This window comes from Paraburkholderia fungorum (genome assembly GCF_902833645.1).
Classification (GTDB): domain Bacteria; phylum Pseudomonadota; class Gammaproteobacteria; order Burkholderiales; family Burkholderiaceae; genus Paraburkholderia; species Paraburkholderia fungorum.
On record NZ_CADFGE010000011.1, the window covers coordinates 172458 to 230128 of the forward strand.

Here is a 57671-nt window from a genome sequence, read left to right on the forward strand (position 1 = left end):
GACCCTGCTTACAGCTTGCTGAAACCCAACTGAACCCTTCTGAAGCTGCATGGACCTGCTTGAGCCTGCTCGGACCTGCCTGAGCCCGCTTGAACCGGTTTGCGCCTCGAGTCTCCGGTCATTGAGACCCGCGACTCGAGGCCCGCAGCCCCGTTAAGCGCGCTCGAGCGCCAGCGCCACGCCCATGCCGCCGCCGATACACAGCGACGCCAAGCCCTTCTTCGCATCGCGCTTCTGCATTTCGTGCAGCAACGTGACGAGAACCCGGCAACCGGACGCGCCGATCGGATGGCCGATCGCAATTGCGCCGCCGTTCACGTTGATCTTCGACGTGTCCCAGCCCATTTGCTGATTCACGGCGCACGCCTGCGCGGCAAACGCTTCGTTGATTTCCATCAGGTCGAGATCGGCCGGCGTCCAGCCCGCGCGCTCGAGACAGCGGCGCGACGCGGGCACCGGACCCATGCCCATGATCTTCGGATCAAGACCCGACGTGGCATACGCCTTGATGCGCGCGAGCGGCGTGAGGCCGAGCGCCTCGGCCTTCTTCGCCGACATCACCAGCACTGCCGCGGCGCCGTCGTTCAGACCCGACGCATTGGCCGCCGTCACCGTGCCCTCTTTCGAGAAAGCAGGCTTCAGACCCGCCAGCGATTCAGCCGTCACGCCGTGACGCACGAACTCGTCCGTCGCGAAACGCAGCGGCTCGCCCTTGCGTTGCGGAATTTCGACCGGCACGATTTCGTCGTTGAAACGGCCCGACTTCTGCGCGGCTTCCGCCTTGTTCTGCGACAGCGCCGCGAACGCGTCCTGCTGCTCGCGCGTGATACCGTATTCCCTGGCGACGTTTTCCGCCGTCACGCCCATGTGGTACTGGTTGTAGACGTCCCACAGGCCGTCGACGATCATCGAGTCGATCAGCTTCGCGTCGCCCATGCGGAAACCGTCGCGCGAACCCGGCAGCACATGCGGCGCCGCGCTCATGTTTTCCTGACCGCCGGCGACCACGATGTCGGCATCGCCCGCGATAATCGCGTTGGCCGCCAGCATCACGGACTTCAGGCCCGAGCCGCAAACCACGTTGATCGTCATCGCGGGCACAGCCGTGGGCAAGCCGGCCTTGATCAGCGACTGACGCGCCGGGTTCTGACCGGAGCCGGCTGTCAGCACCTGCCCCATAATGACTTCGCTGACCTGCTCGGGCTTCAGACCAGACCGTTCGAGCACGGCGCGAATCACGGTGGCGCCGAGTTCGGGCGCGGCGATCTTCGCCAGCGACCCACCGAATTTGCCCACTGCCGTACGGGCGGCCGATACGATCACAACATCCGTCATTTCCATATCCTCCGGGCACATCGGCCAAATAGGCCGTAGCCCGTCAAGTTAAAAATCTTGTTGCTCATGCGCCCTTGCCTGTCCGGGCGCGCATTCATACCGCCGGACCACCGCGCCTTGCGGCGCTAACCCTATTCCCGTTGCCGCACATAACGCCCCGGTGCCGGCTCGATGACGGGGAATTCCGCGGAACCTGCCGTAGCGCGCGGCTTGACTTTCTTGCCGCCGAACTGGTCGAGCCACGTGATCCATTCGGGCCACCAGCTGCCGGGCACTTCGACCGCCTGATCGAGCCACTCATCCGGCGTTTCGGGCAACGTCCTGACATCGCCTTGCAGCGTCCAGTAGCTGCGCTTTTTCTTCGCCGGCGGATTGATCACGCCCGCGATATGGCCCGACGCACCAAGCACGAACTTCAGCGGTCCGGCGAGCAGCGGCACCGACGCGTACGCGGTTTGCCACGGCACGATATGGTCTTCGCGTGAACCGTAGATGAAGGTCGGCACGTCGATCTTCGAGAGGTCGACCGGTTCGCCGCAGGTGGTCAACGCACCCGGCTCGCGCAGACGATTCTCAAGATACGTATTGCGCAGATACCAGACGTACATCGGACCCGGCAGGCTGGTCGAATCGCTGTTCCAGTACAGCAGATCGAACGGCACCGGGGTGCGCCCCTTGAGATAGTTGTCGACGACGTAGTTCCACACCAGATCGTTCGGCCGCAGGAACGAGAAGGTGTTGGCGAATTCGATGCCGCGCATCAATCCGGGCGGGCTGCCGTTCTTGCCGCCGATGGTTTGCTCGCGCATCTGCACATGCGCCTCGTCGACGAATACGTCGAGCACGCCGGTATCCGAGAAGTCGAGCATCGCGGTCAGCAAGGTCATCGACGCTGCCGGATGCTGGCCGCGCGCGGCCGCCACTGCCAGCGCCGTGGCCAGCATCGTGCCGCCCACGCAGAAACCGAGCGTGTTGATCTGCTCGCGGCCACTGATCTGGCTGACCGTGTCGATTGCCTTGAGGACGCCCGCGCCGATGTAGTCGTCCCATGTCTTGCCCGCGATCGACGCATCCGCATTGCGCCACGAAATCAGGAACACCTGATGACCCGAATCGAGCCCGTGCGCAACCAGCGAGTTCTCCGGCTGCAGATCGAGAATGTAGAACTTGTTGATGCACGGCGGCACGATCAGCAGCGGCCGCTCGCGCACGGTGGCCGTGCGCGGCTTGTACTGGATCAACTGCATCAGGTCGTTTTCGAACACCACCGAACCTTCGGTGTTCGCGAGATTTTCACCGACCACGAAACGCGATTCGTCCGTTTGCGAAATCTTGCCGCGCTGGAGGTCGCCCAGCAGATTCATCACGCCCTGCCGCAAGCTCTCGCCCTGGCTATCCAGCAAGGTCTTTTGCGCTTCCGGATTCAACGCGAAGAAGTTGCTGGGCGATGCCGCCGCGGTCCATTGCTGAACGGCGAAGCGGATGCGCTCGCGTACTTTCGGTTCCGTATCGAGCGCGTCGACCATTTCCTGCAGATAGCGCGCGTTCAACAGATACCACGCGGCCGTAAATGCATAGGCTGGCGTCGCGCTCCACGCGTCGGAACTGAAGCGGCGGTCTTTGAGTTCGGGAGTTTTCGTCGTAGAACCCGCTGCCTGCTGGATCAGTTCCATCGCCTCGCGCGAATAATCGGCCTGCAGCTTTTGCAAACGCTCCGATGGAATCGCGGCACTCGGCACATTGAGTCCTGCGAATGAAGGCAATGACGGCAGAGATCCCACCGTCAGTTTGCTGAAGTCAGGCATGCCGGGGAACGACGGTATTTGCGGCAGGCCCATTTGCGGCATTGGCGGAATCCCCATGTGCGGTATTGGGAAAGCCGCGCCATTGCCGCCGGGCGGCGTGCCGAGTGAACGCCATGCGTTCATCCACACGTCGAATAACTGCTGCATGCCTGCGGCCGGCGTTGCGCCGCTCGTACCGGCCTGCTGCGTGTGCTCCGTCGAGGAGTCCGTGCTGGGGGAAGCTGAGGAATGTGATGCTGCCATACCTGCTTTTGACCGGTAAGTCCTTGCGGACGGGTTGAGAGGCAGGTTCTTGCGCACGTGGGCGATTGCTCGCGACCTCGTCACGCCCTGTCTCATGTACGAGGAGCTGTGAGGAACATTCTTGCTCCCCATCGCAAGGCATGTCAATGCTTGTTCCCGATTTTGCCGCAGTGCGATAGTTTTTTAATTATCGTTTTCCCTGTGTAGCAGATCGCGCTTTTGGAACGGGGATTTTTCGGTGCCGATGCAAATGAAAAAAGCTCCCGTACTGCGCGGGCTTATCTCAATTCATCCGTTCGCATGCGAACAGTTTTGGCGGCAGATTTACGCCTGCGCGGGGACTTCGGCAGCGCAGCAAAAAACCATGCTGCGTCTCCGAACAAACCCTCATACGTATGCCGCCAGAAAGACATGACGCCCACTCCAGCGGGCGCCAGCGTGGATAACTTATGCCGCGATCGTCCGCGCCTGATCGTCGAGCCAGATCAGCGCGGCCATGCGGCCGGTTTCCCGATCGCGGCGATAGGAATAGAAACGCTCGCGTTGTGTGACCGTACACAAATCGCCGCCGGCAATGCGCGTCACCCCGAGCCTCTGCAAGCGCAGGCGCGCGAGCGTCGCAAGGTCGGCGAGATATTTGCCGGGATTATGCGGATGCGTAACGAATGCATTCGCCGCGGCCTCGCGTTGTTTGCCGTCCACGCCCTTCATGAAGGCGTCACGCACATCTGCCCCCACCTCGAATGCGTCCGGTCCGATCGCCGGACCGAGATAGGCGTGCAGCGACGCAGCCTCTACGCCGGCGAGATCGGCAACGCGCTGCGCGGTCTGTTCGACGATACCCGCTGCGAGGCCACGCCAGCCGGCATGAGCCGCGCCGACGGCACGCCCCGCTTCGTCGCACAACAGCACCGGCATGCAATCGGCAACCATCACGACGCACACCGTGCCAGGCCGGTCGGTGACGCTCGCATCGGCTTGTGTCGGCATGCCGTTCGCGTGAGTTTGCGCAAGCACATCTTCGGCCCGCACGATGCCCGCGCCGTGAATCTGCTCGAGCCACGCGGCCTCGCTTACGCCGGCCAGATCCAGCAGCCGCGCGCGATTGACCGCGACCGCGGCCGGATCGTCTCCGGCTTTCATCCCCAGATTCAGGCCGCCGGGCAGGTCCGCGCCGTCGCGCCAGCGGCCGAACGGCGGTTCGCTCACGCCGCCATTACGGGTGGTGACGAGCGCACGCACCCGCGGCGACACATTCCATGCCGGTTGCACAACATCGGCGAGACTCAGCTCGGGCAAGCTCATGCGTGATCGTCCTCGCCGTGTTCGTCGTGTTCGTCGTCTTCGGCAGGATCGCCGTCGCCGCGTATTTCATCTGCGTCGACATCGTCGTCCAACGAGGCTTCGTAGTCGTCTTCCTCGTAGTACGTCTCGTCGAACTCGCCCTCGTCGTCGCGCCCGAGGCCGAGCGCCGCCGATAGTACCTGCATGTCTTCCGGCGCATCGGCGCGCCATTGCATGGTGCGGCCGGTTTCCGGGTGAATCAGGCCAAGGCGCCATGCATGCAGCGCCTGGCGGGCAAAGCCGTCCGGCAGCGGCGTCACCGAGCGCTTGCCGCGCGCGCGCCCATAAACCGGATCGCCGAGCAGCGGATGGCCGATATGCGCGCAATGCACGCGAATCTGGTGGGTGCGGCCGGTTTCGAGATCGCAATGAATCGCAGTGACCGGCTGACGCTGCCAGATCGCCGTGTCCACGCGCCGGAAATGCGTGCGCGCCGCCTTTCCCGATGCGCTTGTCACAACCGCCATGCGCGTACGTTCGCGCGGATCGCGGCCGATCGGCGCGTCGATCGTGCCCTCTTCAGGCATGTTGCCCCATACCAGCGCGAGATAACGGCGCTTCACCGTGCGTGCCTGGAGCTGGCGCACCAGATCGGTCTGCGCCTCGAGCGTGCGCGCCACCACCATCAGGCCGGACGTCTCCTTGTCGAGCCGATGGACGATACCGGCGCGCGGCAGGCCGGCCGCGGCGTCGCCATAGCGGTATAGCAGACCGTTCAGGACCGTGCCGCTCCAGTTGCCGGCTGCCGGATGCACGACCATGCCGGCCGGCTTGTTGATCACCACCAGCGTGTCGTCCTCATACACGACGTCGAGCGGCACCGGCTCGGGCGTGAACGCGAGTTGCTCCGGCAGCAGGTCGGGCACGAGTTCGATCGTTGCGCCGAGCGGCACCGGCTGACGGATTTTGGCTGGCTTGCCGTCGATGCGCACCCGCTCCGACTCGATCCAGCTTTGCAGCCGGTTCCGTGAAAACTCCGGAAAGACCCGGGCGAGCACTTTGTCGAGGCGTTCGCCGGCCATTTCGTCGGGGACGACGACACTGCGCGGCGTCTCGTCCGCCACACGGCTCGCCACCGTCGGCACCATGCTCTGCGGGCCGGCGCCGGCAAGCGCGTCGCTGCCGAGATCGTCGTCGAGTGAATCGACGCCCAACGCGTCGGAGGGGTCAGCGCTTACGCTATAATCTTTGTTGCTATTCCCGGCACCGGTTGCGGCGCCTGGAGTATTTGAGCGGGTCATTGAGTCTGGGTCACCTGGACGTAAAGCTAGACTGGAAAATGCGAGCCTTGAACACCATTACTAAAGCGGCGATCAATTTGGCGGCCATCAAGAAGGCGGCCCGGAAAGTGGCCGGATACATTGCGTGTGCCGCGGCCGTCGCCGTTGTTGCGGCTTGTCACGGCCTGCCGGAAAAGACCGACGAGACGGCTACGTGGAACAACAACAAATTATATACGGAGGCGAACGACGCCCTGACCGGTGGTGATTACGGCAAGTGCGCCAAGTATTTCGAGATGCTCGAAGGCCGCGATCCGTTCGGCCACTTTGCCCAGCAGGCACAGATCAACGTCGCCTATTGCAACTGGAAAGACAACGAAAACGCCGCCGCCGACCAGGCGATCGACCGCTTCATCCAGCTGCACCCGGATCACCCGGACATCGCCTACGCGTACTACCTGAAGGGCATGATCCACTTCAACGACGACCTCGGTCTGTTCGGCCGCTTCTCCGGCCAGGACATGAGCGAGCGCGACCCGAAGTCGCTGCGCGAGTCGTATGACGCGTTCAAGGTCGTGGTCGACAAGTACCCGAACAGCAAGTATGCACCGGACGCCGCGCAACGCATGCGCTATATCGTGAACGCGCTGGCGTCGCACGAAGTCCACGCGGCGGATTATTACTACCGCCGTGGCGCTTATGTCGCGGCGATCAATCGCGCGCAACTGGCGTTGAAGGAATACAAGAACGCGCCGGCTATCGAAGACGCACTGCACATCATGATGCTGTCGTATCAAAAGCTGAATCAGCCGCAACTGGCCGACGACACCAAGCGTATTCTGGCAGGCACCTTCCCTGACAGCCCGTACATCACGGGCCATGCAAGGCCGGGTAAGGAAAAGTCGTGGTGGCAGTTCTAAGTTTCAGGCACGCGCTTTAAGAACGCTGCAAACAGAAACGCCACGACGTCGGTCGTGGCGTTTCTGTTTATGGAGCGCAGCCGGCGTGCGCCCGAGGCCGGCTGGCGACAGGCGCTCTCAGTCCCGCTCGAACAGCGCAATCGACTCCACATGCGAGGTGTGCGGGAACATGTTCACCACCCCCGCGCCCACCAGCCGGTAGCCGGCCTCATGCACCAGCAGGCCGGCGTCGCGAGCGAGCGTAGCCGGGGCGCACGAGACGTACACGATACGCTTGGGCAGCGGCCCGTTGCCGCTCTGTGCGATCTCGGCGAGCGCTTTGGCGACGGCCAGCGCGCCTTCACGCGGCGGATCGATCAGGATTTTGTCGAAATGGCCGAGCGCGCGCAGGTCGTCGGCGGTGACTTCGAACAGATTCCGGCAGGCAAACGATGTATGACCCGCCACGCCGTTCAGTTCGGCATTGGCCAGTGCACGCGAAGTCAGCGCTTCGCTGCCCTCGATACCCATCACTTCCTTCGAGATCCGGGCGAGCGGCAGCGTGAAATTGCCGATTCCGCAGAATAGATCGAGCACGCGGTCGGTGGCGGCCGGGGCCAGTAGACGCAACGCACGGCTGACCAGCACGCGATTGATCGCGTGATTGACCTGCGTGAAATCGGTCGGCTTGAACGGCATCCGGATGTTGTATTCCGGAAGCGTGTAGTCGAGTTCCGCGTCGAGCGGATAGAACGGCACGACCGTATCAGGACCACCCGGCTGCAACCACCACTGGATCTTGTGCTCGTCGGCGAAATCGCGCAGCACCTGCTCGTCCGCGGCAGTGAGCGGCGCGAGATTACGCAGCACCAGTGCGGTGACCGAGGAGCCAACCGCCAGCTCGATCTGCGGCATACGATCGTGGATCGACAGCTTGCGAACCATGAAGCGCAGCGGCATCAGCATCGCCGACACATGCGGCGGCAGCACCTCACAACTCTTCATATCCGAGATGTAGCTGCTCTTCTTCTCGTAGAAGCCGATGCGCATGCCGCCCTTTTCCGGCAGATAGCGCACAGCCAGACGCGCGCGGTAGCGATATCCCCACGCTGGGCCATGAATGGGGCGGTACACCGTCTCGGGGCGCAGCTTCGCCAGATGCTGGAAATTGTCTTCGAGCACGCGTTGCTTGACGGCGATCTGGGCGCGAATGTCGAGATGCTGCATCGAACAGCCGCCGCAAATATCGAAGTACGCGCATTTCGGCTTCGTGCGAAGCACGCTTTCACGGAACACCTGGACCACTTCCGCCTGCTCGAATTTCGGCTTGCTGCGATGGGTCGAGTAGCTGACGCGCTCGCCAGGCAGCGCGCCTTCGACAAAGATTACCTTGCCGGGCGTGCCGTCTTCGCTCTCGATACGGCCCACGCCGCGCGCTTCCATATCGAGCGAAACGATTTCGATGATCGGCTCATTGCCGGTGATGACGTGCGCTTTGGCCGGAGCGGGCGCCTTCTGGCGCTTGGGCGAGCGACGTTGGGGGGCAGTTCGGGACACCGGCGACTTCCTGACAAACTTGGGGAAAGGCGAGATTGTAGACGAAGCGCCGCCATTGCCAACGATTTGGCGCGGCTGCGGCGGCTAGCGCCTGCCTGCTTGCGCCATGGCCGATTTGCGTGCTGCAAACCGCTTCGCTAGCAGAATAGTAAGGCTTATTGATCAAATGCGGCCAGATACTCGGCCCATTGCGGCGCCGCCTCCAGCGCTAATGCATTCTTGACCAGGTTGATCTCGTCAGCATACTCCGCCGCCGAAAACGCCCCGCGGATCAGCTGAAAGCGGCAATACAGCAGATAGGTATTGACGACGTCGGTCTCGCAGTAATTGCGGATTTCCTCAATGCGCCCTTCCTGGTATGCGTGCCATACCTGGCTGCCGTCCATCCCCATCTTGCCGGGGAAGCCGCACATCTTCGCGAGCGCGTCGAGCGGCGCGTTGGCGCGCGCCTGATACATCGCCAGCACGTCCATCAGATCGGTGTGGCGCGCATGATAGCGGCTGATGTAGTTGTTCCACTTGAACTCGCGGTCGTCCTCGCCGAGGTCCCAGAAACGGGACGCCGGGATGCCGTTGACCAGCGCACGGTAGTTCAGCACCGGCAGATCGAACCCGCCGCCGTTCCACGACACGAGTTGCGGCGTGTACTTTTCGATCACGCGATAAAACGACTGCACGAGCGCCGCCTCGCCGTCTTCCAGCGTGCCGAGCGAGCGCACACGGAAACCGTTGTTGTCGCGGAACACGCAGGAAATCGCCGCGATCCGTTGCAGGTGATGCGGCAGGAAATCGCTGCCGGTCTTTTCGCGGCGCGCGGCAAAAGCGTGCTCGGCGACTTCGGCGTCGCTTAGCGTGGCGGGCAAATCTTCGAGGCGGCGAATGCCGGCGACATCGGGAATCGTCTCGATGTCGAATACAAGAATCGGTGTCATCAGCTTAGAGAACGGCGTCCTTCCGAACACCGTTGGAGGCAAAGAAGCGCTTTAACCGCACCAGCGCTTCCTGTTGGATCTGGCGCACACGTTCGCGCGTGAGGCCCATTTCGTCGGCCAGCTCTTCGAGCGTGGCGGGCTCGATGTGGTTCAGACCGAAGCGGCGCTCGATCACATGGCGGTGCTTGTCCGACAAGCGCGCAAGCCACGCACGTGTAAGCGTTTCCAGCTCGCGGTGCTGCACCTCGGCATCCGGCGACTGGCTCTGGTCGTCAGACAGCAGGTCGAGCAGACTGCTCGCCGGGTCGAGATCGAGTGGCGCATCGAGCGACGCGGTGTGCTCGTTCAGCGCGAGAATATCGGTGACTTCGTCGGTGGTCTTGCCGGTCAGATAGGCAATATCGTCGATGCTAGCGTCGCGGCGCTCCGCGGCTTCGCCGGAATTCATCGAATTTTTTTCCAGATGACGCTTTGCGCGCAGCACCTGGTTGAGCTCACGGATCACGTGCACCGGCAAACGCACGGTGCGCGCCTGGTTCATGATCGCGCGCTCGATGCTCTGGCGAATCCACCAGGTGGCGTAGGTCGAGAAACGGAAGCCGCGCGTGGGATCGAACTTTTCGATCGCGTGCATCAAACCGAGGTTGCCCTCTTCGATCAGATCGAGCAGCGGCACGCCGCGATTCAGATAACCCTTCGCGATGCTGACGACCAGCCGCAAATTACGCTCGATCATCACCTGGCGTGCGTCGAACTCGCCCGCCTTCGCCAGACGCGAATACTTCTGCTCTTCTTCGACGGTCAGGAGCGGTTTGACGCTGATGCGATTCAGATAATGCTGAATGGTGTCGGCCGTCAGCTCGGCTTGCAGCAGCGCACGGAAATCGTCGACATCGGGCGGCGTGTCGCTCGCGCCTTCGCGGGCCTCTCCGGCCTCGTCCGCGGCGCCCTGGCGCTCGTCGAGATCGCGCTCTTCGACGATCTCGTCTTCGGCTTCCGAAGCGCCGCTATCCTCCACCGAAGCGGACGTGACGCGGCTAATCGTCTCAGATTCGGCTTGCGGCAGGCGGCGCTTCGATTTCGGCATGGTCGTATCGCTTATTGCGGCGGCAAATACTTCAGTGGGTCGACAGGTTTACCCTGCCGGCGAACTTCGAAATGCAACATCACGCGGTCGGAATCGCTATTGCCCATCTCAGCGATCTTCTGCCCTTTGGTTACCGCATCCCCCTCTTTTACCATCAAAGCGCGGTTGTGTGCATACGCCGTGAGATAAGTTGCATCATGCTTGATGATAATGAGATTGCCGTAACCACGCAGCCCATTTCCGGCATAAACCACGCGTCCATCCGCTGAGGCCTTGACGGGATCGCCCGCTGCACCGCCGATATTAATACCCTTGTTGGTCGAATCGTTGAACGTACCAAGCATCGGCCCGCGCACCGGCCACGCGAACGCGATGTTGCCGGAAGCACCGGTATTCGAATCACTCGCGGCACCCGGATTGGCGGGCGCCGGCGACGTGGTCGCATTCGAACCATAGACCGGCGGCACCGCCACGCCTGCCGCGGCACCCGCCACCGGCGGCGTGCTGCCAAGCGGCGCGCTCTGCACCCCGCCACCGCCGATCGGCGCGGTCGACACACCCGGCGTCAGCGCCGCGGTGTTCGCTCCCGGCGGAACGACGCGCAGCAACTGGTCGACTTCGATCTGATTCGGATTGGTGAGATTGTTCCACGCCGAAATATCGCGATAGTTCTGGCCGTTCTCCAGCGCGATCCGGTACAGCGTATCGCCGGGTTTCACACGATAGTAGCCCGGCGGCGGCGGTCCGAGCGGCACAGCCGGCTGTTGCGCGGCTTGCGTACCGAGGGCACCGCTGCCCGAGCGGTCGACGACGGGTGCCTGATCGAGACGGGTCGCACAGGCCGACATCAACAGGGACAAGGCGAGCACGCACACGCTACGCTGGGTTACGGTCATAGGAATATTCAGGCTGGTTCTTTGCATCGCGCGCAACATACTCATCGGTGTCAAATCACTCCGGATTTTAAGGGTACAAAGAAAACGCGATCAAGCCGCGACTCGCGCCACTGCGCGGGTCCGAGGCGTTCCACCAGGGTCAGCACCTGGTTCTGGCCTTCCTGCGAGCCGACCGGCGCGACCAGACGGCCGCCGATCGCGAGTTGTTCAAGCAATGCTTGCGGTACGTCCAGCCCCGCCGCCGCGATCACGATCGCATCGAATGGCGCCGCCGACGGCAACCCCAGGCGACCGTCGCCGTAGTGCAAGCGGATGTTCGGAATGCGCAGCGGACGCAAGTTTGTCTTCGCGCGTTCGGACAGCGGCTTGATACGTTCAATCGAGTAAACGTCCCGCGCGACCTGGCTCAGTACCGCGGCCTGATAGCCGCAGCCCGTACCGATTTCGAGCACGGTGTTCAACGCACGGCCAGCGGCCGCCAGCTCGATCATCCGCGCAACCACGGAGGGCTTGGAAATCGTCTGGTGATGACCGATCGGCAGCGCCGCGTCTTCATAGGCCTGGGCCGCGAGGCCCGGGTCGACGAACATGTGGCGCGGCACCACCGACATCGCGTTCAACACGCGCTGATCGGTCACGCCGTTTGCACGCAGCCGTTCGACCATCCGTTCGCGAACCCGTTCCGAAGTGAGCGCCAAAGCGCCGTTCAACGCGACATTCGGCACCGCGCTGCGCTCGCTGGGTCTGGCCGCGGGTTTGCTGAGCGGCGCCGGTTTTGCTGCGGCGCGCACAGCCGAACCTTGCGCGACGGGTGCTGCGTGCGGTTTGGCTTGCGACTTGCCCGGGGCGTGGCCCGACGTGCTCACTGGCGCCTTCATCGGCGCCTTGGCTGGTGGCTTTGCTTGCGTCGCCTGGGTTTGCGCCTGTGCTCTCACCGGCGGCTTCGCGGGGGTTTTCCCACCGGCTCCCGCGGCCGGATTTTTCGCCGGTTGCGGGCGAGCGTTCAGCGCCGCGCTCGCCGCGAGCGCCGCCGCGCGCATATCACCCGGACGACCTTCAACCCTGCGCGGTTCGCGCACCAGGTCCTCGAGGCCGAGCGGGAAGCGCTTTGCGCGCTCGCTGGTCATGAAGCGCCGCTACCGGCGCGCGCCCAGTCGCGCGCTGCGGGCAGCATTTGCGTGTGGGTCAGATCGAGCTGCAACGGCGTGATCGACACCTGGCCGTTCGCGACAGCGTGGAAATCGGTACCTTCGCTCGCATCGCGCGCGCTGCCCGACGGACCAATCCAGTAGATGGGTTCGCCGCGCGGGTTGGTCTGGCGGATCACCGGCTGCGACGGATGCCGCTTGCCCAGACGCGTGATATGCCAGCCGCCGAGTTGCTCATACGGCAAGTTCGGAATATTGACGTTCAGGAGCGGATGCCCCGGCAACGGTTGCTCGAGGTAGTGCGCGACGATCTCGGCAGCCACGCGCGCGGCATCTTCGAGGTGCCCCCAATCCTTGTCGACCAGCGAGAAGGCAATGGCCGGCACGCCGAACATGATGCCTTCGGTGGCGGCGGCGACAGTGCCCGAATAGAGCGTGTCCTCGCCCATGTTCTGGCCGTTGTTGATACCCGAGACGACGAGGTCCGGCGTGTGGTCCAGCATCCCGGTCAGCGCGATGTGCACCGAATCGGTTGGCGTGCCGTTCACGTAGTAGAAACCGTTCGCCGAGCGCAGCACCGAAAGCGGCCGCGACAGCGTCAAGGAATTGGACGCGCCGCTGCAGTTCTGCTCGGGCGCCATTACGGTGACGTCCGCGATCGGCTTGAGCGCTTCGTAAAGCGCGGCAAGCCCGGGCGCCAGATAGCCGTCGTCATTGCTGAGTAGGATTCGCATGCGGCGATTGTAACCGAGGAAAGAAGGCAGGCGAACGACACGGCGGGCACCACGCACGTCACATGCACAGCGCACGCGCCACGCACCACGCCCACGGCTGTCACCCTCGCGAACACAGGGCCAGGAACAATAAAAACGCACGGTCGTGCTGTTTGTTTTACACTCAGAATAGTTGCGACGCCCGACGGAAGCCCCGCGGGAAACCCGATCGATATGGAGACACGATGCGCGCGATTCGCTGTAATCAGTACGGGCCGCCGGAAAGCCTGGTGGTCGAAAATCTCCCGGATCTCGAGCCGCCGCCCGGACACGTCGTGATCGACGTCAAAGCGGCCGCCGTCAACTTTCCCGATGTGTTGATCATCGAGAACAAATACCAGTTCAAACCGCCGCTGCCCTTTACGCCCGGCTCCGAAGTCGCGGGCGTGGTTCGCGCGGTCGGCGCGGATGTGACGCAGTTCAAACCCGGCTCCCGTGTGGTCGCGTTCACCGGCTCGGGTGGATTCGCCGAGCAGGCGCTGGCACCGGTCACGGCGTGCGTGCCGCTCGCGGACGGCGTCGAGTTCGAACTGGCCGCGGCGTTCACGCTCGCGTACGGCACGTCGCATCACGCGGTGGTCGATCGCGGCCAGTTGAAGGCCGGTGAAACGATGCTGGTGCTGGGCGCGGCGGGCGGCGTCGGGCTCGCCGCGGTCGAGATCGGCAAAGCCCTTGGCGCGCGCGTGATCGCGGCGGCGTCGAGCGACGAAAAGCTTGCCACTTGCGTGAAGCACGGCGCGGACGCCACCATCAACTACAGCACCGAAGACCTGCGCGAACGGATCAAGGCGCTGACCGACGGCAAGGGTCCGGATGTCATCTACGATCCGGTCGGCGGTGTGTATGCGGAACCGGCGTTTCGCAGCATCGGCTGGCGCGGGCGTTATCTGGTGGTCGGTTTTGCGAACGGCGAGATTCCGAAGTTGCCGCTCAACCTGACACTGCTCAAAGGCGCGAGCCTGGTCGGCGTATTCTGGGGTGACTTTGCCAGGCGCGAGCCGCAGCACAATCACGCCGCGTTCGAGCAGATGACCGGCTGGATCGGCGAAGGCAAGCTCAAGCCGTACGTGTCGGCGCGCTATGCGCTGGAAGACACCGGCCGCGCGTTGCGCGATATGGCCGAGCGCCGGGTGATCGGGAAGGTGGTGATTACGCCCTAGCCGCCTGGCCCGTTGTGCATTCAACCTACGCTTCGTCGACCGGCAAATAAAACGGCGCGCGGTTTTAAAACCACGCGCCGTTTTTGCTCAGGCCTTGCCAGCCAGGCCTTCACGTGCCCGATCTTGCGTGCGTGGCTACAGCTTTTCCGTATCGCCCGACTTCGGCTGCCACTTCATCAGGCGGCGCTCGCCAATCCCGACAATCGCATCGAGAATCAGTGCGAACGCCGTCAGCACCAGAATCCCCGCGAACACCGTATTGATATCGAAGGTGCCCTCGGCTTGCAGAATCAGATAGCCGACGCCGCGCGCCGAGCCGAGATATTCCCCCACCACCGAGCCGACAAACGCCAGACCCACCGACGTGTGCAGGCTCGAAAACACCCAGCTCATCGCGCTCGGCAGATAAACAAAGCGCAGCAACTGCTTACGGTTCGCTCCGAGCATGCGCGCGTTGGCGAGTACCACCGGGCTCACTTCCTTCACGCCTTGATAGACGTTGAAGAACACGATAAAGAACACCAGCGTGACGCCCAGCGCCACCTTCGACCAGATGCCGAGGCCAAACCACACGCCGAAAATCGGCGCGAGAATCACGCGCGGCATCGAATTGGCCGCCTTGATATACGGATCGAACAGCGCGCTCGCGAGCGGCGACAGAGCGAGCCACAGACCGACGCCGAGTCCGAACGCGGTGCCGAGCGCGAACGCGAGCACCGTTTCGACCAGGGTGATCCACAGGTGCAGATAGATCTCGCCGCCCGTGAACCATTCCCAGATGCGCTGCAGCACCTTCTGCGGCTCGCCGAAGAAGAACGCGGCCTTATTCGGATCGTCGAAATAGAACGGCGGCAGCAGCGTCGGACTGGTCAGCACGTACCAGAGCACAAAACACAGCACGAGCAGCAGCCACTGCCAGATCACCAGGTTCGCCCGGTTCGGGCGCAACGTCTTCCACATGACTAATTTGCCTTAGACGATTGATCGACACAACGACCGAGCGCGACACGCAAGCGCAGCAACGGGACGCCAACGCCTCCCTCACACGCGACGTGTCCGCGAGCCGTCACTACACGGCGGTGAGTTGCTGCTGGTAGCCCTTGAGCACCTCGTCGCGCAGCACGCTCCAGATCTGGGCATGCAACTCGACGAAGCGCGGATGCGCACGAATCTCGGCGACGTCGCGCGGCCGCGGCAGATCGATCGCGAATTCGCCGATCGGATGCGTGCCCGGCCCCGCCGACAGCACCACGACCCGGTCGGACATCGAGATCGCTTCGTCGAGATCGTGCGTGATGAACAGCACCGCCTTGCGCTTTGCCGCCCACAGATCGAGCAACTCGTTTTCCATCAGCTGACGCGTCTGGATATCGAGCGCGGAAAACGGCTCGTCCATCAGAATGATGTCCGGGTCGAGGATCAGCGTCTGCGCCATTGCGACGCGCTTGCGCATGCCGCCCGACAGTTGATGCGGATAGCGATCGCCGAAACCGCCGAGTCCCACGCGCTTTAACCACTCGTCGGCTTTACTGCGCGCTTCGGCCGGCGGTACGCCGTGAAAAGCGAGGCCGGCCATCACGTTGTCGATGGCCGAACGCCACGGCATCAGCGCATCGGCCTGAAACATATAGCCGGCGCGCCGGTTGATCCCCTTGAGCGGCTCGCCGAACACGCTGACCGTGCCCGACGACGGTTCCAGCAAACCCGCGCCGACATTTAACAAAGTGGATTTGCCGCAGCCGGTCGGGCCAACCACCGAGACGAATTCGCCCGGGGCGATGCGCAAGGTCGTGTCCTTGACTGCCGTATAGCGCTGCGCGCGGTTGTCCCGCGCAGCGAACGTGCAGGTGATGTTGTCGAGCGCCAGGGCGGCAACGGTCATCGTTCGACTCGCTTCGAAGATCGGTTTTGATTCTGGTTTGTCATGCGGCCGTGACAACGGGGTTCGAGGCGAGCGCCGCACGCACCGCCCTCGCCTTCGCGTTCACCGTGTCTATGCCTTGACCGTCGCCAGCGCTTTCTTGACGAAGTCGTTGGTCCACGCTTTCGACAAATCGATCGGCTTGCCCTGCACGGCCGGATCGAATGCCTGCAGGGTTTTCAGCGACGTGGCCGGGCCGTCGGCGGGCATCAGCCCATCCGGCGACATCGCCTCCTTCACGTGTTGCCATGCATCCAGATAGACCGCGCGGTCGCCGAGCAGATAGCCCTCGGGCACCGTGTTGATCAGTTCGCTGCCGGTCGCCGTTTGCAACCACTTGAGCGCGCGCACCATTGCATTGGTCAGCGCCTGGGTGGTGTTCGGATTCTTCGTGATGAAACTCTGCGATGCATACAGGCAGCCCGCGGGCATGTCGCCGCCGAACACGCTGCGGGTATCGGCCAGCGTACGCGTGTCCGACACGACGCGAATTTCGCCGGTGCGTTCGAGTTTGGTCATCACCGGGTCGAGATTGGCGATCGCGTCGATCTGGCCCGACTGCAGCGCGGCGATCGCGCCCGCCCCCGCGCCCACCCCGATGAACGCCACGTCTTTCGCGGTCAGCCCGGCTTTCGCGAGCACGAAACTCGCCATGATCGAAGTCGATGAACCCGGCGCGGTCACGCCGATTTTCTTGCCCTTCAGATCGGCGATCGACTTGTAGTTCGGCATCGCCTTCTTCGACACGGCAAGCACGATCTGCGGCGCGCGCCCTTGCAGCACGAATTCGCGGAACATCTGCTTTTGCGCCTGCAACAGCAAGGTGTGTTCGAACGCGCCGGAGACCACGTCCGCGCTGCCGCCCACAGCCGCCTTCAGCGCTTGCGAGCCGCCGGCGAAATCCGAGATCTCGACCTCGAGTCCCTCGTCCTTGAAGTAATTGCGACGCTCGGCAATCGTGAGCGGCAGGTAATAAAACAGGTTCTTTCCGCCGACGGCGATCGCCACCTTGGTCGTTTCAGGTTTGCCCTGCGCGAAAGCAAGCGGCGTGGCAGCGAAGGTGGCGCCCGCAAGCGCGGCGGTGCCGGCGAGGAAGGTTCTGCGTTGCATCGTGTGTCGTCTCCAGACTTTGGTTTTGTTGTCGTCGCAGGGTCGAGGCGCGCACGCTCACTCACACAATCTGTTGCGCGCGCAACCTTGCAATATCGTCAGAATCATAACCTAGCGACTGCAGGACTTCATCGGTATGTTCACCCAGTTCCGGGCCCAACCAGCGCGTTTCACCCGGCGTGTCCGAAAGCTTCGGCGTCACTGCCGGCAGGGTGATTTCCTGGCCGTCCTGCCACTTGAAGCGCTGGATCATCTGGCGCGCCATGAATTGCGGATCAGTGAACATGTCCGCGACGCTATAAATACGGCCGACCGGCACGTCGGCGGCATTCAGCACGGCGAGCGCTTCGTCGATGGTGCGCGTGGCGAGCCACGCGGCAATCGCCCCGTCGATCTCCTGGGTGCGTGGCACGCGGCCGTCGTTGTGCGCCAAACCGGGATCGTTCGCCAGATCTGCGCGTTCGATCGCGATCATCAAGCGTTTGAAGATCGGGTCGCTATTGCCGCCAATGACAATGCTGCCGTCGCGGCAAGGATAGGTGTTCGACGGCACGATGCCCGGCAGCGACGCACCGGTGCGCTCGCGCACCATGCCGTACACGCCGTACTCCGGCACTACGCTTTCCATCATGTTGAAGACCGCTTCGTACAGCGCGACGTCGACCACCTGCCCTTTACCGCCGTTCACCTGTTTGTGATGCAGCGCCATCAACGCACCGATTACGCCATGTAATGCGGCAATCGAATCGCCGATTGAAATGCCGATACGCGGCGGCGGCAAATCCGGATAGCCGGTGATGTGGCGCAAGCCGCCCATCGATTCGGCGATCGCGCCGAATCCCGGCCGGTCGCGATACGGCCCGGTCTGGCCGTAGCCGGACAGACGCACCATTACGAGCCCAGGATTCTCCGCCGACAGGACGTCATAACCGAGGCCGAGTTTTTCCAGCAAACCCGGCCGGAAATTTTCGACGACGATATCGGCTTCTTTCGCCAGACGCCGCACGATCTCCTTGCCCTCTTCGGCTTTCAGATTGATCGTCACGGATTTCTTGTTGCGCGCCTGAACCGCCCACCATAGCGACGTACCGCCGACTTCGGGATAGAGCTTGCGCCATTTGCGCAGCGGATCGCCGCCTTTGGGATCTTCGATCTTGATGACGTCGGCGCCGAACTCGCCGAGAAAGCGCGCAGCGAACGGGCCGGCGATCAGCGTGCCGAGTTCGAGCACCTTGACGCCGGCAAGCGGGCCTTTGGGCGCGGCAGTGGCGCTGGGATCGGGGTTGACGCTCATAGGTCTCCTCTGTGGTCTGTTCTCGTCCGGACACGGCCTTGGCGGATCGATCTCACACGATTTCGCCCGGACGTTGCGGGCGCCGCGAGACGTGGCGCTGCCGCGGTTGGCCGCGCTACATCGAACGCCGGTCGAGCATCGCGCGGGCGATGGTGCCGGCGTCGACGTATTCGAGTTCACCGCCCACCGGCACGCCGCGAGCGAGGCGTGTGACGGCAAGACCGCGCGCCTTGAGCGTCTGCCCGAGGTAATGCGCGGTGGCCTCGCCTTCATTGGTGAAATTGGTCGCGAGCACGACTTCCGTGACGATGCCATCCGATGCGCGCTTGACCAGCCGATCGAAGTGGATCTCCTTCGGACCGATGCCGTCGAGCGGACTGAGCCGGCCCATCAGCACGAAGTAGAGGCCGCGATAGGTCATGGTCTGCTCGAGCATGATCTGGTCGGCGGGCGTCTCGACGACGCACAACAACGTCGGATCGCGCTCCTCATCGAGGCAGACCTCGCAGATCTGCGCTTCGGTAAAGGTGTTGCACTTCTCGCAGTGCTGCAGATGTTCAGTCGCGAACAGCAACGAGCGCCCGAGTTTTTCGGCGCCGTCGCGGTCGTGCTGCATCAGGTGGTACGCCATGCGTTGCGCGGATTTGGGCCCGACTCCGGGCAGCACGCGCAGCGCTTCGACGAGCGCCGACAGGGCGGAAGGTTGTTTCATGCGGATCGGCGGTGTCGAAGTGGGTGTTGCCGGGTATTCAACTCACGCCGCGGCCAAAGCGGCAGCGTGAGTCCATTCTTGCAGCGACGCCGCTCAGAACGGCAGCTTGAAACCCGGCGGCAGCGGCAGACCCGAAGTCATGCCGCCCATCTTTTCCTGAGCGGTGGCCTCGGCCTTACGCACGGCGTCGTTGAACGCAGCGGCGACCAGGTCTTCCAGCATGTCCTTGTCGTCGGCAAGCAGACTCGGATCGATCGACACGCGGCGCACGTCGTTCTTGCAGGTCATCGTCACCTTGACGAGACCGGCGCCCGACTGCCCTTCGACTTCGATCAATGCAAGCTGCTCCTGCATCTTCTTCATGTTTTCCTGCATCTGCTGGGCCTGCTTCATCAGCCCGGCGAGTTGGCCTTTCATCATGGATATGCTCCTTCTTGATAGCGTGAAATCCGGAAAGCGGGTGCGCCACGGGGGCGCGGCGAATCAATGGACGGACGGCGCGCCGTTCGGGCTGGCGTCCTGGGTGATCGGGCGAATCGAGCCGGGAACGATGCTCGCGCCGAATTCGCGGATCAGCGACTGCACGAACGGATCGGCGCCGATTTCGCGCTCGGCTTCCTGCTGGCGCTGGGCCCGCATCGCGGCGTCGTGCGCGGCTGCCGTGCGGCGCGCCGGGCCGACTTCGACCAGCACGTCGACGTTCTGGCCGAGCTTGTCGGCGAGCGCGGCTTTCAGTTTAGCTACCTGCGAAGCCTCAGCGTACTGCGGCACCGGCACGTTCAGTTTGAGCGTGTTGCCTTCGAGCGCCATTAGTTCGCTGTTGAACGCGAGTTGATACGAGATGCCCTTGAGCGGCAGATCGACGGCGAGCGCGGGCCAGTCGCCCTGAAAGCCCAGCGGGTCGAGCGGCACGGCGGGCGGCAAGGGCCGCCTGTCGACCGCCGGCGCGGGTGTTGGCGCGGGCGCGGCGTTCACGCGGACATCGTCGGGACCACTGTCGAACACCGGCACATAGTTGTCGTCCGGCAGGCCGTAATAGCCCTCGTCCGCTGCGGTGAGCGGCATGTATTCATCGGGCGGCATGTCGTCCCACGGCGCGCCCGACGAGCCACCTGACTCCTGAGGCTGCGGGGACGGTGCACGCGCTGCCGGCGCGGCGTCCTGTTGCGGCGCGCGGCGCGGGGCACCGGGCGTCGGCACATTGACGACCACGCGCGGTGCGGCCGGCTTCGGTGTGACCGGCGCGGCAGCAGGCTTGGCGGCGGTTGCCGCCGTCGTGCGGCCACGGTCCGACGATACTTTCAGACCGGCGCTGCGCAAGACATTGAGCGCGTCGCTCGCGCCGCCGGCACGGCGCGGCGGAACGTCGGCCGCAGGCGGCGACGCTTGCGACGCCGTCGCGGACGCGGCTTCTTCCGCCCGTGCAGACGCGGCTGCAGCCGGAGCAGTGAATGACGACGCGGGCGACGAGTTCTCAGGAGCGGTTGCGGCGGCTGGTTCGTTCGGGGACGGCTCGGTGGGCACATCGTCCCACGGCGCCACGGCGCGTGCAGCCGCCACTTTTGTGGTCTCGATCGTTTCAGATGCGTCGGCTGCCGACGCGGGGGGCGTTGTTTCGAGCAGCGCGGCCGCAGGAGGCGCACTCGCCTGCGCCAATGCGGGAGACGCCGACACACTCTCATCCCGCGCGACGGGCGGTTCTTCCTGCCACGGAGCCAAAGCCGGCGCGGCAATAGCGGCCGCAGCCACAGGCGCCAGGTTCGCTTCGCCAGAAGTAATCGCAGTTACAGACCCGGAGGGAGCTGCCGCTTCGTCGGAAGCTGGTGCGAGCACGGATGGGGCAGTGGCTTCGTCCGAAGCTGGTGCGGGCGCGGAAGGGGCAGCGGCTTCGTCGGAAACTGATGCGGACCCGGAAGGGGCGGCAGCTTCGACGGAAGCTGGCGCGGACACGGAAACGCTTACCGCTTCAGCGATAGCGGCTTTCGGCACGTCAGTATTTCCAACCGCCCCCGCAGACGCCGAGTGTTGCGAATCCGGCGTCGAAGGCTTCGCGTTTGCCACTGGATTCGCGGAGCGTACCGGCGCCGCGGGGGCTGCTTCGATCGCCCGCGCCGCCGGCTGCTGCGCGGCGACCGCCGGCGCGCCGGCGCGCTTCGCACCACCCGCCCCCGCCGGCCCTGCCGGACGCGCGGAAGCCGCACCGCCGCCACCACCGGTGGGCGCCGGCTCGAACGCCAGCATACGCAGCAGTGTCATGGTGAAACCGGCGTATTCGTCAGGCGCGAGACCCAGTTCGCTTCGGCCGATGGTCGCAATCTGATAAAACAGTTGCACGTGCTCGGCGCTCAACGCTTCGGCAAAGCGGCGCAAATCGCCCGCTTCCGGCCATTCGTCCAACACCGACGACGGCGCGAACTGCGCCCATGCGATTCGGTGCAGCAAGCTCGCGAGGTCCTGCAACGCCGTCGAAAACGACAGGCTGCGCAACGCCATCTCGTCCGCGACTGCCAGCACGGCGGCGCCGTCGCCATCGGCCAGCGCGTCGAGCAGGCGAATCAGATAGCTTTGATCGAGTGCGCCGAGCATGCCGCGCACCGCCTCTTCATTCACCTGATTGGCCGAATAGGCGATCGCCTGGTCAGTCAGCGAGAGCGCGTCGCGCATCGAGCCGTCGGCCGCACGTGCGAGCAGACGCAACGCCTGGGCGTCGTACGGCACCTTCTCTTCGCCGAGAATGTGCTCGAGATGCGAGACGATGTGCCCAGCCGGCATCTGCTTCAGATTGAACTGCAGACAGCGTGACAGCACCGTGACCGGAATCTTCTGCGGATCGGTGGTGGCAAGAATGAATTTGACATGCGAAGGCGGTTCTTCCAGCGTCTTCAACATCGCGTTGAACGCGTGGTTGGTCAGCATGTGCACTTCGTCGATCATGTAGACCTTGAAGCGCGCATCGACCGGCGCGTAAACCGCGCGCTCCAGCAGCGCCGCCATTTCGTCGACCCCGCGGTTACTCGCCGCGTCCATCTCCACATAATCGACAAAGCGACCCTCGTCGATCTCCCGGCACGCGCGGCACACGCCGCACGGCGTGGAAGTCACGCCGGTTTCGCAATTCAACGCCTTGGCGAAGATGCGCGACAGCGTGGTTTTACCGACGCCGCGGGTGCCGGTAAACAGATAGGCATGGTGCAGACGGCCACCGTCGAGCGCGTGCGTGAGCGCGCGCACCACGTGCTCCTGTCCGACGAGCGAAGCGAAATCCTTCGGCCGCCATTTGCGTGCGAGAACTTGATAGGTCATCCGGAAATTGTATCAGTAACGATGGCGCTCAAAACCGAATCGAGACGGCGCGCGAACGCATGTTGCCGCTTCATTGAAACAGGCTAACGGACCGATAGAAAAAAATAGATGAAGTGCGCGAGAAACGCCAATGCAGCGTCTGGGTGACAGCGGCAAGAGTAAAACAAGGGCGGCGGAGGTACGGCGGAAGAAAACAGAAAGAGGAAGGTGACGAGCCTGACCCTCGGCACTGGTGGAAAACGGCTGTGGCTGCTTCGTTCCCGACCTGACCAGGTTGACCATCCCTCCATGCGAGGAGGCCCGTCACGAAACATTCTATCATCGCTCGGGCCGCCGCGCGACTGTAAATACGAACAAACCGACATCGGCGCGCTGAATAGGGAGCTTCGCACCATATAGTGCAGGACCCCGGGATACGGGTGCCGGATACTTGAGTTTGCGGCGCCCGCCACCAGATATGCAGCGTCGCGGTTGTTAAAACGGAGTGGCACTTCACCGGCAGTCACGGGCCCCACTGCCTTTGATGAGTACTATCACCACCGGCAACGCATAGCGAATTAAGCTAAACTGCCATTTGGATGACCCGCAAACGCGAGCTTTCCGCACATTCCAGGAATGGTCTTTCGACTTTTTCAGGCAGGTGTCGGCAAGCTCCCGCTTGCGGCAAAGCGAACGGAAGTTTCCCTAGATTTTGACGTATCGTGGCGAGCAATTCAGGCGGGCCTCGAACCGATAGAGGTATTCATACAATGAGCGAATCAATCAAGCATATTAGCGACGCATCGTTCGAACAGGACGTCGTGAAATCCGATAAACCCGTGCTGCTCGATTTCTGGGCTGAATGGTGCGGTCCGTGCAAGATGATCGCGCCGATCCTCGACGAAGTCGCCAAGGATTACGCCGATCGCCTGCAAATCGCCAAGATCAACGTCGACGAACATCAATCGACGCCGGCCAAGTTCGGCGTGCGCGGTATTCCCACGCTGCTGCTCTTCAAGAACGGCGCTGTCGCCGCGCAGAAAGTCGGCGCGCTGTCGAAGTCGCAACTCACCGCATTCCTCGACGGCAACCTGTAAAGAAGCAATGCGTCGGCGCGCCGGAGGTCCTTCGGACTTTCAGGCGCGCGATCCCAGGCGTGTTGTCCCGCGACAACACGCCTGATAAGAAAGATGCCACGCCATCGCACTGGCGAAATTCGGCGTGTGCTATGCTAGAATCCGCAAAACGTCGAAAAGACGTGTAAGTCCTTGAGCGGTTCCGCTCACTCTCCTCCCAGATTTCATTTCGTCGCACCTTCTCCTGCGGGTTCTCCGTATGCATTTATCCGAGCTTAAGACTCTGCACGTGTCCGAATTGATCGAGATGGCCAATGGCCTCGAGATCGAAAGTGCAAACCGCCTGCGCAAGCAGGAATTGATGTTTGCCATTCTAAAAAAACGAGCCAAAACGGGCGACACGATCTTCGGCGACGGCACGCTCGAAGTGCTGCCGGACGGCTTCGGCTTCCTGCGTTCGCCGGAAACCTCGTATCTCGCCAGCACGGATGATATTTACATCAGCCCGTCGCAAATCCGCCGCTTCAACCTGCACACGGGCGACACGATCGAAGGCGAAGTGCGCACGCCGAAAGACGGCGAACGGTATTTTGCGCTGGTGAAGGTGGACAAGGTCAACGGCCAGCCGCCGGAAGCCTCGAAGCACAAGATCATGTTCGAAAACCTGACGCCGCTGCACCCGAACAAGGTGCTGCTGCTCGAACGTGAAATGCGTGGCGAGGAAAACGTCACGGGCCGCATCATCGACATGATCGCGCCGATCGGCAAGGGCCAGCGCGGCCTGCTGGTCGCATCGCCGAAGTCCGGTAAGACGGTGATGCTGCAGCACATCGCACACGCCATCAAGCAAAACCACCCGGATGTCGTACTGTTCGTGCTGTTGATCGACGAACGCCCGGAAGAAGTGACCGAAATGCAGCGTTCGGTGGCCGGCGAAGTGATCGCCTCCACGTTCGACGAACCGGCCGCGCGTCACGTGCAGGTCGCCGAAATGGTGATCGAGAAAGCCAAGCGCCTCGTCGAAATGAAGAACGACGTGGTGATTCTGCTCGACTCGATCACGCGTCTCGCGCGTGCATACAACACCGTCGTGCCGGCCTCGGGCAAGGTGCTGACGGGTGGTGTCGACGCGAACGCGCTGCAACGCCCGAAGCGTTTCTTCGGCGCGGCGCGCAATATCGAGGAAGGCGGTTCGCTGACCATCATCGGCACAGCGCTGATCGAAACCGGCAGCCGCATGGACGACGTGATCTACGAAGAGTTCAAGGGCACCGGCAACATGGAAGTGCACCTGGAACGCCGCCTTGCTGAAAAGCGCGTCTATCCGTCGATCAACCTGAACAAGTCCGGCACGCGCCGTGAAGAACTGCTGATCAAGCCCGAAGTGCTGCAAAAGATCTGGGTGCTGCGCAAGTTCATTCACGACATGGACGAAGTCGAGTCGATGGAATTCCTGCTCGACAAGATTCGCCAAACGAAGAGCAACTCCGAATTCTTCGACATGATGCGTCGCGGCGGCGGCAGCTAAGGCCTCACGCCGAAACAGCCGCACCCGCTGCACTGCATAAAAAAGCCGCTCGCCACAACGAGCGGCTTTTTTTCGCCCACAGGATTTCGTCCCAACGATGCGCGGCAAAGCATGGCAACATGTACGTGAACGTACACGTTGCAGTACAATGCACGCTTCCGTCATGCCCGCGCTGCCTTATGTCGAAGGATTCACCCGCCCTGCTCACCGTGCGCGACGCCGCCGAACGCCTCGGCGTAACGCCGCGCACGCTGAAGTATTACGAGGAACGCGGTCTCGTCGCGCCTACCCGCAGCGAAGGTCGCTACCGCCTTTATGACGAGGAAGACCTGAAGCGCTTCGGACGCATTCTGCGGCTGCGCTCGCTCGGTTTTTCCCTGCACAGCATCACCGAAATGCTCAAGCGCCCGCTCGAGCCGGTCGAAGGCGGTCATCGCTATTCCACCGAATCGCTGCAGCAGATTCGCGACGCGATTTCAGACCAGGTCCAGGCACTCGATGCCCGCATCGAAACGATGCGGCGCGAACTCAAGGAAGCACAGAAGCTGCGCGCCGAACTGAGTCCGGACCTCGACTATCTCGAACGGCGCCTCGCCGGCGAGAACGCGGACGCGCTGCTGGAACAGCGCCGCAAGGCACTCGCGAAAGCTGACAACACAGCGCGCGCCAGACGCCCGAAAAAGTCGGGCGAGCCCACATGAGCGCGACCTCGCCCCGCGTACCGCTGTTTAGCGCGGCAAAACTGCGCGGCGATTTTTTCCCATGGGTGCTGGCCGTCGTTACCGGCCTCGACTACTTCGACAACGCGATTTTTTCGTTTTTCACCAGCTACATCGCTGGCGGCATCAACGCGTCGCCGGACGAACTAGTGTGGGCGTCGAGCGCCTATGCGGTGGCAGCCGTGCTCGGCATCCTGCAGCAGCAATGGTGGGTCGAGCGCTTCGGTTACCGGCGCTACGTGGCCGGCTGCATGCTGCTCTATTCGGCTGGCGCGATCGCCGCCACGTTGTGCGAGTCGTCCATCGAGCTCGCGTTCGCGCGCGGATTTCAGGGCTACTTCATCGGCCCGATGATGGGCACTTGCCGCATTCTGATCCAGATGAGCTTTACGCCGCAGCAGCGGCCCGCGGCAACCCGCGCCTTTCTGGTGCTGATCGTCCTGAGCAGTGCGCTCGCGCCGCTGATCGGCGGCCAACTGGTCGCGCATTTCGATTGGCGCGCGCTGTTCGCCTGCACCGCGCCGGCAGGTGTGCTGTTTGCCATCCTCGCCCTGCTCGCGCTGCCCGACACCGGCAACCGCTTGCCGGAGGAGCGCGGCACGGCGCACTTCTGGCCTTATCTGATCTTCGCGTTCGCGCAAGGCGCGCTGCAAATCGTCATGCAACAGGTGCGGTACCAGTTGTTCAGCGCCTCGCCCGGGCTGATTCTGCTGACAGTCGCGGGCATCGGCGCGCTGGGCTGGTTCGCGTACCAGCAATGGCACCATCCGGCGCCGCTAGTGCGTCTGCATGCGCTGCGCGAAAAGGTGTTTCAGGTCGGGATCGTGCTGTACATGTTCTACTACTACATCTCGACCGTGTTCAGCTATCTGACGTCGCGCTTTCTCGAGGGCGGGCTTGGCTATCCGGTCGAGAACGCCGGGCGGCTAGTCGGTGTGACGTCGCTGATCTCGGCGAGCGCGCTGTTCGTCTACCTGCGTTACGCGAAGCTCCTGCCGCGCAAGAAGTGGATCATCGTGCCGGGCTTCGCGGTGGCCGCATTTGCCGCGGCGTGGATGACGCGCATGTCGCCCGGTGTGGACCAGTCCGCGTTAATCGTGCCCATGCTGTTGCGCGGCCTGCTCTTGCTGTTCATTGTGCTGCCGGTCGCCAATCTGACGTTTAGAATCTTCGCTATCGAAGAGTTCACGCACGGCTACCGGCTGAAAAACATCGTGCGGCAACTGACGATCTCGTTCGCGACCGCCTCGGTGATCATCGTCGAACAGCATCGGCAGGCACTGCATCAGGCCCGTCTCGCGGAGTTCGTGAATCCGTACAATCCAGTGTTTCAGGATTCGCTCGCGGCGCTGACCCGCGGCTTCAGCGCCGCCGGGCGCTCGCCATCCGAAGCTCATTCGCTTGCACTGGTGGAAATCAGCCGGACGGTCGCGCAGCAAGCCAGCTTCCTGACGTCACTGGACGGCTTCTACTTTCTGATTGGCATTGCGATATGCGGCGGCATTTTCGCCGCGTGGCAAAAACAGATCGACTAAGGGTTTCATCAGGCCATGCTCTCGAAACTCACGCAATGGTTCGACACGCGCCGCCGCGACCGCGCACTGCGCGACTACGCGATCGAGGACGCCCTCTGGCAGGCCACGCTCGACGGCCTGCCGTTCCTCGCCCATCTCGAAGCGCCGGATCGCTTGCGCCTGCGCGAACTGACCAGCCTGTTCATCGCGCAAAAGGAATTTTCAACCGCTCACGATCTCGAACTGACCGACGCCATGACTGTAGCGATCGCCGCGCAAGCGTGTTTGCCGGTGCTGAATCTGAGCCTAGATCTGTATCGCGGCTGGGTCGGGGTGATCGTTTATCCGGGCGAGTTCGTGATCCGCAAGACGGTCGAGGACGAAGACGGCGTAGTGCATGAGGTCGAGCAGGACGCGAGTGGCGAAGCGTGGGAAGGCGGCCCGGTGGTGTTGTCGTGGGAAGACGCGCAGATGACCGATGGCACCGACGCTTACAACGTCGTGATTCACGAATTCGCGCACAAGATCGACATGCTGAACGGCGAGGCAGACGGCCATCCGCCGCTCACGCGCCGCTGGCATGCGCCGCTCGATTCACGGGCCTGGGCCGACATTTTCGACCACGCCTACGACCATTTCTGCGCGAAAGTGGACGCGGTGCCGGACAGGCGCTGGGCCCGTTTCGAGCGTGATTCGCTAATCGATCCGTACGCGGCGGACCATCCATCGGAATTTTTTGCCGTTTGCAGCGAGGCTCTGTTCGTCCAACCGCAAGCCTTCGAGGCCGAATATCCCGAGCTATACCGCTTGCTGGCGCGGTATTACCGCCAGGACCCCGCGCGGGTCGGATTGGCGTTCGCTCCGGCCTGACGCCCGCCGCGCAAGGGATGCCGCCAGACACGCGCACGGGAAAGAGCGAGCCGGAAAGCGGACAAATCGACCCGAAACACCGCGAAAAAGGTCGCGGAAAGATCGTCAAGCGACTGATTTTCTGGCATAATCGCCGTTTTTCGACCATAGGCAAGTGGCTCGCGCCTAGATGCTGTCCGCGTACATTGCGGCTGCTCGCGGGTTGGCTACCGCCAGATTAAAGGAAAGACCATGAAAGAAGGCATTCACCCGGATTACCGCGAAGTCCTGTTCGTCGACATGTCGATCGACTTCAAGTTTGTGACGCGCTCGACCATCCAGACGCGTGAAACTGCCGAATTCAACGGCAAGACGTACCCGCTCGCCAAGATCGAAGTGTCGTCGGAATCGCATCCGTTCTACACCGGCCAACAAAAGATCATGGACACGGCTGGCCGCGTCGAGAAGTTCAACAAGAAGTTCGGCACGCGCGCTACCGGCAAGGCAGCAGCGAAGTAATACGCGATTCGTCGCCGGCCTTGGCCCGCAACGAAGCAGCAGCACAAAAGGGCAGCGCAAGCTGCCCTTTTTTGTCACCCTATTCCGGACGCATGGAGATAAGTCGTCTCCCGGCGAAGCGCCGCCCATCGCGGCACGGCGTCACACATACCCCGTTCACGTTGCGAGCCGTTACCGGCCGTGACGCGCATCGCACGGCACGACTACAATGCCGGATGCTCCAAACCGGCCATTCCCGCCGGACACCGCGTCCGGTCCCGGCTGCACCGCTTATCCAATATCCACACACCGCATGAGACCTGTCGTTCGCCTCACTGCCTCCGCGACCAGTGCGTTGCCGCGCTGGCTGCTGCTGACCATCTGTATCGTCTACGCCTTTTTCGGTCTGTTCGGCCGGGATCCGTGGAAGAACGAGGACGCAGCCGGCTTCGGCGTCATGTGGACGATGGCCAACGGCAGCGCGCACGACTGGCTGCTGCCGAATCTGGTCGGCAAGTACATGACCGAAGACGGCCCGCTCGGTTACTGGCTCGGCGCCAGCGCGATCCGCGCGCTCGCGCCTTGGGTCGATGCGAGCAATGCGTCGCGCGTGTTTACCGGCCTGCTGTTTTGCGCGGCTTGCGCATTCGTCTGGTATGCGGCCTACCTGCTCGGCCGGCGCGCCGAAGTGCAGCCGTTCAAATACGCGTTTGGCGGCGAGCCGGAACCGCGCGACTACGGCCGCACCCTTGCCGATGGCGCGCTGCTGATCCTGCTCGCCTGCTTCGGCCTGGCCGAACGCGGCCACGAGACCACGCCGCAGTTGGCGCAGTTCTTCGGCATCGCCATGCTCGTCTATGGGCTCGTGCGGATGATCGACAAGCCGATCCAGGGCGCGCTGATCTGGGGCCTCGCGATCGGCCTCGTGGCGCTCGCCAGCAGCCCGGTGTTGGTCGGCGCACTGTTGCTCGGCACCCTGGCGATGGCCTTGATCGTGCGCGAAGCGCGTTCGCGCTGGCTGCTGCTGGCCGGTTTGCCGGTCGCGCTCGTGCTCTCGGTTGCGTGGCCGATCGCCGCCATCGCCGCGTTTCCCGACGACGCTGTCTGGTACCTGAACCAGTGGGTGCATGTCAGCCTGTCGTCATTCGCCGGGCCGCCGGGCTCGGTAGCCGGCTACGCCCTCAAGAACCTGCCGCTCTTCACCTGGCCAGCCTGGCCGCTGGCGCTCTGGGCGTGGTTCAGCTGGTCGGGCCTGCGGCGCGCGCCGCACGTCGCGATTCCGCTGTCGGTGATCGGGCCGTTGCTCGTGCTGGTCGTGCTGCAGAGCCACCAGTCGAACCGGCTTTATATGCTGTTGCTGCCGCCGCTCGCGGTGCTTGCCACGTTCGCGCTGCCTACCCTCAAACGCGGTGCGATCAATGCGATCGACTGGTTCGCGCTGCTGAGTTTCACGATCCTCGGCAGCTTCGTCTGGCTGGTGTACATCGCCGGGCTAACCGGCTTCCCGCATCCGCTCGCGCGCAACCTCGCGCGTCTCGCGCCGGGTTTTGCGCCGCAGTTCAAGGTCTTATCGTTCGTGTGCGCGGTGGCCGTGACGATTTGCTGGTTCGTTCTGGTGCAATGGCGGTTGGCCCGCCATCCGAAAGTCCTGTGGCGCAGCGTGGTGCTCTCGAGCGCCGGCACAACGCTGATGTGGGTGCTCCTGATGACGCTGTGGCTGCCGGTGGTCAACTACAGCCGGACGTATAAAGACGTCGCCGAACAGATCGCAAGCCATCTGCCGGAAGACTACACCTGCATCTCGCCGGTGCGCCTCGGTAATGCGCAGATCGCGACCTTCGCCTATTTCGGCGATATGCATTTCTCGTTCAACCAGGACTGCGACGTGATCCTGCGTCAGGACACCCAGGATTTCGGCGACCCGAGCGCGATGTCGGACTTCATCTGGAAGCTGGTCTGGGAAGGCCGCCGGGTGGCCGACCGCGACGAACGCTTCCGCCTGTATGTGCGGATCGACCGTCCGAAGTCGCCGGTCGTCAAACGCCGCAGCTGGCACAAGAAGCCGGACTGATCATGCTCGCCGACGTACGGAAAATCGCCGGGCTCGCATGGCCCGTGCTGATCGGCCAACTGGCGATCATTGCGTTCGGTGTGATCGACACGGCGATGGTCGGCCGCTATTCGGCCGTCGATCTCGCCGCGCTCGGCCTCGGCTCGTCGATCTACATTTCCGTCTACATCGGGCTGACCGGCATCCTGACCGCGCTGCAGCCGATCACCGCGCAACTCTACGGCGCGCGCCGCTACGTCGAGATCGGCGAAGAAGTGCGCCAGGCCTTGTGGCTCGCGCTCGCATTGACCGTGATCGGCTTTCTGATTCTCTATTTTCCGGGGCGGCTACTGGAACTCGCGCGGGTGCCCGAAGCGCTGCATGAGCGCACGGTCGCCTACCTGCGGATTCTGGCGTTCGGCTTGCCGGCCGGCCTCGCGTTTCGCGTCTATAGCTCGATCAGCAATGCGGTCGGCAAGCCGCGGCTCGTGATGATCCTGCAGATCGGCGCGCTGCTGCTCAAGTTTCCGCTCAACACGTGGTTCATCTTTGGCGGATTCGGCGTGCCGGCGCTCGGCGGCCCCGGTTGCGCGCTGGCCAGCACCACGATCAACTGGGGACTGGCCGTGGTCGGGATGCTGCTGCTGACACGCGTCTACGTGTTCAAGCCGTTCGAGATCTTTGCGCATTTCTGCTGGCCGGTCTGGCGCCGGCAGGCGGCGCAACTGCGGCTGGGCATTCCGATGGGGCTGTCGTATCTGATCGAAGTCACGTCGTACACCTTCATGGCGCTTTTCATTGCGCGCTTCGGCACGACTACGCTCGCCGGACACCAGATCGCCGGCAACATCGGCGCGGTGCTCTACATGACGCCGCTGTCGATCGGAATCGCTTCATCGACGCTGGTCGCCCAGGCACTCGGCGCGCATCGCCCGGAAGCGGCGCGCACGCTGTCGCGGCACGGCATCATGATGGCGGTGGCGATCGCCTGCTGCTACGGCGCGATCGTGCTGGTACTGCGGCCGTATGTGATCGAAGGCTATACGCCGGATGCACAGGTCGCGGCGGCGGCGATGCCGCTGGTCTTGATCGTAGTGTGCTATCACCTGTTCGATGCGCTGCAGATCACCACCGCCTTCGTGCTGCGCGCGTACAAGGTGGCGGTCGTACCGACCGTCATCTATGCGGTTGCGCTCTGGGGGGTCGGGCTAGGCGGCGGCTATCTGCTCGGCTTCGATGTCTCCGGCACCACGCCGCAATGGCTGACCGGCGCGCGCGGCTTCTGGGTCGCCAATACGCTGAGCCTGGCAATTGCCGGGGTGGGTCTGCTGTTGTACTGGCGTGGCGTGAGCAAGCGGTATTTGCACGCCGAGTCAGTGGTCACGGTAGATCCGGCGGCTTGACGGGGGCTCGTTGCGTTCGATCGGGTCGACGGCCTGGCTCAATCGGATTGACGGTTTTGCTCGACCGGATTGCAAAACTCAGCGTACCTGACTGTCGAAGCCCCCTTTATGCAAGCCGGGTTTCCGGGCCGTACCGGCGACCTGCTGTCCAAAATGCTTGCGATACCTGGCCGTTAGTTGCATCTTTAGCCTCGTAAAAACGGCTGCTCACGGCAGCCGTCCACCCTGCTCTTTCGTCCCGAACTTTTGTCTCAAGCCGCTTGCGCTTGCACTTGCTCCAGCGCCTGATCACGCCGCTCGAAAACCTCCCGCGCCGCAAACAGCGCGTTCAGCGCCGCCGGGAAACCCGCGTAGAGCGCCATCTGCATGAACACCTCGACAATCTCCTCGCGAGTGCAGCCGACGTTCAAGGCCGCCTCGATATGGACCTTCAACTGCGGCTGCGCGCATCCGAGCGTCGCCAGCGATGCGATCGTCGCGATTTCCCGCGCCCGCAGATCGAGTTGCGGCCGGCTGTAAATGTCGCCGAAGCCGAACTCGATCAGCAGGCGTCCGAAATCCGGCGCGATCGGCGCCAGCGCGGCAATCACCTGCTCGCCGGTCGAACCGTCGATTTCCTTCAGTTTGTTCCAGCCTCGGGTGTAGCGATCGTTTTGTGCGTATTCCATGGTGAGTCCTTTTCCGAATGCGAAAGCGATTGGGTTTCGTCGATCTGTCGTGTCGAAGCACTCGCAGTGGGCTGCTGCCCGGCGGCTTCTTCGTAGTACGCAATTTTGTCGATGATCGCGCCGAGATTGCTCTGCAACTCGGCGATCCGCGCCAAAACCGCATCACGATGCGCCACCAGCAAATCACGGCGCTCACCCATCGTAGGCTGACCTTCCGCCCGCAACGCCGCGAACGCCTGCATCCCGGCGATCGGCATGCCGGTCGCCTTCAGACGCATCACGAACTGCAGCCAGTCGAGATCGGCCGGCGAATACAGGCGATGCCCTGCCTGGGTACGCCCGACCGCCCGAATCAGGCCAGCCTGTTCGTAGTAGCGCAGCGTATGGGTGGAGACGCCGATCGTCCCGGCGACCTCGCCAATGGTGAGTGCTTTTGACATTTTCGACATGACGGAACTCAGGTTAGGACTTCGAGTGCACTCTAAGTCAAGTGGAAGGCGCTGTCATTTATCCCGTGTTGTCATTATTTATGGGGAACCGCATTGATCGATAAACGCATAACAGCTCAATCGCCAGGCAAAATCTTTAAATATTGTTCAACCTGATTTACTTGTCACGAATCGATCGGTATAAATCGTCGGCGTTTGCAAATAAGGGCGCGCAATTTGTTCTATGCTTAAGCGCAGCGCCTGCTAACAGGCTGCGTCGTCCCGAGTTTTCCCTTTGCGGCTAACTTTTTTTGCCCTCAATGGAGTGCTTGCCATGCTGAAGAAGCTTTTGATGCTTTGCCTTGCTTTGGCTTTGTCGCTGTCGGCTGGATTTGCGGCGGCCGTCGAAGTAAATTCCGCCGATCAGGCGGCGCTCGAATCGGTCAAGGGTATCGGCCCGGTACATGCGAAAGCGATCATTGACGAACGCACCAAGAACGGCCCCTTCAAGGATGCCGATGATCTCGCCACTCGGGTCAAAGGCCTCGGCACCAAATCGGTGAGCAATCTCGAGGCGGCGGGCTTGACCGTGAACGGCGCGTCCACGCCGCCTACCGGCGCCAAGGCTGCCGCGAAGTCCAGCAGCACCGCCAGCAGCAAAGCCGCGCCAGCAGCAACTACCGCGGCCGCGACAACAACATCAGCGGCACCGGCTGCGCCTGCCGAGGCATCCGGCACCAAGGCTTCGAAGTCGAAGAAGAAGAGCAAGGCGGCTGATGCGGCGGCTTCCGCACCGGCCACGACGGCGGCTGCCAGCGCGCCGGCCGACGCGTCCGGCACCAAGGCTTCGAAGAAGAAGGCGAAGAAGAGCAAGGCTGCATCGGCTGCGGCAGCCTCTGGCGGCGCGTAAGCCAAGGTAGAGCAACGGTAGTACGGCGGCCACGCGGCTCACATGGGCTGTACGCATGATGAAACCCGGACGCCGCTCCGCTCCCGTCCGCCCTCCTTCCACCGGCGCCGCGCAACCGCGCGGCGTTTTCACCCGCCGGCTCGTCAAACACGGGTTGGCATTCAAGAGAGACCGTCATGAGCCTACTCGACACTATCGGTTCCCTGGTTGGTAAGTCGCCGGAAGGCGGTGGCCAGCAAGCCCTCGTTTCAGCCGCGCTGGAATTCGTCAACAATCAGCCGGGCGGCCTGAACGGCCTGATCAACAGCTTCAAGGAAAAGGGCCTCGGCGACGTCGTTTCGTCGTGGGTCAGCAACGGCGAGAACCAGGCGATCTCGCCCGACGCACTGCACAGCGTGCTTGGTTCGGACGTCGTTACCAATCTCGCGGCAAAGGCCGGCGTGCAACCGGATCAGGTCACCGGCCTGTTGTCGCAGATTCTGCCGCACGTCGTCAACGCGGCGACGCCCGACGGTGAAGTCCCCGCCGAAGGCAAACTGAATTCGACGACCGTGCTGGGCGCGCTCGGCGGCCTGTCGGCGCTGTTCGGCAAGGGCAATGCGTAAGTAGCGTCGTCCTGTTACTACAGCCGGATAGCAGACAAAAACAGGCAAAAAAAAGCGGCAACGAAGGTAACTTCGTTGCCGCTTTTTTAGCTTTGGCCGGAACGGCACAAGCTCTGCCGTTCCGTGCGCAACCGAGCGCGCTTCGCCCGGTTCGGTGCTTAGTGCACGACGCGGTCGAATACCAGCTGGCCGTCTGCCACCTCGACCGGAATCACGTCCTTCGGACCGAACTTGCCGGCCAGAATCAGCTTGGCGACCGGGTTCTCGATCTCCTGCTGGATCGCGCGCTTCAACGGCCGCGCCCCAAACAGCGGATCGTAGCCAACCTTGCCGACGTGCTCCAGCGCCGCGTCCGACACCACCAGTTGCATGTCGAGTTTGGCAAGCCGTTCGTGCAGACGCTGCAACTGAATCCGCGCAATCGACTGGATGTTCGAGCGGTCGAGCGCATGGAACACCACGACGTCGTCGATCCGATTCAGGAACTCGGGCCGGAAGTGCAGCTTCACCTCTTCCCAGACCGCGTCCTTCACCGCTTCCTGCGGCTCGCCGACCATCGCCTGAATCACTTGCGAACCGAGGTTCGACGTCATCACGATCACCGTGTTCTTGAAGTCCACGGTACGGCCCTGTCCATCGGTCATCCGGCCATCGTCGAGCACCTGCAGCAGGACGTTGAACACATCCGGGTGCGCCTTCTCGATTTCGTCGAGCAGGATCACGCTGTAGGGCTTGCGGCGTACCGCTTCGGTCAGGTAACCGCCTTCCTCATAGCCCACGTAGCCCGGCGGCGCGCCGATCAAACGCGCGACGCTGTGCTTCTCCATGAATTCGCTCATGTCGATACGAATCAAATGATCTTCCGAATCGAACAGGAACGAAGCCAACGCCTTGCACAACTCGGTCTTACCCACGCCGGTCGGCCCGAGGAACAGGAACGAGCCATACGGACGGTTCGGATCGGACAGGCCCGCACGCGAACGGCGGATCGCATCGGCCACCGCGCTGATCGCTTCGTCCTGGCCCACCACGCGGTCGTGCAGTTTCTCTTCGATCTGCAGCAGCTTTTCGCGCTCGCCCTGCATCATGCGCGACACCGGAATACCCGTTGAACGCGACACGACTTCCGCGATTTCCTCCGCGCCCACCTGGGTGCGCAGCAAACGCGGCCGGGTCGGATTGTTCTGCTCGTTCGCTTCGGCCTTGGTCACTTCCTTCAACTGCGCTTCGAGACCCGGCAGCTTGCCGTACTGCAACTCGGCGACCTTCTCAAGCTTGCCTTCACGCTGCAAGCGCGTGATTTCCGCACGCGTTTTTTCGATGTCTTCCTTCAGTTGCGCGCTGCCCTGCACCGCCGCTTTTTCCGCGGTCCAGATTTCTTCGAGGTCCGAATATTCACGATCCAGCCGCTCGATTTCTTCTTCGATCAGTTGCAGACGCTTCTGCGACGCTTCGTCTTTTTCCTTCTTGACGGCTTCGCGCTCGATCTTCAACTGGATCAAACGACGGTCCAGGCGGTCCATCTCTTCCGGCTTCGAGTCGATTTCCATCTTGATCTTCGAAGCGGCTTCGTCGATCAGATCGATGGCCTTGTCCGGCAGGAAACGGTCGGTGATGTAGCGATGCGACAGTTCGGCCGCGGCGACGATCGCCGGGTCGGTGATATCGACGCCGTGATGCAGTTCGTACTTCTCCTGCAAACCGCGCAGGATCGCGATGGTTGCCTCGACCGACGGCTCGTCGACCAGCACCTTCTGGAAGCGGCGTTCGAGCGCGGCGTCCTTCTCGATGTACTTGCGGTATTCGTCGAGCGTGGTGGCGCCGACGCAATGCAGCTCACCACGCGAGAGCGCCGGCTTGAGCATATTGCCCGCGTCCATCGCGCCTTCAGCCTTGCCCGCGCCGACCATCGTATGGATTTCGTCGATAAAGACGATGGTCTGGCCTTCGTCCTTGGCGATGTCGTTCAGCACGGCCTTGAGGCGTTCTTCGAACTCGCCGCGGTATTTCGCGCCCGCCAGCAGCGCCGCCATGTCCAGCGACAACACGCGCTTGCCCTTGAGCGTTTCCGGCACTTCGCCGTTGACGATCCGCTGCGCCAGGCCTTCGACGATCGCGGTCTTACCCACGCCCGGCTCGCCGATCAGCACTGGGTTGTTCTTGGTGCGGCGCTGCAGGATCTGGATCGAACGGCGGATTTCATCGTCCCGGCCGATCACGGGGTCGAGCTTGCCCGCCCGCGCACGCTCGGTCAGATCGACGGTGTACTTTTTCAGCGCTTCACGCTGGCTTTCGGCGTCCTGGCTATGCACTTGCGAGCCGCCGCGCACCGCCGCGATCGCGCTTTCCAGCGACTTGCGCGACAGGCCGTGCTGACGCGCGAGACGGCCGGCCTCGCCTTTATCGTCGGCGACGGCGAGCAGGAACATCTCGCTCGCGATGAACGTGTCGTTGAGTTTTTGCGCTTCCTTGTCCGCCTGGTTCAGCAAGCCGGTGAGCTCGCGGCCGATCTGAACGTTGCCGTCGGTGCCCTGCACTTGCGGCAGGCGCGTGATGGCGTCGCCCAGCGTGGTTTGCAGCGCCTGGACGTGCACGCCCGCCCGCGACAGCAGCGAGCGTGCCGAGCCGTCCTGCTGGGCAACGAGCGCCGACAGGACATGCACCGGTTCGATGTATTGATTGTCGTGACCGACCGCGAGACTCTGCGCGTCGGCCAGTGCTTCCTGGAATTTAGTGGTAAGTTTGTCGATTCTCATCAAGAGACCTCCAATTTCGATTACCACCAAATTGAGGCGTTTTACGCAGGTTTCAAGCGCTTTTTTGCAACCGGCAGCAACTATTTGACATTTGGCGCGCGAGAACTTGCTGGCCGCTTTCAGGTGAGCGGCGCCGCGTCGCCGGCAGGCGCGGCCGGCACGATTGGAATCACCGTGCCTAAGCCCAGTAGTGCCGCGAGCGGTCCGCGCGGTTCCGCAACTTCGCCGATAGTATGACGGTCGAGTTCGGCGAGGAATGCGTTGCGTGCCGCTTCGAGCGCGCCACGCAGACGGCAGTGCGGTGTAATCACGCAGCCCCGGCGCTCGCCATGCTGATCCGGGAAGCAGTTGACCAGCGCAAAGTCGCTTTCCGTGGCTCGCACGATCTCGCCCACGGTCAATGCGCTGGTTCGTTCGGCGAGACGCAGGCCGCCATTGCGCCCGCGCACGGTCTCGACCCAGCCCAGTTCGCCGAGTTGCTGAACTACCTTCATCAGATGGTTTTTGGAGATCCCGTACGCGTCCGAGATGTCCTGGATGGTCGATAAGCCATCGCCGCGGACAGTGAGATACAGCAGGACGCGCAATGAGTAATCCGTATAGTCGGTCAGTCTCATAAGTGCAGGTGTCACGATAAGCGCAAGTCGCGATCCTCGGGATAACCGCGTCGATGCAAGGGTTGCCGGTGGCCACCGCTTCGCCTTAAGATGCAGGCGCTACGCATATTTTATGATTGTGCGCTAAACAGTCGGTGTTGGTTCTCTCGGCAGTAATGGTAGCGTTTCCTGCATAGACCGTTTATGCGAAAAGCGGCTTGTTCGTGGCCTACTTCCTTTCCTTTCGACGCGTTTGAGGTCATTCCTGACAGTCTGTGGCACCGCGTGGCAATTCGTAGTAAATAACCGCCTGACCTTAACCGCATGAGCCGGAATTTGCATGAACCCGTCATTTCCCGCCGCACCGGTTGTTGAACGCGCCGCCGAACCTACCGAAGCGAATATCCGGGAGCTCGTCTACGGCTTTTACGACCGGGTGCGCGCCGATCCGCTGCTGGGTCCCGTGTTCGATGCAACGCTTGCGGGCCGTTGGGACGACCACTTACCCAAAATGTGCACGTTCTGGGGCAGTCTCGTGCTCGGCGCGAAGCAATACCGCGGCAATGTGCAGCAGGCGCACCAGCCGCTCGAGGGCGTCGAGCCACAGCATTTCAGCCGCTGGCTGTATCTGTTTCTGGATACGGTGGAGTCGCGCTATCAGCCGGCGGCAGCGGTCCGTTTCATGGAACCGGCGCTGCGGATCGCGCAGAGTTTGCAGTTGAGCCGCTTCGGCTGGGATTACAAGATTCCGGCGGAACAACAGGCGTTGCTGGAGCGCGTCGCGCCAAAGCGGCGTCCGCACGACGACGAACATGCCGCAGCCGTTTCGACGCGGCCGCCCGGTGAACCGTTTCCTGCGCGAATCATCGGGAAAGCCAAAGACGATTGATGCGGGCGCCTGGAGGGCACCGACTTCAGTCGCGTTAGTCCGCTTCCTGGTTGCCCGATTCGATGCCCCATCTGGCCAGCGCCGCGTCGTCGGTGACGCGGGCGTCGACCCAGCGCTCGCCTGCTCCGGTCTTCTCTTTCTTCCAGAACGGCGCCTGGGTCTTCAGATAGTCCATCACGAACTCACATGACGCGAAGGCGTCGCCCCGATGCGCGGCAGTGGTCGCCACCAGCACGATCTGGTCAAGCGGATAAAGCTTGCCGACGCGGTGCACGATCAGCACTTCGATCCCCGGCCAACGCTCGCGCGCGCTCACCACTATCGCTTCCAGCGACTTCTCCGTCATGCCCGGATAGTGTTCGAGTTCCATGGTTTCGACCGCGCTGCCGTCGTTCAGATCGCGCACGGTGCCGACAAAGCAGGCTACGGCGCCGATCTTCGGATTGCGCGCGCGCAACGCGGCGACCTCGGCGGTGAGGTCGAAGTCTTCCGTCTGGACACGAACGGGCATTTCTGGCTCCTGTGCGGTTTGGCGAGACCTGGGTGACGCTTAGCGGATCAGCCAAGCGCGGTTTCTGGCGCTCACCCGTGCTGATCAACCGCCGGTGACGGGCGGAAAGAACGCGACTTCGCAATTTTCGGTGATGCGCGTGCCGGCGTCGGTCATCACGTGATTGCAGGCCATGCGCAGCGCGCGGCCCTCAGCGAGGGTGTCGGCCCAGATTCCGCCGCGGGCGCGCAACCAGCCGCGCACGTCGCCGACGGTCGCGATGCCGTCAGGCACATCGACCGTTTCATCGGCGGTTTCGAGTGCTTCGCGCACGCTTGCAAAATATCGGAGTTGAATCTTCATTGGGACACCGCCGGCGGTTGCCGGCCTCAGTTCAGCAATTCGGAAAAGGGGATGAAACGCACGGTCTCGCCAACACTGATGGCATGGTTCGGCGGATTGTCGATCAGGCCGTCGCCCCATACCGTCGACGTCAATACCGCCGAACTCTGATTCGGAAACAGATCGAGACCGCCAGCCGCATTGATGCGCGCCCGCAAGAATTCGTTGCGGCGATCGGCCTTTTTCTGGGCGAAATCGGCGCGCAGCGACAGCACGCGCGGCGCCACCGTCTGCATGCCGGCAAGCAGCAGGACAAACGGGCGAACGAATAGCAAAAAGGTCGCGAAACTGGAGACTGGATTGCCCGGCAGGCCAATGAAGAAGGTTTCGGCCGATGCTGCCGCGTCGGCGTCTTTGTCTGTCTGCTGGGCAGACCGGCGCACAGCGCCGAACGCGAGCGGCTTGCCCGGCTTCATCGCGATCTGCCACATAGACAGACGCCCTTCCGCCTCGACTGCCGGCTTGACGTGATCCTCCTCGCCTACCGACACGCCGCCGCAGGTGAGGATCAGATCGTGCGCCTGGGCGGCTTCGCGCAGCGTTGTGCGGGTGGCGTCGAGCTTGTCGGGGACGATGCCGTAGTCGGTAACCTCACAGCCCAGGTTTTCCAGCAGGCCGCGCAGCGTGAAACGGTTCGAATTGTAGATCGCGCCGGGTTTCAGCGGCTCGCCTGGCATCGTCAGTTCGTCGCCGGTGAAGAATACGGCGACCTTTACGCGGCGGCGCACCTGGAGTTTGGCGCAACCGACTGAGGCGGCGAGTCCCAACGCTTGCGGCGTCAGGCGCGTGCCCGCCGGCAGGACGATCGAACCGTTGCGGATGTCCGCGCCCTGGGCGGTGATCCATTCGCCCGGCGCCGGACTGTGGAGCAAGGTGACTTCGCTGCCGTCAGTTTCGGTTTGCTCCTGCATCACGATGGCGTCGGCGCCTGGCGGCACGGTGGCGCCTGTGAAGATGCGGGCTGCCGTGCCCGGCTTTAACGGCTCAGGCGCGTGGCCGGCCGGAATGCGTTGCGAAACGGGCAAACGGCGGTTGCCATCCGCTGTTGTGAGATCCTCTGTGCGGATCGCGTAGCCGTCCATTGAACTGGTGTTCATCGGCGGGACGTCGAGCGGCGAGATGACGTCCGCTGAGAGCACGCGGTTGAGCGCTTCCAGCGTGGGGATCGATTCGGTGCCGCTGATTGGGCTCGCTGCGCTGAGCAAGGCCGCCAACGCTTCGGCAGTGGAAAGCATCGGAGCGCGGGGCGTTGGGGTGGACATCTTTCTGATCTCGAAGCCGCTGGGTTAAAGGAATATTGTAGCGGTTGGAGGGGCCGGCGGTGGCGGCCTGGGGTTATGGTGGTTTTTTTTTGCCTTTCGGCGAGCGTGTTTACTTCGGCTGGCTTCCTTTGGCCTTTCCTTGCTTTGGTAGTGGTCTATTAGTGTTGCCCCTGTGCGGGGCGGCACCTACTTTTCTTTGCCGGCCGCAAAGAAAAGTAGGCAAAAGAAAGCGGCTCAAACCGCTAATTCTTAAGCGGGTCCCCCGCACAGCCGCGGTAGTGGTGCATCTGGAATCTGTGTTCCCTCACATTCCGCGTTAGTGACAAGGCCGTCATACCTCCGGCGGCGCTGCGCGCGCCGTGGCGGTACTTCTCGAAGTCGGTTTTCGCTTCGCATTGAGCGCGACTCCGCCGCGCTCAATGCTCGCTGGTTTTACTTGCTGCTGTTACTTGCCGGTGTTTGCTGCGATGAAGTCTTTTACGCGTTGTGCGTCCGCCGGCAATACCTCGAATCGCTGCGGTAGCGATTCCAGACCCGAAAATGCGGCTGGGCGCTCCGGTTCGCGTAGCAACGCCTCGCGGATCGTTTCGCCAAACTTGATCGGCTGCGCCGTCTCCAGCACGATCATCGGAATGCCCGCCTGTAAATGCTCGCGCGCTACCTTCAGGCCGTCTGCCGTGTGTGTGTCGATCATCGTGTCGTAGCGCTCAAAAACGTCGCGGATCGCGTCCACGCGGTCCTCGTGGCTGCTGCGGCCCGATACGAATCCAAACTCCTTCACGCGCGCAAAATCGCCGCTCGCCGCCAGGTCGAAACCACCTTTCTCTTCAACGTCGCGGAACAATTGCAGCACGCGCGCCGGGTCGCGGCCCAGCAGGTCGAATACGAAACGCTCGAAGTTCGAAGCCTTCGAAATGTCCATGCTCGGGCTGCTCGTGTGGTACGTCTCGGCCGCCTTGCGCACACGGTAAATGCCCGTGCGGAAGAATTCGTCGAGCACGTCGTTCTCGTTCGTCGCAACCACCAGCTTCTCGATCGGCAAACCCATCATGCGCGCGATGTGGCCCGCGCACACATTGCCGAAATTGCCCGACGGCACCGTGAACGAAACGCGCTCGTCGTTCGACTTCGTCGCGGCAAAGTAGCCCTTGAAGTAGTACACGACCTGCGCCACCACACGCGCCCAGTTGATCGAATTGACCGTGCCGATCTTGTACTTCGCCTTGAACGCGTGGTCGTTCGAAACCGCCTTCACGATGTCCTGGGCGTCGTCGAATACGCCCTCGACCGCGATGTTGAAAATGTTCGGGTCCTGCAGGCTGTACATCTGCGCCGTCTGGAATGCGCTCATCTTCTTGTGCGGGGAAAGCATGAACACGCTAATGCCCTTCTTGCCGCGCATTGCATACTCCGCAGCGCTGCCGGTGTCGCCAGAGGTCGCGCCCAGAATGTTCAGCGTCTCACCATGCCTGGCCAGCGCGTACTCGAACAGATTGCCGATCAACTGCATCGCCATGTCCTTGAACGCCAGCGTCGGCCCGTTCGACAGTTCCAGCAGCGACAGCGGCGCGCCGTTCTCGACGCCCAGCGTCTTCAACGGCGTGATCTGCGCCGCGCTTTCGTCGTCGCGCACGTTGCAGTACGTCTGAGCCGTGTACGTCTTGCGCGTCAGTGCGCGCAGGTCTTCGGCGGGGATGTCGTCGCAGAATTTCGACAGGATCTCGAAGGCGAGATCCGCGTACGGCAATGTGCGCCAGCGCGTCAGTTCGTCCGCCGTGACGCGCGGATATTCCGCCGGCAAGTACAGGCCGCCGTCTTTGGCAAGGCCGCCCAGCAGAATCTCGGAAAAGGTATGGCGCTCGCCGGCTCCGGCGCCGCGCGTAGAGAGGTAGTTCATAGTTCGGCCTAGTTCAGCGCTTCCATGCGCAGCTTCGTGACTTGCGAGACAACGGTCTTCAGCGCTTCGATCGTCCTGATCGCCGCATTGACGTTCTTTTCAACCGTTTCGTGCGTAATCAGGATAATGTCGGTTTCGCCCTTGCCGTTCGCGTCGACCTGCTCCGATTCCTTCTGCAGCAATGCGTCGATCGAAATGCCCCGATCCGCCAGAATGCGCGTGATGTCGGCCAGCACACCAGTCACGTCAGCCACACGCAGACGCAGGTAGTAGCCGCTCGTCACGTCGTCGATCGGCAGGATCGGCGTGCTCGACAGGCTGTCCGGCTGGAACGCCAGATGCGGCACGCGATGCTCCGGGTCCGCCGTGTGCAGACGCGTCACGTCGACCAGATCGGCCACCACGGCGGAGGCCGTCGGCTCCGCGCCCGCGCCCTTGCCGTAGTACAGCGTGGAGCCCACCGCATCGCCGTGCACGACGACCGCGTTCATCGCGCCTTCCACGTTCGCCAGCAGGCGTTTTTCCGGAATCAGCGTGGGATGCACGCGCAATTCGATGCCCTTATCCGTGCGGCGCGAGATGCCGAGCAGCTTGATGCGGTAGCCAAGTTCTTCAGCGTATTTGATGTCGATGGCGGCCAGCTTGCTGATGCCTTCGACGTACGCCTTGTCGAATTGCACCGGCACGCCGAACGCGATCGCGCTCATGATCGTCGCCTTGTGAGCGGCGTCCACGCCTTCGATGTCGAAGGTCGGGTCGGCTTCGGCGTAACCCAGTTCCTGCGCGGCTTTCAACGCGGTCGCGAAGTCGAGCCCGCGGTCGCGCATCTCCGAGAGGATGTAGTTCGTCGTACCGTTGATGATGCCGGCAATGTACTGGATGCGATTGGCTGTGAGCCCTTCGCGCAGCGCCTTGATGATCGGAATGCCGCCCGCCACCGCCGCCTCGAACGACACCATCACGCCATTGGCGCGCGCCGCCTCGAAAATCTCCGTGCCGTGCACCGCGAGCAGCGCCTTGTTGGCGGTGACCACATGCTTGCGGTTCCTGATCGCGCGCAGGACGAGGTCGCGTGCCACGCCTGTACCGCCAATCATTTCCGCGACGATATCGATCGACGGGTCGTCGACCACCGCGTTGAAGTCATCAGTCAGCGCCACCGTGCCGGCTTCGCTGCCGAGCGCCGCGGTCGCTTTGGCGGGATTGCGCACGGCAATGCGCGTAATCTCGATGCCACGGCCCGCGCGGCGTTTGATTTCTTCCTGATTGCGGCGCAGTACCGTGAAGGTGCCGCTGCCTACCGTGCCGAAGCCCAGCAGTCCAACTTTGATCGGTTCCATGCAGCGTGTGTTTTCGAGTAAGTGATTAAAAAGAAACTGAGGCAACTGGGGCTGGCAGCGGCGCGCGCCGGGCGCGCCGTCCATCTCAAGCTGTGTGGCGTTTGCGGTAGCCGTCGAGGAAGCGCGCGATCCGGTTGATCGAATCCGCGAGGTCGTCCACGTTCGGCAGGAACACGACGCGGAAGTGATCCGGCGTCTTCCAGTTGAAACCGGTGCCTTGAACCAGCAGCACGCGCTCTTCCAGCAGAAGATCGAGGATGAACTGCTGATCGTCCTTGATCGGATAAATCTTCGGATCGAGGCGCGGGAACATGTATAGCGCCGCCTCCGGCTTCACGCAGCTCACGCCGGGAATGGCCGTCAACATGTCATACGCGAGTTCGCGCTGTTTGTACAGGCGCCCGCTCGGCACGATCAGGTCGTTGATGCTTTGATAGCCGCCGAGCGCGGTCTGGATCGCATACTGCCCGGGCACGTTCGGGCACAGGCGCATCGAGGCCAGAATGCCGAGCCCTTCGAAATAGTCTTTCGCATCACGGCGGTTCTCGCCGGTCAGGCCCGAAATAAACATCCAGCCGGCGCGGTAGCCACACGAGCGGTAACTCTTCGAGAGGCTATTGAACGTGACAGTGAGCACGTCTTCGGAGAGCGCGGCCATCGACGTGTGCTTCTTGCCGTCGTAGACGATCTTGTCGTAGACCTCGTCGGCGAAGATCACAAGGCCGTGCTGACGGGCAATCTCGATCAGGCCCAGCAGCAGTTCGTCCGAGTACAGCGCGCCGGTGGGGTTGTTCGGGTTGATGACGACGAGCGCACGGGTATTCGGCGTGATTTTCGCGCGGATGTCGTCCAGATCCGGCATCCAGCCGTTCGATTCGTCGCAGATATAGTGCACCGGCGTGCCGCCCGACAGGCTGACGCCGGCGGTCCACAGCGGGTAGTCCGGCGCGGGCAGCAATACTTCGTCGCCGTCGTTCAGCAGGCCTTGCAGCGCCATCACGATCAGCTCGGAAGCGCCATTGCCGATGTAGATATCGTCCAGTTCGACGCCATGCACGCCCTTTTGCTGGGTGTAATGCATGATCGCCTTGCGCGCGGCGAACACGCCCTTGGAATCCGAGTAGCCGGACGAGCCGGGCAGATTCAGGATCATGTCCTGGATGATTTCATCCGGCGCGTCGAAGCCGAACGGCGCGAGATTGCCAATGTTCAGCTTGATGATGCGGTGGCCCTCTTCTTCGAGCCGCTTTGCATGTTCGAGGACAGGCCCGCGAATGTCGTAGCAGACATTCAACAACTTGTTGGATTTGAGAATCGGTTTCACGGCGGGCACTTCATCCTGTTGGTGGGCTTGGGCGAACAGGCACGGGTCAAAAAAAGACCCAAGGCAAGTCCGCCGACACGGGGAATTATGACGCGGCACGCCCGCCAGATACGGATCGGAGCGCCAGACGCAGATTGGGCCCGCTACCGGACCGAGCCGGCGCCGCCGGCCGATTACGCCGACGTTGCAGCCGAAAAGACCCAAAACGGGCGAAAAACAGTCGAAAACCAGACCAAAACCGCGCGGAACCCGGCAGATAGCCGGTAGGCCGCCCGTGCCCTCAGCGCGGCTTATGACAGCACATGAGGCGGCACTTGAGCGAGGGGCGCCGCAAGGCGGCTAAAAAGTTATAATTTAGCGGATTTTGGCCGACTTCCGCAATGCACCAACCGCAACGGCAAGCCTTTTCGGCCGCTTCTGTGCCATTCGCGTGTCGCACTCGCGTCAAACCGCCCTGCTTCCGCTCTGCCCGGTCAGGCCGCCAACACGCACGATGTCTCACGACGACTTCGGAAAACGAATTTGAAATTACATCAGGATTCCAGCGGCGCCCTCAACACCGTCACCGGTTACGGCGCCGGCTATGTCGAAATCAATCTGGTGCGCCATGCCGGCAGCATTCTCCTGCTGCCGGAAGCACCCGTGATCGCCTGGCCCGTCGCCGCTTTCGAGCAGTTGAGCGCCGAACACTTCGCCATGCTGGTGGAGGCCGCGCCCGAGGTGGTCATATTCGGCAGCGGCGAACGGCTGCGCTTTCCGCACCCGCGTCTGACCTCGGTGCTCACCGCCAAACGCATCGGCGTCGAAACCATGGACTTCAAGGCCGCTTGCCGCACCTACAACATTCTGATGGCCGAGGGCCGCAAGGTTGCGGCCGCGTTGCTGATCGAAGACTAGTGGCGCCGCGCGAGCGCTGCAAAGTTGACGCTGAGCTTGCATCGAGCCGCCGTGCAGGCGCAGTTCGCCATGCGCGGCGCCCGTAGCGTGCATGGCCGCCGCAGCGGCCCCGCCTCTCGCCGCATTACGGCTGATAACGTACACTGCGCGCCATTGGCGCCACGCCGGCAATCGTCTTTCTCGAATAACACCGCCTCGCCGCTCCCGCGGCGTCGCCAAAAAGGTTGAAATCCATGAACGATACGCCGACAAGGCTACCGCTCAATCGCACCACGATCCTGCTACTGGTGCTGGCCCTCGCAGTAATCTGGTTCGTGCCGCTCGGCTGGCGCCACCTGCTGCCGAGCGACGAAGGCCGCTACGCCGAAATGGCGCGCGAAATGTTCGTCACCGGCGACTGGATCACACCGCGCTATAACGGCTACAAGTATTTCGAGAAGCCACCGCTGCAAACCTGGGCAAACGCGCTCACGTTCGCGTGGTTCGGCATCGGCGAATGGCAGGCGCGGCTTTACACCGCACTGACGGGCTTTGCCGGCGTGCTGTTGATCGGCTTCACCGGCGCGCGCGTGTTCAACGCGGCCACCGGCGTGTTCGCGGCGATCGTGCTGGCCACCGCGCCCTACTGGAACCTGATGGGCCACTTCAACACGCTCGACATGGGCCTGTCGTTCTGGATGGAGTTGACGCTCTGCTCGCTGCTGCTGGCGCAGCGCCCCAACCTGCCTACCGCCACGGTGCGGGCATGGATGTGGGTGTGCTGGGGGTCGATGGCGCTCGCGGTGCTGTCCAAGGGCCTCGTCGGCGTGATCCTGCCGGGCGCGGTGCTGGTGCTGTACACGCTGGCCGCACGCGACTGGGCGGTATGGAAGCGTCTACACCTGATCGGCGGCCTGATCGTGTTCTTCGTGATCGTCACGCCATGGTTCGTGCTGGTGCAGCAACGCAACCCGGAATTCCTGAACTTCTTCTTCATCGTTCAGCAGTTCAAGCGTTATCTGACGCCTGAGCAGAACCGCCCCGGGCCGTTCTATTACTTCGTACCGGTGCTGCTGGTGGGCTTCCTGCCGTGGCTGTCGGTGAGCCTGCAGAGCTTGCGCCATGCATGGCGGCTGCCGCGCCAGCCGAACGGCTTCGCGCCGGTCACGCTGATGCTGGTGTGGACCGCCTTCATCTTCCTGTTCTTCAGCGCGTCGCACTCCAAGCTGCTGTCCTATACGTTGCCGATCGCCCCGCCGATCGCCATGATCATCGGCATGTATCTGCCGCTCGTCACGCGCGACCAGTGGCGCCGCCACCTGGCTGGCTATGCGCTGTTTCTCGTGGTGGCCGCGTTTGGCGCGCTGTTCATGTCACGTTTCGGCAACGCGCGCAACCCGACTGAGTTGTACGTCGAATACCGCGTGTGGGTACTGGCGGCACTCGGCGTCGCTTTTGTGCTCACGCTGTTCGCGCTGTGGCTGAACCGCCGCAGCCGTGCCGGCACGCTCGGCGCCGTCGCGAGCTTTGGCGCCGCGTGGCTGCTGCTCGGTACGATTGCCGGCACGGGTCACGAAGTGTTCGGCCGCCTGAGTTCCGGCGCGCCGCTCGCGCCCGCGATCAAGGCCGAGATCGCCAGATTGCCGGCTGACACGCCGTTCTACTCGGTCGGCGTGCTCGACCACACGCTGCCGTTCTACGTCGACCACACGATGATCATGGTCGAGCATCCCGATGAACTGGCGTTCGGCATATCCGTCGAACCGCAGAAATGGGTGCCGTCGGTCGATGCATGGATCGAGCGCTGGAAGGCCGAGCGCTATGCGCTCGCGCTAATCCCGCCGTCGACTTACGACCGGCTCCTCAAAGAAGGGCTGCCGATGCAGGTGATCGCGCGCGATTCGCGCCGGGTGGTGGTGGCAAAACCTGCACCCGCATCCGACGCCGCAGCACAAGACGCACCGGCGCTTCCGAAAGACGCGCCAGTAGAAAAACCACAGCAATGACCCCATATCAGGGACTAACCGTTCGATGAATCCGATTTCGCTCTTTTGTATCCTCGCCGGCGTCACGTTGAACGCCGGCGCGCAGTTGCTGCTCAAAGCCGGAACGAATGCCGTTGGACACTTCGAATTCACCCGTGCGAACATCCTGCCCATTGCATTCCGGCTGGCAACCCAGCCGCCGATCATCGGCGGACTGGCCTGCTATGTGATCAGCGTCGGCGTATGGGTGGTCGGGCTCTCGCGGGTAGACGTGTCGATTGCCTATCCGATGTTGTCGCTCGGATACGTCGTCAACGCGTTCGCGGCGTGGTATCTATTCGGCGAAGTCATGTCGGTGCAGAAGCTGGTGGGGATCGCGGTCATCCTGATCGGCGTCGTCGTCCTGGCGCGCAGCTAGGCTTGCGTGTAGTTTGTGATCTACTTCGCGCCCTTCGGGTTGCGCCCCTTTCAATCGAGCGAAGCATTCATGAGCCAGTCAACAGTCCCGTTTTTGCCGTTTGTCAAACCTGAGATCGATGAAGAAACGATTCAGGGCGTCGCCGACGTGCTCCGCTCCGGCTGGATCACGACCGGCCCGCAAAACCAGAAATTCGAAGCGGCACTCTCCGAATTCTGCGGCGGCCGCCCGGTGCGCACGTTCAATTCCGGTACCGCGACGCTCGAAATCGGGCTGCGTATCGCCGGTGTGGGCGAAGGCGACGAGGTCATCACCACCCCTGCTTCGTGGGTTGCGACCAGCAATGTGGTCTATGAGGTCGGGGCGACGCCGGTATTCGTCGACATCGACCCGGTAACCCGCAACATCGACCTGAACCTGCTGGAAAAGGCCATTACGCCGCGCACGAAGGCGATCATTCCGGTGTACCTGTCGGGCCTGCCGGTCGACATGGACCGGCTGTATGAAATCGCCCGCGCCCACAAGCTGCGCGTGATCGAAGACGCCGCGCAGGCGTTCGGCTCGACGTGGAAAGGCGAGCGCATCGGCAAACTCGGCGATATGGTTTCGTTCAGCTTCCACGCGAACAAGAATCTGACCTCGATCGAAGGCGGCGCGCTGGTGCTGAACAACGAGGAAGAAGCGATCCTCGCGCAAAAGTACCGCCTGCAAGGCATCACCCGCACCGGCTTCGACGGCATGGACTGCGACGTGCTGGGTGGCAAGTACAACCTGACGGACGTCGCCGCGCGCGTCGGCCTCGGTCAGTTGCCGCATCTGGAGCGTTTCCTCGCCCAGCGCAAGAAACTCGTGCGCGCATACTTCGCCGGGTTCGAAGGCGGCGCGGCGGTCAAGCTGGGCATTGGCCTGCCGTTTGCCGATTTCGAGAACAGCAACTGGCACATGTTCCAGATCACGCTGCCGCTCGAAAAACTGTCGATCGACCGCGCCGGCTTCATGGGCCAGTTGAAGGAACGCGGCATCGGCTCGGGCGTGCACTATCCGGCGATTCACCTGTTCTCGCTGTACCGTGCGCGCGGCTTCAAGGAAGGGATGTTCCCGCACGCGGAGCGCTTCGGCGCCACCACCGTCACGCTGCCGCTCTTCACGCTCATGAACGAAGGCGACGTGGAGCGGGTCTGCCGCGCGGTCAATGAAATTTGCGAACAATACGGAAAATAAGCGGAAATGAGTTATTCGGAACATCGCGCCGTCGCACCGGAAGTGTCGATCATCATCCCGGTGTACAACGAGGAAGCCGGCCTGGCGGCGCTATTCGCGCGCCTCTACCCGGCGCTCGACGCGCTCGGCACCGGCTATGAAGTGATCTTCATCAATGACGGCAGCCGCGACAAATCCGCCGCCCTGCTCGCCGAGCAGTTCCGCGCGCGGCCCGACACGACCCGCGTGATCCTCCTGAACGGCAACTACGGCCAGCACATGGCAATTCTGGCGGGTTTCGAGCAATCGCGCGGCGAAATCGTCATCACGCTCGACGCCGACCTGCAGAATCCGCCGGAAGAAATCGGCAAGCTGGTCAACAAGATGCGTGAAGGTTACGACTACGTCGGCACCATCCGGCTGCAACGCCAGGACAGCTTGTGGCGCCGCAAGGCCTCGCGCGCGATGAACCGTCTGCGCGAGCGCATCACCCGCATCAAGATGACCGACCAGGGCTGCATGCTGCGCGCATACAGCCGCCACATCATCGACACGATCAATCGCTGCGGCGAGATCAACACCTTCATTCCGGCGCTTGCCTACACGTTCGCGCAGAATCCGGTCGAGATCGAAGTCGCGCACGAAGAGCGTTTTGCCGGCGAATCGAAGTACTCGCTGTACAGCCTGATCCGCCTGAATTTCGACCTGGTCACGGGCTTCTCGGTGGTGCCGCTGCAATGGCTGTCGTTCATCGGCGTAATCCTGTCGCTCGGCTCCGCGGCGCTGTTCGTGCTGCTGCTGATCCGCCGCTTCATTGTCGGCGCGGAAGTGCAAGGTGTGTTCACGCTGTTCGCCATCACCTTCTTCCTGCTCGGCGTGATCATCTTCGCGCTGGGCCTGCTCGGTGAATACATCGGCCGGATTTACCAGCAGGTGCGCGCGCGTCCGCGCTATCTGGTGCAGACGATTCTCGAACAGCGCGACGGCACCGCCGTGACCGAAGCGCCCCGCCAGGGTGTGGTGCAGGCCGTGCACACCGCACCGCTGATCGATCAGGGCCCGAACCCATGAAGCCGCGCGCCGTCGTATTCGCGTATCACAACGTCGGCGTGCGCTGCCTGCAGGTGCTGCTCGCGCGCGGCGTCGACGTGGCGCTGGTCGTCACGCACGAGGACAACCCTGCCGAAAACATCTGGTTCGGCAGCGTGGCCTCGGTTGCGGCCGAGCACGGCATTCCGGTCGTCACTCCGGCCGATCCGAAAAGTCCGGAACTGCGCGCCGCGGTAAGCGCCGCGCGGCCGGATTTCATCTTCTCGTTCTATTACCGCCACATGCTGCCGGTCGACCTGCTGGCGCTCGCCGCACGGGGCGCTTACAACATGCATGGCTCGTTGCTGCCGAAGTACCGTGGCCGCGTGCCGACCAATTGGGCGGTCATCCACGGCGAAACCGAAACCGGCGCGACGCTGCACGAAATGGCCGCCAAGCCCGACGCCGGCGCGATCATCGCGCAAACGCCGGTGCCGATTCTGCCCGACGACACCGCCGCGCAAGTGTTCGACAAGGTCACCGTGGCCGCCGAGCAGACCCTGTGGCGCGTGCTCCCGGCGCTGCTCGCGGGCGAGGCGCCGCATCTGCCGAACGATCTGTCGCATGGCAGCTATTACGGCGGCCGCAAGCCGGAAGACGGCCGGATCGACTGGACGCAACCCGCGCAGCAGGTCTATAACCTGATCCGCGCGGTCGCGCCGCCCTATCCCGGCGCGTTTACCGATATCGCGGGCCACCGTTTCGTCATCGCCCGTGCGCGTCTGGCTGCGCCCGGCGCGCTACGCCCGGATTTGCCGCCGGGCCTGCACGTAAGCGATAATGCCGTTTTAGCGATATGCGGCGACGGCCGCTCGATCGCCATCCACGAATTGCGGCACCAGCATGGCGGCAACGAAACCGTTGTCACCCCCGCCGAATTCACCCAGCTCATCCAAACTCCCCGTCATTCATGAAAACCGAAGGTTTCGCTAAAAAAGTCCTGATTCTGGGTGTGAACGGCTTCATCGGCCATCACCTGTCCAAACGCATTCTGGAAACGACCGATTGGGAAGTCTTCGGGATGGACATGCAGACCGAACGTCTCGGCGACCTCGTCAATCATGAGCGGATGCACTTCTTCGAAGGTGACATCACGATCAACAAGGAGTGGGTCGAATATCACATCAAGAAGTGCGATGTGATCCTGCCGCTGGTCGCGATCGCCACGCCCGCCACGTACGTGAAGCAGCCGCTGCGCGTGTTCGAACTCGACTTTGAAGCGAACCTGCCGATCGTGCGTTCGGCCGTCAAGTACGGCAAGCACCTCGTGTTCCCGTCCACGTCCGAGGTTTACGGCATGTGCACGGACGAGCAGTTCGACCCGGAAGAGTCGCAACTGTCGTACGGCCCGATCAACAAGCCGCGCTGGATCTACGCGTGCTCCAAGCAGTTGATGGACCGCGTGATCTGGGGCTACGGCATGGAAGGCCTGAACTTCACGCTGTTCCGTCCGTTCAACTGGATCGGCCCGGGCCTCGACTCGATCTACACGCCGAAGGAAGGCAGCTCGCGCGTGGTCACGCAGTTCCTCGGCCATATCGTGCGCGGCGAGAACATCAGCCTCGTGGACGGCGGCGCGCAAAAGCGCGCCTTCACGGATATCGACGACGGCATCGGCGCGCTGATGAAGATCATCGAGAACAAGGACGGTGTCGCCACGGGCAAGATCTACAACATCGGCAACCCGACCAACAACTTCTCGGTGCGCGAGCTCGCGCACAAGATGCTGACGCTGGCCGCCGAATTCCCGGAATATGCCGACCTCGCGAAAAAGGTGCAACTGGTCGAAACGTCCTCGGGCGCGTACTACGGCACCGGCTATCAGGACGTGCAGAACCGCGTGCCGAAGATCGACAACACGATGCAGGAACTCGGCTGGGCGCCGCAGTCGACCTTCGACGAAGCGCTGCGCAAGATTTTCGAAGCGTATCGCGGCCACGTTGCCGAAGCTCGCGCCCTCGTCGAACAACAATAAGGCCTGATCCTTGGCTCGTATCGTCCTGAAGATCGACGTCGACACGCTGCGCGGAACCCGCGAAGGCGTGCCGAATCTCGCGCGCATCTTCGATCGCTTCAAGGCGCGTGCCACTTTCCTCTTCAGCCTCGGGCCCGATCACACCGGTTGGGCGATGCGCCGCGTGTTGCGGCCGGGCTTTCTGAAGAAGGTGTCGCGCACGTCGGTGGTCGAACATTACGGCATCAGGCAATTGATGTACGGCGTGCTGCTGCCGGGTCCGGATATCGGCGTGAAGACTGCCGCGGAAATGCGCGCGATTCACGAGGCCGGTTTCGAATGCGGCATCCACACCTGGGACCACGTGTATTGGCAGGACAACGTGCGTTCGCAAGATCAGGAGTGGACCGGGAAGCAGATGCAGAAGAGCTTCAACCGCTTCGTCGCGATCTTCGGCGCGCCGCCCGTCACGCACGGCGCGGCGGGCTGGCAGATGAACGGCCACGCGTTCGAGCAGATCGACGCGTGGGGCATGCGCTATGCGTCCGACGGGCGCGGCCACTCGCCGTATCTGCCGGTGCTCGACGGCAGAACGCTGTCGCACGTGCAGATGCCCACCACGCTGCCCACGCTCGACGAAGTACTCGGCGTGGATGGCGTCGACGAGCACAACGTCGCCGCGTGGATGTTGAAGCACACCGAAAACAATCCGCACGATCAGGTGTTCACGCTGCACGCGGAACTCGAAGGACAAAAGCTCGCGCCGATTTTCGAACAGTTGCTGGAAGGCTGGCGCGCGCAAGGCCATACCTTTGCGACCATGGGTGATTACTACGCCACGCTGGACCGCGACACGCTGCCATCGTACCCTGTTACGTGGGGCGAAATTCCCGGCCGCTCCGGCGAGTTGATTGTCCAGCCCTGACTGGTCAAAATACAGCCGGCCTCGCGACCTGGCCGCCGCGCGAGCGTAGACCACGCGCCAGTCGCCCTCCCCCAAAGCCTCGATGCCAGGCCGACGCCACAGCAGTTGCAAGAATCCGTGCAAGTACCGTGGCGGCGGCCATACCAACCGGAGAACCTCGTGCCCATCGCAGTCGACCAACCCGTCCCCGACTTTACCGCCCCCGCTACCGGTGGCGAAATCACGCTGTCCAAGCTGCGGGGCAAGAAGGTGGTGCTGTATTTTTATCCGAAGGACAACACGCCGGGCTGCACGACCGAAGGCCTGCAATTCCGCGACCTGTATCCGAAGTTCAAGAAGGCCGGCGCGGAAATTCTGGGCGTGTCGCGCGACAGCCTGCGCTCCCATGACAATTTCAAGGCAAAGCTCGAACTGCCGTTCCCGCTGATCTCGGATCCCGAAGAAACCTTGTGCGCGCTCTTCGGCGTCATGAAATTGAAGAAAATGTATGGCAAAGAAGTACGTGGGATCGAACGCTCCACGTTCCTGATCGATGCCGAAGGCGTGCTGCGTCAGGAGTGGCGTGGCGTGAAAGTGCCAGGGCACGTCGACGACATTCTGGAGGCTGTACAAGCGCTTTGAGGCGCGTTATATTGGGTTCCAATGAGTGCCTGTCCACCCCACACTTTTCGCAGCTGCGCCGGACTTGACGGCCGTTTTCCCGGCTCCGTCGAAGTCGTGAGGCGCAACGCGATAACCGAAGGCGAGCCGCTTGTCCCGTACGCCGGGGCGGCGGCTTTTTTAATTGCGCGCAACCGTTCGTTCACTCGGCCACGCGCTTCCGTTAAGGAGCCGATCGAAGACCAGGCGAACCGGCATCTCTAGACCGAATGCGCGCCTCCGGACGCAAACTGCGTGCACATACACTGGCACCGGCAGAATGCGACAGGCGGCGCACGAAATGTGACCCGATTATTTCGAGGGAAACCATGCCTTTGCCTACCCCCCCCAGCAAGCTCGGCAATCTCCTGCCGCCTGACGAATACAAGGCCAAAGCCGCCACACCGGCGCGCTCCGCCGCGAAGAAACAGGCGGTCGTTGGGGAATCCGCAGAGTCGGCCGATTACGGCCGCGCGAACGTCGCCACGCCGATGGCGCACGCAGCCAATGCCGCGACCACCTTGCGGCCCGTACCGGCATCGTCGGCCTCCCCTGCTACGTCCGCATCCGCCGAGCAAGCTGCACCGGCGCGTGGACGCAAATCGAAGCAGACCGCCGCCTTGCTGCAACCGGTGCCCGCCGCCCGTCCGCAAGCCGAGCCGGCGGTTGCTTCCACGCCCGCTGCCAAAGCGCAGCCGGTCGTCGCGCGCGCGCCGAGCGCGAAAGACCCGGCCGCCGGCACATCCGCAGCCGTAGCACCCAGCACGCGCGGCACCAGCAAGAAGCGCGGCACGTCCACCGACCCGCTCGAAATGCAGAAGCTTTTCGTGCTCGACACGAACGTGCTGATGCACGATCCAAGCTGCCTGTTCCGGTTCGAGGAACACGACGTCTATCTGCCGATGATGACGTTGGAAGAACTGGACAACCACAAGAAGGGCATGTCCGAAGTCGCGCGTAACGCTCGCCAGGTGAGCCGCACGCTGGACGCGTTGGTGGCGAACGCCGGCAATATCTCGGACGGCATCTCGCTTGCGCGTCTCGGCAGCCGTGAGGCATCCGGGCGCCTGTACTTCCAGACCAAACTCAACGCTATCGAACCGGTCGAAGGTCTGCCGGAAGGCAAGGCCGACAATCAGATTCTCGGCGTGGTGCGTGCGCTGCAGCGCGACCGGATGGATCGCCAGGTCGTGCTGGTGTCGAAAGACATCAACATGCGCATCAAGGCGCATGCGCTCGGCCTGCCCGCGGAAGACTACTTCAACGACCAGGTTCTCGAAGACAGCGATCTGCTGTACTCGGGCATCCGCGCGCTGCCGCAGGACTTCTGGACCAAACACGCGAAGGGCATGGAGAGCTGGCAGGACACCAAAACCGGCACCACGTATTACCGCGTGACGGGTCCGCTGTGCGCCTCGATGCTGGTCAACGAGTTCGTCTATCTCGAGCCGCAGAACGGCGAGCCGGCGTTTCATGCGCTGGTGCGCGAACTGAACGGCAAGACGGCGCTGCTGCAAACCTTGCGCGACTACGGCCACCACAAGAACAATGTGTGGGGCATCACGGCGCGCAACCGCGAGCAGAACTTCGCGCTGAACCTGTTGATGAATCCGGAGATCGACTTCGTCACGCTGCTGGGTCAGGCCGGTACCGGCAAGACGCTGGTCGCGCTCGCGGCCGGTCTCGCCCAGGTGCTCGACGACAAGCGCTACAACGAGATCATCGTAACGCGCGCAACGGTTCCGGTCGGTGAAGACATCGGCTTTCTGCCGGGTACGGAAGAGGAAAAAATGCAGCCGTGGATGGGTGCGTTCGACGACAACCTCGAAGTCCTGCAGAAAACCGACGACGCCGCCGGCGAATGGGGCCGCGCCGCGACCCAGGAGCTGATCCGCTCGCGCCTGAAGGTCAAGAGCATGAACTTCATGCGCGGCCGTACGTTCGTGGACAAGTATCTGATCATCGACGAGGCGCAAAACCTGACGCCTAAGCAGATGAAGACGCTGGTCACACGCGCCGGTCCCGGTACGAAGATCATTTGTCTGGGCAATATCGCGCAGATCGATACGCCTTACCTGACGGAAGGCAGCTCGGGTCTGACGTACGTGGTCGACCGCTTCAAGGGCTGGGCACACAGCGGGCACGTCACGCTGGCGCGCGGCGAGCGTTCGCGCCTCGCGGATTACGCTTCGGAAATTCTTTAAGTTTCAACGCATTAGCTTCATGCAGAAGCCGCGTTCGGGTCACTCCGGGCGCGGCTTTTTTATTCGGCGCGCGCTGCCGACGGGCAACACTTAGCGCTCAAACTTCAAGTAATTTATCAAGAATTCTTGCCTGAGCCACGTTTGACGGGCTACCATCCCGACATCGTCCGCCATTAAACGAGCGTTTACCGCTCACTTCGTGTTCATGCGCCGACTCGCCCTTTCGCTGCTGACCGTTTTGCTGCTCGCCGCTTGCGCCGGCGCGCCGCAGAAAACGTCGCGCGGGCCAGGTTCGTCGGTCGTGGCCACGAACGGCGCTTATCACGCGCCACCGCCGGGCTTCCCGAATTTCGTCGACCACAGCATTGGCCGTGAAGAAATCTCCATTCAGGCAATGGGTCTTGTCGGTATTCCATACCGATGGGGCGGTAATACGCCTGATAGTGGCTTCGATTGCAG

At 62.8% G+C, this 57671-nt stretch carries 51 protein-coding genes and 1 other RNA gene (1 of these 52 only partly in view); 24 read left to right on the top strand and 28 right to left on the bottom strand.

The genetic code is table 11. The features are described from left to right. Positions 1 to 153: 153 nt before the first annotated feature. From HWX91_RS29185 to HWX91_RS29200, 4 genes are all read right to left on the bottom strand, one after another. Entirely contained in the window at positions 154 to 1335 is a 1182-nt protein-coding gene (locus HWX91_RS29185) for an acetyl-CoA C-acetyltransferase (protein WP_028196628.1), read from the bottom strand. Positions 1336 to 1466: 131 nt separating this feature from the next. Then, entirely contained in the window at positions 1467 to 3287 is a 1821-nt protein-coding gene (gene phaC / locus HWX91_RS29190) for a class I poly(R)-hydroxyalkanoic acid synthase (RefSeq protein ID WP_028196629.1), read from the bottom strand. 543 nt (positions 3288 to 3830) lie between these two features. Further along, positions 3831 to 4688 (bottom strand): peptidoglycan editing factor PgeF, encoded by an 858-nt coding sequence (gene pgeF, locus HWX91_RS29195; RefSeq protein WP_028196630.1) that lies wholly within the window; start codon positions 4686 to 4688, stop codon positions 3831 to 3833. Further along, the gene (locus HWX91_RS29200; protein WP_028196631.1) at positions 4685 to 5968 is read right to left on the bottom strand and encodes an RluA family pseudouridine synthase; all 1284 of its coding nucleotides are present in this window, start codon (positions 5966 to 5968) and stop codon (positions 4685 to 4687) included. Before HWX91_RS29200 ends, pgeF begins: the two co-directional genes overlap by 4 nt. A gap of 38 nt (positions 5969 to 6006) precedes the next feature. On the opposite strand from HWX91_RS29200, the gene HWX91_RS29205 reads away from it, so the two are divergent. Then, a complete protein-coding gene (locus tag HWX91_RS29205) occupies positions 6007 to 6867 on the top strand; it encodes an outer membrane protein assembly factor BamD (protein WP_035520618.1) in 861 nt (286 codons plus the stop codon). Positions 6868 to 6984: 117 nt separating this feature from the next. Here the strand turns inward: HWX91_RS29205 and rlmD are convergent, their stop codons facing one another. The 6 genes from rlmD to surE form a co-directional block, all read right to left on the bottom strand. After that, on the bottom strand, positions 6985 to 8403 hold the full coding sequence (gene rlmD, locus HWX91_RS29210) for a 23S rRNA (uracil(1939)-C(5))-methyltransferase RlmD (RefSeq protein WP_028196633.1): 1419 nt from the start codon (positions 8401 to 8403) through the stop codon (positions 6985 to 6987). A 155-nt stretch (positions 8404 to 8558) separates the two neighbouring features. Continuing rightward, positions 8559 to 9335, bottom strand: coding sequence for a 3'-5' exonuclease (locus HWX91_RS29215; protein WP_028196634.1), 777 nt, complete (start codon positions 9333 to 9335; stop codon positions 8559 to 8561). Between the two features lie 4 nt (positions 9336 to 9339). Next, on the bottom strand, positions 9340 to 10422 hold the full coding sequence (gene rpoS, locus HWX91_RS29220) for an RNA polymerase sigma factor RpoS (RefSeq protein ID WP_028196635.1): 1083 nt from the start codon (positions 10420 to 10422) through the stop codon (positions 9340 to 9342). 11 nt (positions 10423 to 10433) lie between these two features. Continuing rightward, positions 10434 to 11363, bottom strand: coding sequence for a peptidoglycan DD-metalloendopeptidase family protein (locus HWX91_RS29225; RefSeq protein ID WP_028196636.1), 930 nt, complete (start codon positions 11361 to 11363; stop codon positions 10434 to 10436). A 5-nt stretch (positions 11364 to 11368) separates the two neighbouring features. Further along, a complete protein-coding gene (locus tag HWX91_RS29230) occupies positions 11369 to 12445 on the bottom strand; it encodes a protein-L-isoaspartate(D-aspartate) O-methyltransferase (protein WP_028196637.1) in 1077 nt (358 codons plus the stop codon). Then, entirely contained in the window at positions 12442 to 13200 is a 759-nt protein-coding gene (surE, locus tag HWX91_RS29235) for a 5'/3'-nucleotidase SurE (RefSeq protein WP_028196638.1), read from the bottom strand. Before surE ends, HWX91_RS29230 begins: the two co-directional genes overlap by 4 nt. A 224-nt stretch (positions 13201 to 13424) precedes the next feature. Between surE and HWX91_RS29240 the strand changes: the two genes are divergently transcribed. Beyond that, positions 13425 to 14399: an NADPH:quinone oxidoreductase family protein gene (locus HWX91_RS29240; RefSeq protein ID WP_028196639.1), complete on the top strand. Its 975-nt coding sequence runs from the start codon at positions 13425 to 13427 to the stop codon at positions 14397 to 14399. Between the two features lie 135 nt (positions 14400 to 14534). Here the strand turns inward: HWX91_RS29240 and HWX91_RS29245 are convergent, their stop codons facing one another. From HWX91_RS29245 to ffs, 8 genes are all read right to left on the bottom strand, one after another. Further along, positions 14535 to 15359: an ABC transporter permease gene (locus HWX91_RS29245; RefSeq protein WP_028196640.1), complete on the bottom strand. Its 825-nt coding sequence runs from the start codon at positions 15357 to 15359 to the stop codon at positions 14535 to 14537. A 109-nt stretch (positions 15360 to 15468) separates the two neighbouring features. Then, positions 15469 to 16281, bottom strand: a complete 813-nt coding sequence (locus HWX91_RS29250; RefSeq protein WP_028196641.1) for an ABC transporter ATP-binding protein — start codon at positions 16279 to 16281, stop codon at positions 15469 to 15471. A 111-nt stretch (positions 16282 to 16392) separates the two neighbouring features. After that, the gene (locus tag HWX91_RS29255) at positions 16393 to 17430 is read right to left on the bottom strand and encodes an ABC transporter substrate-binding protein (RefSeq protein ID WP_028196642.1); all 1038 of its coding nucleotides are present in this window, start codon (positions 17428 to 17430) and stop codon (positions 16393 to 16395) included. A gap of 61 nt (positions 17431 to 17491) precedes the next feature. Then, positions 17492 to 18724 (bottom strand): CaiB/BaiF CoA transferase family protein, encoded by a 1233-nt coding sequence (locus tag HWX91_RS29260; RefSeq protein WP_028196643.1) that lies wholly within the window; start codon positions 18722 to 18724, stop codon positions 17492 to 17494. A 115-nt stretch (positions 18725 to 18839) separates the two neighbouring features. Next, positions 18840 to 19436 (bottom strand): recombination mediator RecR, encoded by a 597-nt coding sequence (gene recR, locus HWX91_RS29265; RefSeq protein WP_028196644.1) that lies wholly within the window; start codon positions 19434 to 19436, stop codon positions 18840 to 18842. Between the two features lie 93 nt (positions 19437 to 19529). Next, positions 19530 to 19856 carry a YbaB/EbfC family nucleoid-associated protein gene (locus tag HWX91_RS29270; protein WP_007182071.1) on the bottom strand — a complete coding sequence of 109 codons (327 nt, stop codon included), beginning with the start codon at positions 19854 to 19856 and terminating at the stop codon, positions 19530 to 19532. A 63-nt stretch (positions 19857 to 19919) separates the two neighbouring features. After that, positions 19920 to 22739, bottom strand: coding sequence for a DNA polymerase III subunit gamma/tau (dnaX, locus tag HWX91_RS29275; protein WP_028196645.1), 2820 nt, complete (start codon positions 22737 to 22739; stop codon positions 19920 to 19922). Between the two features lie 206 nt (positions 22740 to 22945). After that, an RNA gene (ffs, locus tag HWX91_RS29280) (signal recognition particle sRNA small type) lies at positions 22946 to 23044 on the bottom strand. 444 nt (positions 23045 to 23488) lie between these two features. Between ffs and trxA the strand changes: the two genes are divergently transcribed. The 8 genes from trxA to HWX91_RS29320 all read left to right on the top strand — a co-directional run bounded on the left by trxA (position 23489) and on the right by HWX91_RS29320 (position 32355). Beyond that, complete coding sequence (gene trxA, locus HWX91_RS29285) at positions 23489 to 23815, top strand: thioredoxin TrxA (protein ID WP_028196646.1); 327 nt, start codon at positions 23489 to 23491, stop codon at positions 23813 to 23815. A 238-nt stretch (positions 23816 to 24053) separates the two neighbouring features. Further along, positions 24054 to 25322, top strand: coding sequence for a transcription termination factor Rho (gene rho, locus HWX91_RS29290; RefSeq protein ID WP_006048863.1), 1269 nt, complete (start codon positions 24054 to 24056; stop codon positions 25320 to 25322). 179 nt (positions 25323 to 25501) lie between these two features. Continuing rightward, positions 25502 to 26023 (top strand): MerR family transcriptional regulator, encoded by a 522-nt coding sequence (locus tag HWX91_RS29295; RefSeq protein WP_028196647.1) that lies wholly within the window; start codon positions 25502 to 25504, stop codon positions 26021 to 26023. Further along, positions 26020 to 27576, top strand: coding sequence for an MFS transporter (locus HWX91_RS29300; RefSeq protein ID WP_028196648.1), 1557 nt, complete (start codon positions 26020 to 26022; stop codon positions 27574 to 27576). Before HWX91_RS29295 ends, HWX91_RS29300 begins: the two co-directional genes overlap by 4 nt. 15 nt (positions 27577 to 27591) lie before the next feature. Further along, a complete protein-coding gene (locus HWX91_RS29305) occupies positions 27592 to 28425 on the top strand; it encodes a M90 family metallopeptidase (RefSeq protein WP_028196649.1) in 834 nt (277 codons plus the stop codon). 231 nt (positions 28426 to 28656) lie between these two features. Continuing rightward, positions 28657 to 28923 (top strand): type B 50S ribosomal protein L31, encoded by a 267-nt coding sequence (locus HWX91_RS29310; RefSeq protein WP_028196650.1) that lies wholly within the window; start codon positions 28657 to 28659, stop codon positions 28921 to 28923. Between the two features lie 292 nt (positions 28924 to 29215). After that, entirely contained in the window at positions 29216 to 30973 is a 1758-nt protein-coding gene (locus HWX91_RS29315) for an ArnT family glycosyltransferase (RefSeq protein ID WP_028196651.1), read from the top strand. 2 nt (positions 30974 to 30975) lie between these two features. Beyond that, on the top strand, positions 30976 to 32355 hold the full coding sequence (locus HWX91_RS29320) for an MATE family efflux transporter (RefSeq protein WP_028196652.1): 1380 nt from the start codon (positions 30976 to 30978) through the stop codon (positions 32353 to 32355). Positions 32356 to 32606: 251 nt separating this feature from the next. Here the strand turns inward: HWX91_RS29320 and HWX91_RS29325 are convergent, their stop codons facing one another. Both HWX91_RS29325 and HWX91_RS29330 read right to left on the bottom strand, forming a co-directional pair. Then, the gene (locus HWX91_RS29325) at positions 32607 to 33023 is read right to left on the bottom strand and encodes a carboxymuconolactone decarboxylase family protein (protein ID WP_028196653.1); all 417 of its coding nucleotides are present in this window, start codon (positions 33021 to 33023) and stop codon (positions 32607 to 32609) included. Continuing rightward, positions 32975 to 33472, bottom strand: coding sequence for a MerR family transcriptional regulator (locus tag HWX91_RS29330; RefSeq protein WP_028196654.1), 498 nt, complete (start codon positions 33470 to 33472; stop codon positions 32975 to 32977). Before HWX91_RS29330 ends, HWX91_RS29325 begins: the two co-directional genes overlap by 49 nt. A gap of 313 nt (positions 33473 to 33785) precedes the next feature. Between HWX91_RS29330 and HWX91_RS29335 the strand changes: the two genes are divergently transcribed. Together HWX91_RS29335 and HWX91_RS29340 are read left to right on the top strand one after the other, a co-directional pair. After that, a complete protein-coding gene (locus tag HWX91_RS29335) occupies positions 33786 to 34361 on the top strand; it encodes a ComEA family DNA-binding protein (protein WP_028196655.1) in 576 nt (191 codons plus the stop codon). Positions 34362 to 34537: 176 nt separating this feature from the next. Further along, complete coding sequence (locus HWX91_RS29340) at positions 34538 to 34966, top strand: YidB family protein (RefSeq protein WP_028196656.1); 429 nt, start codon at positions 34538 to 34540, stop codon at positions 34964 to 34966. A gap of 158 nt (positions 34967 to 35124) precedes the next feature. Here HWX91_RS29340 and clpB read toward each other — a convergent pair whose 3' ends face one another. Both clpB and HWX91_RS29350 read right to left on the bottom strand, forming a co-directional pair. Further along, positions 35125 to 37722 carry an ATP-dependent chaperone ClpB gene (clpB, locus tag HWX91_RS29345; protein ID WP_028196657.1) on the bottom strand — a complete coding sequence of 866 codons (2598 nt, stop codon included), beginning with the start codon at positions 37720 to 37722 and terminating at the stop codon, positions 35125 to 35127. 119 nt (positions 37723 to 37841) lie between these two features. Beyond that, positions 37842 to 38339 (bottom strand): Rrf2 family transcriptional regulator, encoded by a 498-nt coding sequence (locus tag HWX91_RS29350; protein WP_028196658.1) that lies wholly within the window; start codon positions 38337 to 38339, stop codon positions 37842 to 37844. A gap of 319 nt (positions 38340 to 38658) precedes the next feature. On the opposite strand from HWX91_RS29350, the gene HWX91_RS29355 reads away from it, so the two are divergent. Next, positions 38659 to 39207, top strand: a complete 549-nt coding sequence (locus HWX91_RS29355; RefSeq protein WP_028196659.1) for a group III truncated hemoglobin — start codon at positions 38659 to 38661, stop codon at positions 39205 to 39207. A 34-nt stretch (positions 39208 to 39241) separates the two neighbouring features. Here HWX91_RS29355 and HWX91_RS29360 read toward each other — a convergent pair whose 3' ends face one another. The 6 genes from HWX91_RS29360 to HWX91_RS29385 all read right to left on the bottom strand — a co-directional run bounded on the left by HWX91_RS29360 (position 39242) and on the right by HWX91_RS29385 (position 45931). Then, complete coding sequence (locus HWX91_RS29360; protein WP_028196660.1) at positions 39242 to 39718, bottom strand: molybdenum cofactor biosynthesis protein MoaE; 477 nt, start codon at positions 39716 to 39718, stop codon at positions 39242 to 39244. Positions 39719 to 39802: 84 nt separating this feature from the next. Next, complete coding sequence (gene moaD / locus HWX91_RS29365; RefSeq protein WP_028196661.1) at positions 39803 to 40060, bottom strand: molybdopterin converting factor subunit 1; 258 nt, start codon at positions 40058 to 40060, stop codon at positions 39803 to 39805. Between the two features lie 26 nt (positions 40061 to 40086). Next, on the bottom strand, positions 40087 to 41334 hold the full coding sequence (locus tag HWX91_RS29370; RefSeq protein ID WP_028196662.1) for a molybdopterin molybdotransferase MoeA: 1248 nt from the start codon (positions 41332 to 41334) through the stop codon (positions 40087 to 40089). Positions 41335 to 41806: 472 nt separating this feature from the next. Next, positions 41807 to 43258 carry a threonine synthase gene (gene thrC, locus HWX91_RS29375; RefSeq protein WP_028196663.1) on the bottom strand — a complete coding sequence of 484 codons (1452 nt, stop codon included), beginning with the start codon at positions 43256 to 43258 and terminating at the stop codon, positions 41807 to 41809. A gap of 8 nt (positions 43259 to 43266) precedes the next feature. Next, positions 43267 to 44598 (bottom strand): homoserine dehydrogenase, encoded by a 1332-nt coding sequence (locus tag HWX91_RS29380; RefSeq protein WP_028196664.1) that lies wholly within the window; start codon positions 44596 to 44598, stop codon positions 43267 to 43269. Positions 44599 to 44683: 85 nt separating this feature from the next. After that, positions 44684 to 45931 carry a pyridoxal phosphate-dependent aminotransferase gene (locus HWX91_RS29385; protein ID WP_028196665.1) on the bottom strand — a complete coding sequence of 416 codons (1248 nt, stop codon included), beginning with the start codon at positions 45929 to 45931 and terminating at the stop codon, positions 44684 to 44686. A gap of 513 nt (positions 45932 to 46444) precedes the next feature. On the opposite strand from HWX91_RS29385, the gene HWX91_RS29390 reads away from it, so the two are divergent. From HWX91_RS29390 to HWX91_RS29440, 11 genes are all read left to right on the top strand, one after another. Continuing rightward, positions 46445 to 46819: an Mth938-like domain-containing protein gene (locus tag HWX91_RS29390; protein ID WP_028196666.1), complete on the top strand. Its 375-nt coding sequence runs from the start codon at positions 46445 to 46447 to the stop codon at positions 46817 to 46819. A 233-nt stretch (positions 46820 to 47052) separates the two neighbouring features. After that, positions 47053 to 48804 carry a glycosyltransferase family 39 protein gene (locus HWX91_RS29395; RefSeq protein WP_028196667.1) on the top strand — a complete coding sequence of 584 codons (1752 nt, stop codon included), beginning with the start codon at positions 47053 to 47055 and terminating at the stop codon, positions 48802 to 48804. Positions 48805 to 48829: 25 nt separating this feature from the next. After that, positions 48830 to 49201 carry a DMT family transporter gene (locus HWX91_RS29400; RefSeq protein ID WP_028196668.1) on the top strand — a complete coding sequence of 124 codons (372 nt, stop codon included), beginning with the start codon at positions 48830 to 48832 and terminating at the stop codon, positions 49199 to 49201. A gap of 69 nt (positions 49202 to 49270) precedes the next feature. Further along, positions 49271 to 50422, top strand: coding sequence for a DegT/DnrJ/EryC1/StrS family aminotransferase (locus tag HWX91_RS29405; RefSeq protein ID WP_028196669.1), 1152 nt, complete (start codon positions 49271 to 49273; stop codon positions 50420 to 50422). 6 nt (positions 50423 to 50428) lie between these two features. Then, entirely contained in the window at positions 50429 to 51472 is a 1044-nt protein-coding gene (locus tag HWX91_RS29410; protein ID WP_028196670.1) for a glycosyltransferase, read from the top strand. Beyond that, positions 51469 to 52404: a formyltransferase gene (locus HWX91_RS29415; protein WP_028196671.1), complete on the top strand. Its 936-nt coding sequence runs from the start codon at positions 51469 to 51471 to the stop codon at positions 52402 to 52404. Before HWX91_RS29410 ends, HWX91_RS29415 begins: the two co-directional genes overlap by 4 nt. Beyond that, positions 52401 to 53465: a bifunctional UDP-4-keto-pentose/UDP-xylose synthase gene (locus HWX91_RS29420; RefSeq protein ID WP_028196672.1), complete on the top strand. Its 1065-nt coding sequence runs from the start codon at positions 52401 to 52403 to the stop codon at positions 53463 to 53465. Before HWX91_RS29415 ends, HWX91_RS29420 begins: the two co-directional genes overlap by 4 nt. A gap of 10 nt (positions 53466 to 53475) precedes the next feature. Beyond that, entirely contained in the window at positions 53476 to 54369 is an 894-nt protein-coding gene (locus tag HWX91_RS29425) for a polysaccharide deacetylase family protein (protein ID WP_028196673.1), read from the top strand. A 159-nt stretch (positions 54370 to 54528) separates the two neighbouring features. Then, positions 54529 to 54990 (top strand): peroxiredoxin, encoded by a 462-nt coding sequence (locus tag HWX91_RS29430; RefSeq protein ID WP_028196674.1) that lies wholly within the window; start codon positions 54529 to 54531, stop codon positions 54988 to 54990. Between the two features lie 347 nt (positions 54991 to 55337). After that, a complete protein-coding gene (locus HWX91_RS29435; protein ID WP_028196675.1) occupies positions 55338 to 57212 on the top strand; it encodes a PhoH family protein in 1875 nt (624 codons plus the stop codon). Between the two features lie 205 nt (positions 57213 to 57417). Beyond that, positions 57418 to 57671: the 5' portion of a C40 family peptidase gene (locus tag HWX91_RS29440; protein WP_028196676.1), read on the top strand. The gene runs 829 nt beyond the window's last position; 254 of the gene's 1083 nt are visible here — the first part of the coding sequence; it begins with the start codon at positions 57418 to 57420; the stop codon falls past the right edge of the window.

Excerpts from the sequence above, each read along its gene's own strand:
- HWX91_RS29205 (WP_035520618.1), top strand. The coding sequence starts at position 6,007 with ATGCGAGCCTTGAACACCATTACTAAAGCGGCGATCAATTTGGCGGCC.
- HWX91_RS29435 (WP_028196675.1), top strand. The coding sequence starts at position 55,338 with ATGCCTTTGCCTACCCCCCCCAGCAAGCTCGGCAATCTCCTGCCGCCT.
- thrC (WP_028196663.1), bottom strand. The coding sequence starts at position 43,258 with ATGAACTACCTCTCTACGCGCGGCGCCGGAGCCGGCGAGCGCCATACC.
- recR (WP_028196644.1), bottom strand. The coding sequence starts at position 19,436 with ATGAAACAACCTTCCGCCCTGTCGGCGCTCGTCGAAGCGCTGCGCGTG.
- HWX91_RS29330 (WP_028196654.1), bottom strand. The coding sequence starts at position 33,472 with ATGTCGAAAATGTCAAAAGCACTCACCATTGGCGAGGTCGCCGGGACG.
- HWX91_RS29225 (WP_028196636.1), bottom strand. The coding sequence starts at position 11,363 with ATGAGTATGTTGCGCGCGATGCAAAGAACCAGCCTGAATATTCCTATG.
- HWX91_RS29305 (WP_028196649.1), top strand. The coding sequence starts at position 27,592 with ATGCTCTCGAAACTCACGCAATGGTTCGACACGCGCCGCCGCGACCGC.
- HWX91_RS29400 (WP_028196668.1), top strand. The coding sequence starts at position 48,830 with ATGAATCCGATTTCGCTCTTTTGTATCCTCGCCGGCGTCACGTTGAAC.
- HWX91_RS29215 (WP_028196634.1), bottom strand. The coding sequence starts at position 9,335 with ATGACACCGATTCTTGTATTCGACATCGAGACGATTCCCGATGTCGCC.
- HWX91_RS29335 (WP_028196655.1), top strand. The coding sequence starts at position 33,786 with ATGCTGAAGAAGCTTTTGATGCTTTGCCTTGCTTTGGCTTTGTCGCTG.
- HWX91_RS29200 (WP_028196631.1), bottom strand. The coding sequence starts at position 5,968 with ATGACCCGCTCAAATACTCCAGGCGCCGCAACCGGTGCCGGGAATAGC.
- HWX91_RS29310 (WP_028196650.1), top strand. The coding sequence starts at position 28,657 with ATGAAAGAAGGCATTCACCCGGATTACCGCGAAGTCCTGTTCGTCGAC.
- HWX91_RS29405 (WP_028196669.1), top strand. The coding sequence starts at position 49,271 with ATGAGCCAGTCAACAGTCCCGTTTTTGCCGTTTGTCAAACCTGAGATC.
- clpB (WP_028196657.1), bottom strand. The coding sequence starts at position 37,722 with ATGAGAATCGACAAACTTACCACTAAATTCCAGGAAGCACTGGCCGAC.
- moaD (WP_028196661.1), bottom strand. The coding sequence starts at position 40,060 with ATGAAGATTCAACTCCGATATTTTGCAAGCGTGCGCGAAGCACTCGAA.
- HWX91_RS29270 (WP_007182071.1), bottom strand. The coding sequence starts at position 19,856 with ATGATGAAAGGCCAACTCGCCGGGCTGATGAAGCAGGCCCAGCAGATG.
- pgeF (WP_028196630.1), bottom strand. The coding sequence starts at position 4,688 with ATGAGCTTGCCCGAGCTGAGTCTCGCCGATGTTGTGCAACCGGCATGG.
- phaC (WP_028196629.1), bottom strand. The coding sequence starts at position 3,287 with ATGCAGCAGTTATTCGACGTGTGGATGAACGCATGGCGTTCACTCGGC.
- HWX91_RS29260 (WP_028196643.1), bottom strand. The coding sequence starts at position 18,724 with ATGAGCGTCAACCCCGATCCCAGCGCCACTGCCGCGCCCAAAGGCCCG.
- surE (WP_028196638.1), bottom strand. The coding sequence starts at position 13,200 with ATGCGAATCCTACTCAGCAATGACGACGGCTATCTGGCGCCCGGGCTT.
- HWX91_RS29315 (WP_028196651.1), top strand. The coding sequence starts at position 29,216 with ATGAGACCTGTCGTTCGCCTCACTGCCTCCGCGACCAGTGCGTTGCCG.
- HWX91_RS29185 (WP_028196628.1), bottom strand. The coding sequence starts at position 1,335 with ATGACGGATGTTGTGATCGTATCGGCCGCCCGTACGGCAGTGGGCAAA.
- HWX91_RS29245 (WP_028196640.1), bottom strand. The coding sequence starts at position 15,359 with ATGTGGAAGACGTTGCGCCCGAACCGGGCGAACCTGGTGATCTGGCAG.
- HWX91_RS29250 (WP_028196641.1), bottom strand. The coding sequence starts at position 16,281 with ATGACCGTTGCCGCCCTGGCGCTCGACAACATCACCTGCACGTTCGCT.
- HWX91_RS29380 (WP_028196664.1), bottom strand. The coding sequence starts at position 44,598 with ATGGAACCGATCAAAGTTGGACTGCTGGGCTTCGGCACGGTAGGCAGC.
- dnaX (WP_028196645.1), bottom strand. The coding sequence starts at position 22,739 with ATGACCTATCAAGTTCTCGCACGCAAATGGCGGCCGAAGGATTTCGCT.
- rho (WP_006048863.1), top strand. The coding sequence starts at position 24,054 with ATGCATTTATCCGAGCTTAAGACTCTGCACGTGTCCGAATTGATCGAG.
- HWX91_RS29255 (WP_028196642.1), bottom strand. The coding sequence starts at position 17,430 with ATGCAACGCAGAACCTTCCTCGCCGGCACCGCCGCGCTTGCGGGCGCC.
- HWX91_RS29355 (WP_028196659.1), top strand. The coding sequence starts at position 38,659 with ATGAACCCGTCATTTCCCGCCGCACCGGTTGTTGAACGCGCCGCCGAA.
- rpoS (WP_028196635.1), bottom strand. The coding sequence starts at position 10,422 with ATGCCGAAATCGAAGCGCCGCCTGCCGCAAGCCGAATCTGAGACGATT.
- HWX91_RS29300 (WP_028196648.1), top strand. The coding sequence starts at position 26,020 with ATGAGCGCGACCTCGCCCCGCGTACCGCTGTTTAGCGCGGCAAAACTG.
- HWX91_RS29325 (WP_028196653.1), bottom strand. The coding sequence starts at position 33,023 with ATGGAATACGCACAAAACGATCGCTACACCCGAGGCTGGAACAAACTG.
- HWX91_RS29420 (WP_028196672.1), top strand. The coding sequence starts at position 52,401 with ATGAAAACCGAAGGTTTCGCTAAAAAAGTCCTGATTCTGGGTGTGAAC.
- HWX91_RS29340 (WP_028196656.1), top strand. The coding sequence starts at position 34,538 with ATGAGCCTACTCGACACTATCGGTTCCCTGGTTGGTAAGTCGCCGGAA.
- HWX91_RS29240 (WP_028196639.1), top strand. The coding sequence starts at position 13,425 with ATGCGCGCGATTCGCTGTAATCAGTACGGGCCGCCGGAAAGCCTGGTG.
- HWX91_RS29410 (WP_028196670.1), top strand. The coding sequence starts at position 50,429 with ATGAGTTATTCGGAACATCGCGCCGTCGCACCGGAAGTGTCGATCATC.
- HWX91_RS29230 (WP_028196637.1), bottom strand. The coding sequence starts at position 12,445 with ATGACCAGCGAGCGCGCAAAGCGCTTCCCGCTCGGCCTCGAGGACCTG.
- HWX91_RS29415 (WP_028196671.1), top strand. The coding sequence starts at position 51,469 with ATGAAGCCGCGCGCCGTCGTATTCGCGTATCACAACGTCGGCGTGCGC.
- HWX91_RS29395 (WP_028196667.1), top strand. The coding sequence starts at position 47,053 with ATGAACGATACGCCGACAAGGCTACCGCTCAATCGCACCACGATCCTG.
- trxA (WP_028196646.1), top strand. The coding sequence starts at position 23,489 with ATGAGCGAATCAATCAAGCATATTAGCGACGCATCGTTCGAACAGGAC.
- HWX91_RS29360 (WP_028196660.1), bottom strand. The coding sequence starts at position 39,718 with ATGCCCGTTCGTGTCCAGACGGAAGACTTCGACCTCACCGCCGAGGTC.
- HWX91_RS29295 (WP_028196647.1), top strand. The coding sequence starts at position 25,502 with ATGTCGAAGGATTCACCCGCCCTGCTCACCGTGCGCGACGCCGCCGAA.
- HWX91_RS29350 (WP_028196658.1), bottom strand. The coding sequence starts at position 38,339 with ATGAGACTGACCGACTATACGGATTACTCATTGCGCGTCCTGCTGTAT.
- HWX91_RS29320 (WP_028196652.1), top strand. The coding sequence starts at position 30,976 with ATGCTCGCCGACGTACGGAAAATCGCCGGGCTCGCATGGCCCGTGCTG.
- HWX91_RS29370 (WP_028196662.1), bottom strand. The coding sequence starts at position 41,334 with ATGCTTTCCACTGCCGAAGCGTTGGCGGCCTTGCTCAGCGCAGCGAGC.